At 52.0% G+C, this 45,731-nt stretch carries 50 protein-coding genes; 14 read left to right on the top strand and 36 right to left on the bottom strand.

The genetic code is table 11. From position 1 onward, the window contains the following. The first annotated feature begins 232 nt into the window (after nt 1-232). From AC1DUO_RS16415 to AC1DUO_RS16390, 6 genes are read left to right on the top strand one after another with little or no spacing between them, the layout of a single operon-like run. Nucleotides 233-1,483 carry an efflux RND transporter periplasmic adaptor subunit gene (locus AC1DUO_RS16415; protein WP_013577964.1) on the top strand — a complete coding sequence of 417 codons (1,251 nt, stop codon included), beginning with the start codon at nt 233-235 and terminating at the stop codon, nt 1,481-1,483. 58 nt (nt 1,484-1,541) lie between these two features. Beyond that, complete coding sequence (locus tag AC1DUO_RS16410; RefSeq protein WP_037033254.1) at nt 1,542-2,258, top strand: ABC transporter ATP-binding protein; 717 nt, start codon at nt 1,542-1,544, stop codon at nt 2,256-2,258. A gap of 1 nt (nt 2,259) precedes the next feature. Beyond that, nucleotides 2,260-4,689, top strand: coding sequence for an ABC transporter permease (locus AC1DUO_RS16405; RefSeq protein WP_119262381.1), 2,430 nt, complete (start codon nt 2,260-2,262; stop codon nt 4,687-4,689). A 47-nt stretch (nt 4,690-4,736) separates the two neighbouring features. After that, nucleotides 4,737-6,149, top strand: coding sequence for a sigma-54-dependent transcriptional regulator (locus AC1DUO_RS16400; RefSeq protein WP_013577961.1), 1,413 nt, complete (start codon nt 4,737-4,739; stop codon nt 6,147-6,149). Further along, nucleotides 6,142-7,455 carry a sensor histidine kinase gene (locus AC1DUO_RS16395; RefSeq protein WP_119262382.1) on the top strand — a complete coding sequence of 438 codons (1,314 nt, stop codon included), beginning with the start codon at nt 6,142-6,144 and terminating at the stop codon, nt 7,453-7,455. Before AC1DUO_RS16400 ends, AC1DUO_RS16395 begins: the two co-directional genes overlap by 8 nt. Continuing rightward, nucleotides 7,412-8,101 (top strand): 4'-phosphopantetheinyl transferase family protein, encoded by a 690-nt coding sequence (locus tag AC1DUO_RS16390; protein WP_119262383.1) that lies wholly within the window; start codon nt 7,412-7,414, stop codon nt 8,099-8,101. The genes AC1DUO_RS16395 and AC1DUO_RS16390 overlap by 44 nt, the downstream gene beginning before the upstream one ends. Before the next feature lie 9 nt (nt 8,102-8,110). Here the strand turns inward: AC1DUO_RS16390 and AC1DUO_RS16385 are convergent, their stop codons facing one another. The 19 genes from AC1DUO_RS16385 to AC1DUO_RS16295 all read right to left on the bottom strand — a co-directional run bounded on the left by AC1DUO_RS16385 (nt 8,111) and on the right by AC1DUO_RS16295 (nt 26,454). After that, the gene (locus AC1DUO_RS16385) at nt 8,111-8,767 is read right to left on the bottom strand and encodes a GIN domain-containing protein (RefSeq protein ID WP_013577958.1); all 657 of its coding nucleotides are present in this window, start codon (nt 8,765-8,767) and stop codon (nt 8,111-8,113) included. A gap of 15 nt (nt 8,768-8,782) precedes the next feature. Further along, on the bottom strand, nt 8,783-9,838 hold the full coding sequence (locus tag AC1DUO_RS16380; RefSeq protein WP_168444403.1) for a MupA/Atu3671 family FMN-dependent luciferase-like monooxygenase: 1,056 nt from the start codon (nt 9,836-9,838) through the stop codon (nt 8,783-8,785). After that, on the bottom strand, nt 9,822-11,138 hold the full coding sequence (locus AC1DUO_RS16375) for a cytochrome P450 (protein ID WP_119262385.1): 1,317 nt from the start codon (nt 11,136-11,138) through the stop codon (nt 9,822-9,824). Before AC1DUO_RS16375 ends, AC1DUO_RS16380 begins: the two co-directional genes overlap by 17 nt. Further along, nucleotides 11,131-12,075 (bottom strand): beta-ketoacyl-[acyl-carrier-protein] synthase family protein, encoded by a 945-nt coding sequence (locus AC1DUO_RS16370; protein WP_119262386.1) that lies wholly within the window; start codon nt 12,073-12,075, stop codon nt 11,131-11,133. Before AC1DUO_RS16370 ends, AC1DUO_RS16375 begins: the two co-directional genes overlap by 8 nt. Further along, nucleotides 12,072-12,923, bottom strand: a complete 852-nt coding sequence (locus AC1DUO_RS16365; protein WP_119262387.1) for a hypothetical protein — start codon at nt 12,921-12,923, stop codon at nt 12,072-12,074. The genes AC1DUO_RS16370 and AC1DUO_RS16365 overlap by 4 nt, the downstream gene beginning before the upstream one ends. After that, the gene (locus tag AC1DUO_RS16360) at nt 12,910-14,040 is read right to left on the bottom strand and encodes an acyl-CoA dehydrogenase family protein (RefSeq protein WP_119262388.1); all 1,131 of its coding nucleotides are present in this window, start codon (nt 14,038-14,040) and stop codon (nt 12,910-12,912) included. The genes AC1DUO_RS16365 and AC1DUO_RS16360 overlap by 14 nt, the downstream gene beginning before the upstream one ends. A 41-nt stretch (nt 14,041-14,081) precedes the next feature. Continuing rightward, nucleotides 14,082-15,068: a 3-oxoacyl-[acyl-carrier-protein] synthase III C-terminal domain-containing protein gene (locus AC1DUO_RS16355; RefSeq protein WP_013577952.1), complete on the bottom strand. Its 987-nt coding sequence runs from the start codon at nt 15,066-15,068 to the stop codon at nt 14,082-14,084. Further along, a complete protein-coding gene (locus AC1DUO_RS16350) occupies nt 15,052-15,783 on the bottom strand; it encodes an alpha/beta fold hydrolase (RefSeq protein ID WP_225444953.1) in 732 nt (243 codons plus the stop codon). Before AC1DUO_RS16350 ends, AC1DUO_RS16355 begins: the two co-directional genes overlap by 17 nt. Before the next feature lie 89 nt (nt 15,784-15,872). Further along, the gene (locus AC1DUO_RS16345) at nt 15,873-16,379 is read right to left on the bottom strand and encodes a hypothetical protein (RefSeq protein ID WP_119262390.1); all 507 of its coding nucleotides are present in this window, start codon (nt 16,377-16,379) and stop codon (nt 15,873-15,875) included. Next, nucleotides 16,370-17,518, bottom strand: coding sequence for an acyl-CoA dehydrogenase family protein (locus tag AC1DUO_RS16340; protein WP_119262391.1), 1,149 nt, complete (start codon nt 17,516-17,518; stop codon nt 16,370-16,372). The genes AC1DUO_RS16345 and AC1DUO_RS16340 overlap by 10 nt, the downstream gene beginning before the upstream one ends. Then, entirely contained in the window at nt 17,515-17,919 is a 405-nt protein-coding gene (locus tag AC1DUO_RS16335) for a VOC family protein (RefSeq protein WP_013577948.1), read from the bottom strand. The genes AC1DUO_RS16340 and AC1DUO_RS16335 overlap by 4 nt, the downstream gene beginning before the upstream one ends. 119 nt (nt 17,920-18,038) lie before the next feature. Continuing rightward, nucleotides 18,039-19,553 carry an AMP-binding protein gene (locus AC1DUO_RS16330; RefSeq protein ID WP_119262392.1) on the bottom strand — a complete coding sequence of 505 codons (1,515 nt, stop codon included), beginning with the start codon at nt 19,551-19,553 and terminating at the stop codon, nt 18,039-18,041. Next, entirely contained in the window at nt 19,522-21,075 is a 1,554-nt protein-coding gene (locus AC1DUO_RS16325; RefSeq protein ID WP_119262393.1) for an AMP-binding protein, read from the bottom strand. The genes AC1DUO_RS16330 and AC1DUO_RS16325 overlap by 32 nt, the downstream gene beginning before the upstream one ends. After that, nucleotides 21,076-21,330, bottom strand: a complete 255-nt coding sequence (locus tag AC1DUO_RS16320; protein ID WP_013577945.1) for a phosphopantetheine-binding protein — start codon at nt 21,328-21,330, stop codon at nt 21,076-21,078. Between the two features lie 10 nt (nt 21,331-21,340). Beyond that, entirely contained in the window at nt 21,341-22,921 is a 1,581-nt protein-coding gene (locus tag AC1DUO_RS16315; protein WP_477987986.1) for a class I adenylate-forming enzyme family protein, read from the bottom strand. Beyond that, a complete protein-coding gene (locus tag AC1DUO_RS16310) occupies nt 22,918-23,823 on the bottom strand; it encodes a beta-ketoacyl-[acyl-carrier-protein] synthase family protein (RefSeq protein WP_240433056.1) in 906 nt (301 codons plus the stop codon). The genes AC1DUO_RS16315 and AC1DUO_RS16310 overlap by 4 nt, the downstream gene beginning before the upstream one ends. 119 nt (nt 23,824-23,942) lie before the next feature. After that, nucleotides 23,943-24,854: a hypothetical protein gene (locus AC1DUO_RS16305; RefSeq protein WP_014416588.1), complete on the bottom strand. Its 912-nt coding sequence runs from the start codon at nt 24,852-24,854 to the stop codon at nt 23,943-23,945. A gap of 9 nt (nt 24,855-24,863) precedes the next feature. After that, the gene (locus tag AC1DUO_RS16300) at nt 24,864-26,171 is read right to left on the bottom strand and encodes a type III PLP-dependent enzyme (protein WP_013577941.1); all 1,308 of its coding nucleotides are present in this window, start codon (nt 26,169-26,171) and stop codon (nt 24,864-24,866) included. Next, nucleotides 26,152-26,454: a hypothetical protein gene (locus tag AC1DUO_RS16295; protein ID WP_013577940.1), complete on the bottom strand. Its 303-nt coding sequence runs from the start codon at nt 26,452-26,454 to the stop codon at nt 26,152-26,154. Before AC1DUO_RS16295 ends, AC1DUO_RS16300 begins: the two co-directional genes overlap by 20 nt. Nucleotides 26,455-26,739: 285 nt before the next feature. Between AC1DUO_RS16295 and AC1DUO_RS16290 the strand changes: the two genes are divergently transcribed. The 3 genes from AC1DUO_RS16290 to metQ all read left to right on the top strand — a co-directional run bounded on the left by AC1DUO_RS16290 (nt 26,740) and on the right by metQ (nt 29,663). After that, nucleotides 26,740-27,075: a DMT family transporter gene (locus AC1DUO_RS16290; protein ID WP_013577939.1), complete on the top strand. Its 336-nt coding sequence runs from the start codon at nt 26,740-26,742 to the stop codon at nt 27,073-27,075. Between the two features lie 319 nt (nt 27,076-27,394). Further along, nucleotides 27,395-28,606: an MFS transporter gene (locus AC1DUO_RS16285; protein ID WP_013577938.1), complete on the top strand. Its 1,212-nt coding sequence runs from the start codon at nt 27,395-27,397 to the stop codon at nt 28,604-28,606. 244 nt (nt 28,607-28,850) lie between these two features. Beyond that, on the top strand, nt 28,851-29,663 hold the full coding sequence (gene metQ / locus AC1DUO_RS16280) for a methionine ABC transporter substrate-binding lipoprotein MetQ (RefSeq protein WP_037033147.1): 813 nt from the start codon (nt 28,851-28,853) through the stop codon (nt 29,661-29,663). Nucleotides 29,664-29,734: 71 nt separating this feature from the next. On the opposite strand, the gene AC1DUO_RS16275 is transcribed toward metQ, so the two are convergent. The 3 genes from AC1DUO_RS16275 to AC1DUO_RS16265 all read right to left on the bottom strand — a co-directional run bounded on the left by AC1DUO_RS16275 (nt 29,735) and on the right by AC1DUO_RS16265 (nt 30,869). Then, on the bottom strand, nt 29,735-30,073 hold the full coding sequence (locus AC1DUO_RS16275) for a hypothetical protein (RefSeq protein ID WP_225444951.1): 339 nt from the start codon (nt 30,071-30,073) through the stop codon (nt 29,735-29,737). Nucleotides 30,074-30,228: 155 nt separating this feature from the next. After that, the gene (locus AC1DUO_RS16270; RefSeq protein ID WP_014416585.1) at nt 30,229-30,564 is read right to left on the bottom strand and encodes a nuclear transport factor 2 family protein; all 336 of its coding nucleotides are present in this window, start codon (nt 30,562-30,564) and stop codon (nt 30,229-30,231) included. Between the two features lie 125 nt (nt 30,565-30,689). Beyond that, the gene (locus tag AC1DUO_RS16265; protein ID WP_013577934.1) at nt 30,690-30,869 is read right to left on the bottom strand and encodes a YodC family protein; all 180 of its coding nucleotides are present in this window, start codon (nt 30,867-30,869) and stop codon (nt 30,690-30,692) included. 134 nt (nt 30,870-31,003) lie between these two features. Between AC1DUO_RS16265 and AC1DUO_RS16260 the strand changes: the two genes are divergently transcribed. After that, nucleotides 31,004-31,435, top strand: coding sequence for an OsmC family protein (locus AC1DUO_RS16260; protein WP_013577933.1), 432 nt, complete (start codon nt 31,004-31,006; stop codon nt 31,433-31,435). Between the two features lie 62 nt (nt 31,436-31,497). Here the strand turns inward: AC1DUO_RS16260 and AC1DUO_RS16255 are convergent, their stop codons facing one another. Together AC1DUO_RS16255 and AC1DUO_RS16250 are read right to left on the bottom strand one after the other, a co-directional pair. Next, nucleotides 31,498-31,845, bottom strand: a complete 348-nt coding sequence (locus AC1DUO_RS16255) for a type II toxin-antitoxin system RelE/ParE family toxin (RefSeq protein WP_014416584.1) — start codon at nt 31,843-31,845, stop codon at nt 31,498-31,500. A 40-nt stretch (nt 31,846-31,885) separates the two neighbouring features. Further along, a complete protein-coding gene (locus AC1DUO_RS16250; protein ID WP_013577931.1) occupies nt 31,886-32,116 on the bottom strand; it encodes a type II toxin-antitoxin system prevent-host-death family antitoxin in 231 nt (76 codons plus the stop codon). Nucleotides 32,117-32,340: 224 nt separating this feature from the next. Here AC1DUO_RS16250 and AC1DUO_RS16245 point away from each other — a divergent pair, with 224 nt between their 5' ends. Then, nucleotides 32,341-32,538, top strand: coding sequence for a hypothetical protein (locus AC1DUO_RS16245; RefSeq protein ID WP_013577930.1), 198 nt, complete (start codon nt 32,341-32,343; stop codon nt 32,536-32,538). 158 nt (nt 32,539-32,696) lie between these two features. On the opposite strand, the gene AC1DUO_RS16240 is transcribed toward AC1DUO_RS16245, so the two are convergent. Together AC1DUO_RS16240 and tehB are read right to left on the bottom strand one after the other, a co-directional pair. Continuing rightward, nucleotides 32,697-32,969 (bottom strand): ElaB/YgaM/YqjD family protein, encoded by a 273-nt coding sequence (locus tag AC1DUO_RS16240; RefSeq protein ID WP_013577929.1) that lies wholly within the window; start codon nt 32,967-32,969, stop codon nt 32,697-32,699. Between the two features lie 82 nt (nt 32,970-33,051). After that, complete coding sequence (gene tehB / locus AC1DUO_RS16235) at nt 33,052-33,651, bottom strand: tellurite resistance methyltransferase TehB (RefSeq protein WP_014416582.1); 600 nt, start codon at nt 33,649-33,651, stop codon at nt 33,052-33,054. A 205-nt stretch (nt 33,652-33,856) separates the two neighbouring features. Between tehB and AC1DUO_RS16230 the strand changes: the two genes are divergently transcribed. Further along, complete coding sequence (locus AC1DUO_RS16230) at nt 33,857-35,098, top strand: diguanylate phosphodiesterase (RefSeq protein WP_112151504.1); 1,242 nt, start codon at nt 33,857-33,859, stop codon at nt 35,096-35,098. Nucleotides 35,099-35,208: 110 nt separating this feature from the next. Here the strand turns inward: AC1DUO_RS16230 and AC1DUO_RS16225 are convergent, their stop codons facing one another. The 6 genes from AC1DUO_RS16225 to AC1DUO_RS16200 all read right to left on the bottom strand — a co-directional run bounded on the left by AC1DUO_RS16225 (nt 35,209) and on the right by AC1DUO_RS16200 (nt 38,254). Continuing rightward, the gene (locus AC1DUO_RS16225; RefSeq protein WP_014416580.1) at nt 35,209-35,466 is read right to left on the bottom strand and encodes a biofilm development regulator YmgB/AriR family protein; all 258 of its coding nucleotides are present in this window, start codon (nt 35,464-35,466) and stop codon (nt 35,209-35,211) included. 99 nt (nt 35,467-35,565) lie between these two features. Further along, nucleotides 35,566-35,901: a biofilm/acid-resistance regulator YmgB/AriR gene (locus AC1DUO_RS16220; RefSeq protein ID WP_223510022.1), complete on the bottom strand. Its 336-nt coding sequence runs from the start codon at nt 35,899-35,901 to the stop codon at nt 35,566-35,568. Further along, on the bottom strand, nt 35,882-36,175 hold the full coding sequence (locus AC1DUO_RS16215) for a hypothetical protein (RefSeq protein ID WP_013577924.1): 294 nt from the start codon (nt 36,173-36,175) through the stop codon (nt 35,882-35,884). Before AC1DUO_RS16215 ends, AC1DUO_RS16220 begins: the two co-directional genes overlap by 20 nt. Before the next feature lie 183 nt (nt 36,176-36,358). Next, nucleotides 36,359-36,598, bottom strand: a complete 240-nt coding sequence (gene ycgZ / locus AC1DUO_RS16210) for a regulatory protein YcgZ (protein ID WP_013577923.1) — start codon at nt 36,596-36,598, stop codon at nt 36,359-36,361. A 171-nt stretch (nt 36,599-36,769) separates the two neighbouring features. After that, the gene (locus AC1DUO_RS16205; RefSeq protein WP_112151505.1) at nt 36,770-37,312 is read right to left on the bottom strand and encodes a GNAT family N-acetyltransferase; all 543 of its coding nucleotides are present in this window, start codon (nt 37,310-37,312) and stop codon (nt 36,770-36,772) included. Between the two features lie 27 nt (nt 37,313-37,339). Next, complete coding sequence (locus tag AC1DUO_RS16200) at nt 37,340-38,254, bottom strand: LysR family transcriptional regulator (protein ID WP_037033142.1); 915 nt, start codon at nt 38,252-38,254, stop codon at nt 37,340-37,342. A 114-nt stretch (nt 38,255-38,368) separates the two neighbouring features. Between AC1DUO_RS16200 and AC1DUO_RS16195 the strand changes: the two genes are divergently transcribed. After that, nucleotides 38,369-39,757: an MFS transporter gene (locus tag AC1DUO_RS16195; protein WP_119262395.1), complete on the top strand. Its 1,389-nt coding sequence runs from the start codon at nt 38,369-38,371 to the stop codon at nt 39,755-39,757. Beyond that, nucleotides 39,754-40,143, top strand: a complete 390-nt coding sequence (locus AC1DUO_RS16190) for a hypothetical protein (RefSeq protein WP_013577919.1) — start codon at nt 39,754-39,756, stop codon at nt 40,141-40,143. Before AC1DUO_RS16195 ends, AC1DUO_RS16190 begins: the two co-directional genes overlap by 4 nt. A gap of 56 nt (nt 40,144-40,199) precedes the next feature. Here the strand turns inward: AC1DUO_RS16190 and AC1DUO_RS16185 are convergent, their stop codons facing one another. The 4 genes from AC1DUO_RS16185 to AC1DUO_RS16170 all read right to left on the bottom strand — a co-directional run bounded on the left by AC1DUO_RS16185 (nt 40,200) and on the right by AC1DUO_RS16170 (nt 45,540). Next, nucleotides 40,200-41,471, bottom strand: coding sequence for a c-type cytochrome (locus tag AC1DUO_RS16185; protein ID WP_013577918.1), 1,272 nt, complete (start codon nt 41,469-41,471; stop codon nt 40,200-40,202). Between the two features lie 15 nt (nt 41,472-41,486). Next, nucleotides 41,487-43,256, bottom strand: coding sequence for a GMC family oxidoreductase (locus AC1DUO_RS16180; RefSeq protein ID WP_013577917.1), 1,770 nt, complete (start codon nt 43,254-43,256; stop codon nt 41,487-41,489). Between the two features lie 45 nt (nt 43,257-43,301). Continuing rightward, nucleotides 43,302-44,027 (bottom strand): gluconate 2-dehydrogenase subunit 3 family protein, encoded by a 726-nt coding sequence (locus AC1DUO_RS16175; protein ID WP_013577916.1) that lies wholly within the window; start codon nt 44,025-44,027, stop codon nt 43,302-43,304. Nucleotides 44,028-44,517: 490 nt separating this feature from the next. Beyond that, nucleotides 44,518-45,540: a LacI family DNA-binding transcriptional regulator gene (locus tag AC1DUO_RS16170; RefSeq protein ID WP_049804370.1), complete on the bottom strand. Its 1,023-nt coding sequence runs from the start codon at nt 45,538-45,540 to the stop codon at nt 44,518-44,520. Nucleotides 45,541-45,731: the final 191 nt, after the last annotated feature.

Raw genomic sequence — 45,731 nt, 5'->3', positions numbered from 1 at the left:
TAATATCCCAATATTGGGAATGCATGATATGCGTGGGGTTTCGCAGGCAAAAGAGGGTAATCAGGGCATGCCGTCCCGATTTTCGTTCCATTAATGAGATAGAAAATGATTAAGGGAAAAGGTGTAATTGGCGACTTTTTAAAAAACACATAAAAATCAGTTGGTTAATTAAATTTTAAAGGTTGGCACGATTTGTGCTCATCGGTAAGGAGTTATCAGAAAAGGTATTATTATGGACATATCAATCCCGCAACCCGGGAATAAATTCATACTGAAGCGATACCGCAAATTTATTGTTGCGGGCGCACTCTTTTTAGCCACGCTGGCGGCAATCTATAATTACCGTTTTTCGCCTTATCAGATCTCCCGCGGGAGTATCGCGGTCGGGCAGGTTCAATATGGCAGTTTCTCGGTTGAAGTGCGGGGTAACGGGGTACTGCTACCGCGTGATATCAATTGGGTTGCGGCCAATGTTGATGCCCGCGTGGAAGAGGTCATTTACAAACCTGGCATGAAGGTGAATAAAGGCCAGTTATTGGTCAGAATGAGTAACCCGACGCTGGAACAAAAATTACAGGAAAACCGGCTCGAGCTGGATGCCCGCCGGGCTGAGACTGACGCCACTAATGCAGAATTACAAAATAAAATTCTGAGTCAGGAAGCCTTGGTATTGGATGCGAAAAGCCGGTTACTCAGCTCTACGATGCGGCTTGCTGCGCAAAAGAAATATATTGCGGCAGTGCCGATGCTGGAATACGAAACGACCCGTATTAATACTGAACAATATCGTCAGCAAGTTGTGCTTGAGGAAAAACGATTAAAAACACTCAAGCTGAGCATTGATGCTGATATCAAAGCCAGTGCGATGCGCCTTAACAAACTGGAATCTTTGGTGCTGCTGAGCCAGCAGGAAGTCGATTCGCTGAATGTTACCTCACCGATTGAAGGCATTTTGCAGGATGTGAAAGTCCAGGTCGGCCAGCGGGTCACCACCGGCACCAGTATTGCCCGTCTGGCGAAAGAAAAGGAACTTTATGCTGAACTCAAAGTGCCGGAATTACAGTCCCGTGATCTTGCCGTCGGGCAGCAGGTTACCATTAACACCGGACGCAGCCAGTTCACCGGGGTATTGTCACGGGTGGATCCTGCGGTGACCAATGGCACCGTTAAAGTGGATGTGACATTCAATCAACCACTGCCGCAGGAAGCCCGTCCTGACCTGAGCGTTGATGGTTTAATCGCAGTGACAAAAATTAATGATTCCCTGTACGTTGAGCGGCCACCGTTTGCCCAGAATAATTTACCTTCGATGCTTTACCGGCTCGATGAAAAGGAACGCTCTGCCACCAAAATGAAGGTCAACTTTGGTCAGGGATCTGCGGATTATATTCAGGTGACCAGTGGACTGCGTGCGGGAGATAAAATTATTCTCAGTGACGGCAGCGCCTGGCAAGGGGCAGATCAAATTGAGATTACTAAATAATGCCGGCTCACCTGCAAAAGACGCCAGCTTACAGGACAATGCGATGGAGATGAAAATGATGGAATCACTGGTAGAACTCACTGACGTGAATAAGATTTTTTTGACCGATGAAATTGAGACACACGCCCTGAGCAAGATCACGCTCAGCATTTCCAAAGGGGAATACGTGGCGATTTCCGGGCCTTCAGGCTGTGGTAAATCAACGCTGCTTTCGATTTTGGGCCTGCTCGATGTGGCCTCTACCGGGACCTATCAGCTGGCCGGGCACAACGTGGAAAATATTTCTAAAAAGCAGCGTGCCCTGGTGAGAAATCGTGATATCGGCTTTATCTTTCAGTCATTTAATCTCATCAGCGATTTGACCATTGAGGAAAATGTCTCCCTGCCACTGACTTACCGCAAGGATATTTCTAAAACTGAACGGCAGCAGAGAGTGGCGGAAGCCTTAGACAAGGTCAATATGTCCCACCGGGGACGCCATTATCCCTCGCAGCTTTCCGGCGGACAGCAGCAGCGCGTGGCCGTCGCACGGGCTATCGTGGGCAATCCCTCCATCATTCTGGCGGATGAACCGACCGGTAACCTGGACTCCCACAATGCCGAGGCGGTGCTGAATATTCTCGATAAGTTACATCAGGAGGGCGCCACGATCTGCATCGTCACCCATGATCCTCGTTCAGCCGAGCGGGCGCAGCGCAGCATCGTGCTTTCTGACGGGCAGGTCGTCGGAGACGGACATGTGGCACGGGAACTGACCCTGATAAAGGAAGCATAAAATGCTTTTTGATATCCGATATGCCTTACGCCTGTTACTCAAAAGCCCGTCATTTACCTTTATCACCGTGCTCATCATGTCCTGCGGTCTGGCACTGACGCTTTATATGTTTTCAGTTATTAACACCATCATGTTTACGCCGCTTCCTTACCCGGACGGGGAAAACATGGTGTTAGTAAACCCGACGGTCAACGGCGTCAGTCTGAGTGACTCCGGGGTCAACTTCCTGGACTACCAGGAAATTAAGGCCCGCAATACCACGCTCAATGACGTGGGTTATTTTTATGCTGAACGTGCCGATATCAGTGACGGCACCAAAGCGGTTTCCTATATGGCGATCCGCAATACGCCGGAGATGTTTTCTTATACTGGCATCCAGCCTTATCGTGGCAGGGTGCTGAACAGTGAAGATGTCCAGCCTGGCGCGACACCGGTTGCCGTTATCAGCTATGGCATGTGGCAAAACTACTTTGCTGCCGATGCGCAACTCATTGGCAGAGATGTCCTGATCAATGGGATACACACGCGCATTGTGGGCATTATGCCCGCCAATTTTGCCTTTCCTTTCTTTCATGATCTCTGGCTGCCTTCTAAGCTGGATCCTGCACAGTATCTGGTCCGCAAAGGTGCGCCGGAAGTATCCGTTTATGCGCGCCTGAAACCCGGTGTTCCGCTCGCCGATGCTGACGGTGACCTCGCTCAGGTGATGCAGTCGCTGGCCTCTGAGTATCCTGAAAGCAATAAAGGGCTGTCGGCGCAGGTACTGACATTCCAGGAAAATTTCATGGGTGAGGAGACCATGCCGATCTTCATCGTCATGCTTTTTGCCGTGGCTTTTGTGCTGGTGCTGGCGTGTTGCAATGTCGGCAACTTATTGCTGGCAAGAACCACAGAGCGTTCAAAAGAAATCGCTATCCGCGTTGCTCTGGGCTCACCTTCCGGTCGTCTGGTCATGCAAATGATGTGGGAAAGCTTATTTATTTGCGCCTTCTCGGGCATCATCGCCGTTCTGCTCGCCGCCTGGGGACTCGAGATCACCAATACATTACTGCCGACGTTCGTACCGAACAAAATTCCGTTCTGGTGGCATTTGTCACTCGATAACGTCATGATCCTCAATGCGTTAGTGCTGGTCATCATGACGGCTGTCGTTACCAGTGCATTGCCTGCGTGGAAAATCACCCACGGTAATTTCAACGATGTTTTGCGTGATGGAACGCGGGGCGCGCAAAGTCGCGGGGCAGGCAGGGTTTCCCGTATTCTGGTGACGTTTGAAGTCGGATTGTCCTGTTCCATTTTATGCATCAGTGCGCTGCTGGCGCTGCTGGTTTACCAGGCGACCCGTGCCGATTACGGGGTGGCGACGCAGGGCTATCTCACCGGTCAGATTAACCTCAATGCCAACCAGTATCCTGATGATGCGAGCCGGATCCTGTTCTATCAGCGCCTGCAATCGTCCCTCAGCGGGATCCCCGGTGTTGAAAAAACGGCCATCACCACCAGTGCCGTCGGACAATTTACCGTACCCCGTCAGGTGGATATCGATTCGTCTACCAACAACAGCAAAGACCGCTGGTCTTATCCTCTGGTCAATGATGTCCAGGTGATGCCGGGAAGCCTGACGGCAATGGGGATCACGCCGGTGGCCGGAAGGGAGTTTGCCAGCAGTGATACGCAGGACTCACAGCCCGTGGTGGTGGTCAGCCAGTCGTTTGCGGAGCAGTTCTGGCCCGGTGAGCGGGATGTCATCGGAAAACGCCTGCGTTTTCGTGATACGGATGATCAGCGCTGGTTCACGGTTATCGGTGTGGTGCCGAACGTCATTCATGGCCGGCCTTTCAGCGCGTTCCGCCAGCGGGTCACGGTTTACCGCTCGCTGGCGCAAATACCCGCGGCGTCATTAACGCTGGTGCTCAGGGCTCAGAATCCTGATACGTTAGGGCCTGCGCTCATGAATGCGGTGCGCCAGATTGACAGCACGCTCTCCGTTAATCAGGTGCAAACGTTGAATCAACGTCTGGCCAGGAATACCGCCGGGCTGCATTTCATTGCCAACCTCTTTATGTTGTTTGGTCTGGTCGCGGTCATTCTGGCGGCCACCGGTATTTATGCCGTGATGCGCAATGTGATCAATCAACGTATTCAGGAGATCGGGGTGCGTATGGCGATGGGGGCAACGGAAGGCGTTCTGTTACGGATGCTGATGCTTCAGGGCAGTAAGCAATTATTCATTGGACTGATTATCGGGTTGCCTTTGGCCTTCTTTGTCGCACCCAAGTTGACGCGTATATTGGGCAACGGGCATACCTCCTTTGCACTGCTCTTTTGGGGTGTCGCCGTCATGATTTCTTTAATTGTGGCGTTAGCGGTCTGGTTGCCTTCCCGACGCGCCATTCGGATGTCGCCTGCGGACGCCATTCGCTATGAATAATCTGTCGCCGTGCCTGACGGGTGCGGCGGCACAAGCCGGACGCTTTAATGAACGAAAAAAAACGTATTCTTGTCATTGATGATGACGCGGGCATTCTGACCAGCCTCGACATGCTGCTCCGTATGGAAGGGTATGACGTGACGCTGGAAACGCAGGCCAACCGTTTATTGTCACATTTGTCCGCAAAGCCCTTTGATCTGGTACTGATGGACATGAACTTCCAGAAAGACACCACGTCGGGTCTGGAAGGTTTGCAACTGCTGGATGAGTTAAAAAAATTTGATGACTGTCTGCCCGCTGTAGCAATGACGGGATGGGGAAGTGTTGACATCATCGTCAGCGCCATGCGGGCCGGTGCGGCGGATTTTATTCAAAAACCCTGGGATAACGAACGCCTGTTAAGCATTGTTCAGCAACAGATTGCACTGAGCCAGGCGAGACGCTCCGGGAATTGCCTGCGAGAAGAAAACAAGCTGCTGAAAATGGCGCTTGAAGATGACATGGGCAATGAATGGGTTGTCCGCTCTCAGGCCATGAAGCAGTTAATCAACGTGGTGGAAACCGTGGCTGCCACGGATACCAGCATCCTGATTCTGGGTGAAAATGGCACCGGCAAAAGCCTGCTCGCCCGCTATATCCATCAGCTCTCATCCCGCCGTGAGCACAGCATTGTTGAAGTCAACATGGGGTGCATCAATGAGCAGTTGTTTGAAAGTGAAATGTTCGGGCACGTAAAAGGCGCGTTTACCGATGCGCGGGAAAATCGCATCGGACGCTTTGAACTGGCCGATAAAGGCACATTATTCCTCGATGAAATTGGCAATTTGCCCTTGTCCCAGCAGGTAAAATTACTGCGTGTCCTGGAAGAACGGCAGTTCGAACGCGTGGGTTCATCACGGACACAAACCACTCAGTGCCGCATCATTGCGGCCACCAACACGGATCTTGAAAAAGCCGTGACTGAAGGGCGGTTCCGGCAGGATTTGCTCTACCGGCTGAATGTTATTCAAATTCCGTTACCGCCGCTACGTGAACGGCAGGAAGATATTGAGCCGCTGGCCGAACGTTTCCTGCAACGTTTTGCCCGCAAATACAGTAAACCTAAACCGGTATTATCGGCGATGGCGCGACAGGGGCTGCATGAATATTCATGGCCGGGGAATATCCGCGAACTGAGCCATTTGCTGGAACGCGGCGTATTGCTTTGCCGCAATAATACGATCGACCTGGCAGATCTTTGCCTGCCGCTGCCTGTGAAGGGGCAAAACAGCGGTCATGAGCCACAACAAAAACCGGTAACGCAACTTGAGACGGGCACGCTGGCAGAAGTGGAAGAAACTGTGCTCTTACAGCGCCTGCGTCACTATGACGGGAATGCAGTGAAAGCGGCAGAATCGTTAGGGCTGAGTCGCAGCGCTTTTTACCGACGACTGGATAAATTAAAAATCTGTCATGAGTAAACTTTTTCGATCCTTTGAGTCACGTCATTTAATACTGTGCAGTTTGTCCCCGCTGGGGGGCGTTGTTGCCTATCTGCTGCTGTGGTTTTTCCCACAGCAGTCTCTCTACCTGAAATTTCTCACGCTCTTTATTCTGTGCGTCACGTTAGTGTATTTTTCCTATCACTTTTTCCAGCAACTTCTCTACAAAATCAATGTGATTTCTAACCTGTTAGAAGCCGTTGAGCAGGAAGATTTTAGCCTTCGCGGTGTGACCAGCGGGGAAGGGGTGTTTGAAGGGGTCATTGAACAGATCAACGCCATTTCGGGTCAGTTATCCCGCCACCGCCAGCAGCAAAGAGAAATGGATTTTCTGCTGCAAAAAGTGATTTCTAATATCACGGTGGCGATTTTCGCGATTGACGGCAATAACCGGCTGATGTGGTGTAATGATGCGGCCTCGCGGATGCTGGGCACATCACTGGAAAAGCTGATTGGCGAAAAATGCAGTCACTGGCAACTTGATACGTTGTTGCAAAATGCCAACCGGGAGCATCCGGTGGAGTCCAGTCATGCAGGGCGTCCGGGGCGTTATAAAGTGTCCAGTGACACCTATATGGTGGACGGGATCCAAAACGTGTTGCTGTTTGTCAGTGATGTTGACGACATGCTGCGTAAGGAAGAACAAAAAGCCTGGCAAAACCTGCTGCGGGTGATCAGCCATGAAATAAACAATTCTCTTAGCCCGATTGCCTCCATCAGCCAGATGCTCCAGCAGCATTATCGCCGCCATACAGAAAACCTGCCGGAGGGCTTTGCGGAAGGCATCGATCTGATCAACCGCCGGGCCAAAGAACTTATCGCTTTTATCAGCAGTTACCGCCAGCTCAGTAAACTCGCCCCCCCCGTCAAAGCACCGCTTGATTTTGCCGCCCTGATTGCGGAGCTGCCGCTGTTGTTTGCGCACCGTAAAATTACCCTGAAAGGCCCGGCGCCGCTGAGTGTAAATGTCGACCGGGTGCAACTCCATCAGTTGCTTATCAACCTGATTAAGAATGCCGATGAGGCGATGAGCGATACCACGGCGCCGGTGTGTATTGAATGGTCAGAAGAAAAAGGCTGTCTGTTTGTGACCATTCTTGACCAGGGTGTCGGGCTGACCAATCCCAAAAATCTGTTTGTTCCTTTCTATACCACCAAACCCAATGGCAGTGGCATCGGGCTGATTTTGTGCCGGCAAATCGCTGAAAGTCATGGCGGGTATCTGTCTCTGGAGAATCGCCATGATCGAACCGGTTGTCGCGTTACCCTCAATCTCCCACTGTGATCCCCTGCCTGAACTGAAGGCAGGAGAGGGGCTTTGCCTGCTCCGTCACTTTGAGGCGTCGCTGTCAGGGCAACTGCTGCGACAGCAGGCGCAGTGCTGGCTGCGTCAGGTATTGTCGGGCTACTTATCAGTGACCGATGAACAGTTAAGTATCGCAAGAACGCCTCAGGGTAAGCCCTGGCTCCCTGATTTCCCGGGATTGTGCTTCAACTTATCCCACAGCGGAACTTCGGCGGCGATTGTGCTGTGTCGCGGGGCAGAGGTCGGGGTGGATTTGGAAAAAGTCAGCGGAAACGTTGAGGCGAAAAAAGCCATCGCCCGCCGGTTTTTCAACCCTGATGAACAGCAGTGGCTGGCAGAAGATGAGGCGCATTACCTGTTGCGTTTTACCCGACTGTGGAGTGTGAAGGAAGCGTGGCTCAAAGTCAGGGGAACCGGCCTTACGCAGTCGCTCGCCGGTTTTTGTGCCATCCCGCAACACAGTGGCATCGCGCACGTATACGATGAGCGTAAAGAAGAGATCGGCCTGTTACATCACCGGCTGATTGAAAACGACGGGGTGTATTGTCTGGCGTATGGCGCCTGTGCTCCGCTGAAAGACCTGCCGGTCAGATGGCAGGTCTGTATTTTTCAGGCGGACAGTTAATCAGGCGCGTTAAGCACAGCCAGAAGTGGAAATCTCGCTGGCAAATGAGCTGGCAGAACCGGTATCCACCTGAGCAGAGGCGCTGACGGAAACACGAGCGCCTGCCGCAAGCGTGCCCTGAATTTTGGGGATATGACACAGTGAGGATTCCGCGCCCATGCTCATGCGCACGTTAGCCGATTCCGCCGTAAAATTCTGAGGCTTCTTGTTAAAACTCCCGCCCATGGCCAGATCCAGATTCAGTTCAGCCGTTTTGCCTTCAGCGCGGATATCCGTGCCCATACTGCCGGAAACGGCCAGTGTTTTCGGATCCACCGCACAGGCCGGTGCGGCTATTTTAACACCCGCTTTTCCGGCCAGACTGTTCAGCGGGCCGCTGGTATACAGGGTGATATCCAGCGTGTGCGAGATAAAGCGATCATTTTCAGCGGCATCATTGACCAGCAGTAAAGCGTGATTGTCATGGGTGACTTTCAATTTATTCAACGTGTCTTGCGAACCGGAGACCACCATAGACGGCGTTGCGGCACACTTAATGGTGAGATTAATGCCCTGTCTGGCTTCTACTGCGCTAAAGGCTTCCAGGGGGAATGTTTTTTCTGCGGCGAGGGCAGAAGTGCTGGTGACACAGGCGAGCAGGGTAAGCGCCAGGGTGATTTTTTTCATCATAGTTCCTTGATTTCATAACAATGTAGCAAGTGTCCGAAGCGTTTCTTCCACACTTGATTGAGGCATTCCAAAATCCATCAGGCACGCAACTTCATTGATTCCTTCCTGCCTGAGACGGGCAAGCTGATCTGCGCATTCTTGTGCAGAGCCAAATAAACCGCAGTGGTTGAGATATTTCTCCACTCCCCATTTCAGTGTGTAGGCTTGCTTCTTCTCATTTTGCTCCGCATCGGCGACCCGTGGTTGACTGAGATTGTCGGAAAGCGCCATAAATGCCTGCAGATAACCGGTAAGTGCCGGTTTAATCCGTGGCAACAGCGTTTTTCGTGCTGCTCCGGCCTGCGTGTGCAGCATCAATGTGACGGTGCCTTCTGCGGGATCAAAACCCGCCTGACGGCGTGCGAGGCGATACGCCGCGCAGTTTTCCACCAGTTGCTCGCGGGTCTGCGAAACCAGATGGGTGAGCACATTCAGCCCGCGTTTTCCGGCCTCAGTAAATAAATCGGGATTACTGCCGGTGGTCAGCCAGACGGGGATCTCCGTCTGAAAAGGTGCAGGCCAGGTTTTCAGGCTGACCGGTTCGGGTTGCGCAGGCAGCGAAAGCTCGTGGCGTGTGACGGATTCACCGCGCCACAGCGCCTGAACCTGCGCCAGTGAGGAAAAAAGAACCTGTTGTCTCTGGCGGTAATTCTCAGCCCTGAGCACAAAATCATTACGCTGCCAGCCGCTGGCAAACGCCACGCCAGCGCGGCCATGAGACAGGTTATCGACGATGGCCCATTCTTCGGCAACCCGCAGAGGATCATGTAACGGCAGCACCACGCTGCCTGCCCGGATACCGATACGTTGCGTGCAGGCCGCCAGCGCCGCGCTGACCACCGAAGGATTAGCAAACATGCCGCCAAAGGTATGGAAATGCCGCTCGGGCGTCCAGATAGCATGAAAATTCAGCGTATCTGCCAGCCGTGCGGTACTTAATAATTGTTCATATTTATCAGCGAAGTTGTCTCTGGCCACATCGGCGAAGCAGAACAGGCTCAGCGCCGGGATCTCACGGGATGTGGTCATGCTGTTCAGCCTTGTTTGTGGACGTGAGAATGAAAGACAGGTCACCGCGCGGGATGACATTAAGCGCAAAAAGCGGGGTGAGGGCGGCAGGTGACGTCGAAGGGGCGAGCGAAAACTGAAAATGTTCGCACAGTGTCGCGACCGCCGTGGTCAGCTGGTCGAGAGCCAGAGTCATGCCCACACAGTTTCGTTTTCCGACGCTAAAGGGTAAAAAATGCTCCGGCGCAATTTTCTCTTCACCCAGAAACCGTTCCGGCCTGAAGCAAAGCGGTTCTGCCCAGCAGGCGGCATGACGGTGAATCAGCCAGGGGGAGAATAAAACCCGCGTGCCCGCCGTAATCACCACGTCATCCACCACGATATTTTCTGCCACCCGGCGCTCAAAAAACGCTGTCACCGGCGTCAGACGGAGCGATTCCCGGACAATGGCTGAGGCCATGTTTCGTTTGCCCTGAGCCGCTTCCTCACGTACGCAGTGCTGATAGTTCAGGTGCTGCGAAAGATGTGTCAGCGTCCATAACAAGGCAATACCCGTGTTATCGACGCTGGCGGCAAGATTGCCCAGCAGAAGATTGATCACTCTCTCACGCGCTTCGGGGTGCGCGCCGGGACTGAGCGCCTGACAAAGACGTTCCAGCATCGTGGTATTGCCGCCCCTGGCGTCATCCAGCAACGGGCCAAGCAGGGACTCAGCCTCCAGCCGGAAGGCGACCAGTGCCGGATGCCTGCACAGTGCCTCATAATCCGCGTCCGGTGCGGCGATAATCAGTTGCAGATAGATATCACGGAAATGGCCAATCAGCGTATTCAGTTGGGCCAGACTGATCTCCCGGCCAAAAAATCCTTCCGCCACACACATCAGCGCCCAGTGCAGGCAGATTTCACGCAATGAGGTCTGCTGCGGATCCTGCAGAATATCCAGCAGCCAGCGGGCGGAGAGGTCGGTGCTTTGTTTCAGCAACGGGGATTTAGGGTTCACCAGCGGTGTGGTGAGTTTCCTTGCCAGCCGCCATTCCTCGCCTTCTTTGGATGTCGTCAGTGACTGGCCCAGCAAGATGCGTCCGATAGTTGAGGCTGAGGAAAGATGTTCAAATTCCTTCACGAACTGGCTTTCCTGCTCAATCAGCAACCGGACATGGCGGGCGCCGGCAAGCAGCAGCACCGCATTGTCTTTTTCACCAATCCAGACTTTATCTCCGTGCTGACGACAGGCCATTTCGGCGATTTTAAGAAAACCGAGCCGGGCAAACTGCGAGGAAAGCGGGATGAAAAAAGGGATGGCTTGCGCGTTATCAGGCATCCTGAGGCTCCGCAAATGTGTCTGAAGTGATCATGGCGCTGCCCACCCAACCGCCGAGCCCGACAGAAAGTAAAATGGCTGGCTGGCCGGTTTCGGCTGGCGGGTGGGTATCGAGCAGTAAGAGAGGATCGGTGGCGTAACAATGTCCGCATTGCCCGATGAGATCGGTGGCGATCCGCTGATGGGCGCGATCAGGATGCCGCCGCCAGGTTTGCCAGCTCAGGCGGTTAATGTTGTGAGGCAGTAACCATGCGTCCTTCCGCTGTTCAGCCGGATACTGACGCAGCGCCATGTCGATCAGAGCGTCATGAGACTGATAAAAACGCTTAATATCTTCCCGGCTGCCGTCGAGGCCCTGCCAGAATGCGGGATGATGAAAACAGTGAATGCCGGACACCCTGCGCTCACCGCCGCCCGGTCTCAGCAAGGCACACACAAAGGCATCACCGATTAATGTGCAGCCGGGAACATAGCGCTCTGCCAGGCTGAAATCTGCCAGCGTGTCGCCTGCCAGCAGAGCCACACACTGATATTTTCCCTGCTCAAGCATGCGCTCAGCCATCAGCAGACCCCAGAATAACGTGGCGCAGTTTTGCTGATTAAGGGTGATGAGATGTGCGTCAGGGGCAATAAAATCAAAACGTTGCCGCAGCAACGCTAAATCAACCCGTTGCCGTCGTGAACGGGCGGGCAATCCCTGAACCAAAATAATCGCATCGATTTTTTCAGCCTGCGTTAACTGTACGGCGGTTTGCTGCAACAGCGATTCAAACGTCGCGGCGGCACTTTCGTCTTCAGCCAGCGTTGATGCTTCCTGAAAACCGAAAAGATGCCGGAAGGTCCGGGCTTCGCTGGGGTTCGCGCCGCGATGGGCGAGGATCGCGTCAAGCGATATCCGTGTGACAGGAATACAGGTTTTCAGCGCAAAAATATTCATCTCAGGTTCTCTGCTGCCGCCAGACCGCACAGGCTTATCCGTCCGTTGTGTTCACTCATCAGCAGATAATCACGTCCGGGCTGCCAGTTTTGACGCAGGGCGACAAAAGGCGCCGCGCAAAGTAAGCAGGGATTGACCGCCAGTGACGTAAAGCCTTCCGGTAAACTGGCGAGACAATTTTGAGGGCCGATCAGCGTTAACCGTTCGCGGGTAAAACCGAAATGCTCAACGGACTGCAAGATGGCCTCGCTAAAATCTGCGGACGTTTTCAGACGCTGATACCCCAGATAACGTAATCCGCGCTGTTGCGTATTGACCAGACAGAGGCAGGCATTGTTTTCCGGTTGCAGGCGCGCCATCAGCGGTGAAAAGTACATCAGGCTTTTTTGTTCGGCGATCAGTAACAATCCGTCTTCCGCTTTCCCTTGCAGGCAGTCGCTGAGGCCATCAAGGGCGAACAACGCCGCATCCGGCCCGCGATCGCTGATTGCCAGCGCCAGACAGTCGGTGAGGCCAAGCTGATGTATGGCTAAATTCACCACAGAACTCCCCATGTGCAGGTCAGGCGTCCAGTGCGCCATCAGCACCGTTTTCACCCGCTGCGGCTGAACGACCGGGGCAAGATGTGGCAGCAACGTAGCGACCATATCGCTGAAGGCCGCCCGTTCATTGCTGGTGATCCAGGTGTTAACCTGCTCGTTTTCCTGACTGAGCGGCTCACCGTTAGCGGCGAAAAAATGCTGAACATACGAACGCCAGTGCGGAATATCCGTTTCCCACTCCGGTTGAGGGACGTCGGTGTGATGAAACGACTGGCTGACAATATCGGCGGGATCAAGGTACAGCATGGCGTTGATCTCCCTGAATTTCAGGTGTGCGGAAGCTGTTAAGTAAGTGGATATTGCTGGTGCCTTCCATGTATTCAAAAGCAAAGCTGTCGCGGTAGCGCTTGCGCAGGAAAGTCTCTTCCAGCCAGTCTTCGGTGGCGAGCCAGTGGGGCAGATGGCTCGCCGTCTCTTCGGCCAGACGGGTAGCGCTTAATTTGAGGCGGCTGGTGCTGGCATATTGCTGCTGACCCGTACGATAGCCTTCTGCCAGTGCGAGCATCTGCTGAAAGAGAACATGATATTTACGCCACTGGCAGGCGATCCAATGTTGCGCAGTCGCGGGTAATGGTCGGGTTTCCAGCGCTTTCAGCAGACCGTAAGTGGTGCCCAGCGCCATAGCCGCCACCATGGGACGGTGGCGCTCAAAGACCTTGCTCAGCGCATTAAGCCCCTGCTGCAATCCCCGGTGTTCATGCCCTAAAATATCGTCTTCTTTGACACTCAGATTGGTCATCGTCAGACGTGTCAGTGCCGCACCCGCTAACCCGAAGGTATCGAGCAGTTCACGCTGCAAAGGTCCGGTTTTCCCTTCGGGAAACACCATCACCAGCCGGTGGGTCTGTTCATAACGGGCAAATACCAGGCCCGCGCTGGCGCGCATCGCGCCGCCGACCAGCATCTTTTGCCCGTTCAGCCACCATCCCTGACTGTTTTGCGTGAGTTCGCAGGCAATTGCCGTGGCGTCGGAGCCAAACCCCGGCTCGGTGACGGCAAAAAATGTCCAGGCAGGGCTGTGTTCAAAGCAGGCGAAAAACCGTGCCTGTTGCCGCTCAGTGCCGAGCGTCAAAATAGCGCGGGTGCTAAGGGATGCGCCGGGCAACATCATCATCGCGCTGGCATCTGCCCGGCTCAGATATTCGATGATCTGTAAGTGATGTGAGTAATCAACGTCAGAAAAGGCCGCCGTTTCCCAGGGATTAAAACGGGAGGGAATGCCGATACAGGCAATGCTCATCAGTTCGGGATGATCAAAACAGGCCAGCGCCTGATCCGGTTTATATTCCGAAATTTTGCCAGCCGTGGTGAGCAGTGCCTGGAGTTCATTCAGCTGCGGGTAGTATCGGGTAATATCAGCCATGAGGAGTTAACACATCACATAAAGAACAAGTGCGTATTAACTTAATCCTGCTTAATATCTGGAAATTGCTCCAAATTGCAAAATACCGGAATTTCATTACCGGCTGATAATACCAGCAGCAATGAAGAGAAGGTCGCGCCCATTCCTACGCTCACCAGCATCACATGATTGCCGGGCGATAATCTTTTCTGACGGATCAATGTCGCCAAATTCAGATAAGGATCTGCGCCGAAACAATGACCATAACGTGGCACGTTTTCGAGAAATAGTGTTTGCCGCGGAATATTCAGTTCGTCAGCAAGTTTCTGCCATGACGATAAATTCACATTATGCGGTGCAATCCAGTCAAGTGAACCGGCAGTATGCCCGAAATGTTCCAGAGCATTGCGCATCGCGGTGGCGATAAAAGAAAAATAAACGCTGGCGAAGCGTGATTCCTTACCTGATTCATTTCCGCGATGCTGACTGAATTCTCCCGCCTGCATGCTGTATCTGGCGGTCACTTTGCAGCGTTCCCCGGCGCGACTGAGCAGAACGGCGCAGGCCGCTTCGCCCATAATGGTGGTATCGTCGATCAGTTCGACTTTGGGGTGAAAGGCCTTTTCGCCGACCAGCAACAAAGCATATTCCCCCGTTTTAATCCGGCTGCAAACATATTCCACGGCTGACAATGATGTCGAACAATGCCCCATCGTCAGCGAGGTGTAATGGGTGTCGTCAGCAAATCCGGCCTCGTCGAGCAGGGCTTTGCCCGACAGGTCGAAAGGGCGAATGCCGGGCAGCGTATGGGCATGCACCACATGTTTAATGCGGGGGAGCCAATCAGCGTGATGGTCGGTGAACTGCTTTAACAACGGGCGCAACAGATCATCAAGTGAACCCGGCTGGCGTGGGAAATTTGCCAGCCCGTAAAAGCGGGAAAACATTCTGATATCCAGCGGACTCAGTTGCAGCGCGGGCGCGACTTCCGCCAGTGATTTCCGTTGTTCAGGAATGTAGACCGTCAGGGATTCAATGTGACCCAACATAGTGGCTCCTTTTTTCAGGATCAGCGTTTGCCGTACGGAGAAAGGCGTTTAATTCGTAGTGTGTCCGTTGATGAGTCAGCACACCCAGATGGCCGGTATGCTCTATCAATGCCAGTTGGCTGCCGGGTAACTGACGGTGAATTTTCCACGCATCGGCCGGATTGATTCTAGTGTCCTGCTGACCCTGAAGTATCAGTGCAGGGATGTCGCCCAGCGCAAAAAGCGAGTCCGTTGCGGGCATCTCCGGTGCCGGGAAGCGGGCCTGATACCACGCGCACAGCGGGGCAAGATAAGATTCAGGCAGATGATTTTGCCGCAGATAGTGTTGCAGCAGGCTGGTAAACGAGGCCGGAACTGACATCAGCACCAGCCGGCTGAAGCGAAAGCCGAGAGATGCCGACAAGGCGGTGATCAGCCCGCCAGCAGAATGGGCAACGACGGTGTCGAAAGCACCAAAGGTATTTTGCAGGGTGAGCAGTAACTGGCACTGTGCGGGAAAATCACAGGGGGCTGGCGTTTGCGGATCATGTCCGAGTAAAAACGGCAGATACACTTCATATCCCTGCGCCAGCAGAATATCTTTAGCCTGCGCCAGCATCAGGGGATGACCGCCCCAGCCATGTAACACAAGCGCTTTTTTTGCCGCCTGCATCGGACCTTGACTGATCAGCACCCGGCTGCGATATGGCCCGCAATGCACTGTTTCCGTTCTCATCAGCGCGAGCTGCTGCACCTCTGAGGGACGCATCGGAAAAACAGCCGGGGTTGACAGCTTATCTGTCAGCGAAACCAGCAAATTATCCATTACTTTCTCAACATCCGTGCCGAGAAAATCAGATAGTGCAATTCTGACTCCTGAGGCGTGGGATCCTGACTCAGCCTTTGTATCGGGTCGTAGAGATAAAGTAAGCGGCATTCCTCCTGCATCAGGGTCTGAGCCAGCCTGTACGCCTCACCGGGATCAAAACGGCCACTGCAAATCCCCCAGGCTTCGGAAAATTCCGGGCAGTGGCACAGCAAACTTTGCAGTAAAGGGGTGGCGCCGCGTGCGGCCGGATACCGTGAATCGTAGACCAGCAGACTCTCCGTAGAGGAGAGAACATGGTGCTGGCAAAGCGTGATCAGGGCTTTAGCATGCAGACGGTTTCCGCAATCCTCTTCAGGCCAGTGATGATACCAGTTGCCCGCCGCCCTGTGTTCTGTCGCCAAAAGTTCTGAAGCAATGAAATGCCGGCTGTCCGGTGTGACGGCCTGGCTGCGGGTGAGAACCGTTATCGTGCCCTGACCGAGCAAGGTGACGGTTACAGGCATGTGTTCACCTCTTGCGGCCGGGAAAACCCCTGATTTAAACGGTGGATCTGCCGCGTTCCCTCAGTGTATTCAAAGGCTTTCACATCCCGGAAGGCCTGCCATAGTGTGTTTAGCAGACGCATATCTCTGGCCGGTGTACGGTGAATCAGTCCGCAAATCAGCTCTTCCGCCAGGATCACGCAACTGGTTTTTACCATTCCGGGATGATTTTCCGGCGCAAGCTTATCTTCGGTTTGCTGGCAGACCCGCAGCCCGTGGTGATAGACCACCAGCCAGCGGCGTTCCATCTGCGACAGCCAGGCAGACTGCGAAGGTGTCAGTCGCCGCTCATGTTGCCATTCGTGCAGTGCGCGCCGCGCGACACCCAGCGCCAGCGCGCCGACGCAAGGACGCAGGGCATCGAATGTGGCGATGGCGGATTTTGCAAACCGCTCCGTCGGCTTCAGATGCCTGCCCAACATGTCTGCTTCAGGGATAAACAGATCATCAAACTGCATGTGCGCAAGGTTAGTGCCTTTCAACCCGTTTAATTCCAGTGCGTAGCGGGAAATTTCTGCTGACTGCGGATTAAAAATAAAAGCATTAATACCCAGAGGTCCGGGTGCTGTGCGGGCAAATATCACACCGGTATCGGCAATCATGCCGTTGCCGATGAACATTTTTCTCCCGCAGAGCAGATACCCGCCGTTAACCGGCGACGCCGTGGTTTCCATGGCACCTGCATCGCTTCCCTGCGCCGGTTCAGTCATCGCAAAACAAGACCAGCTTAAGGTCTGCTGAAAGCGGCTAAAAAAAGCATCCTGTTGTTGTTCTGTCCCCAGCCCGGAGACGGCAAAAGCCGCCATGCCGGGGCCGGGAGCCGAAAACATGAGTATCGGGGAGATAAAGGCCACTTTTTCATAGAGCCGGTAGCGCTCAGTCAAACGGATGTGCTGATAAGCCTGAAGATGTGGCTTGTGTGACGGGTATTCAGCGGGCACGCCCAGGAGATTAAACGCCGCAGCCTGCGACCACTGGCTGATGACCGCCCGCGTGTCGTCCGGCGAGGTTATCTGGCGGAGCTTATCGGCAATCGCCTGCGCCTGGGCATCCGGCGTGAAAAAATCCGCGTCTGATGGGTGATCGTAAAATGATTTCATAGCGACCCCGACATGATTTCGATGATTCCGGCATCAGGATGATAAAGGTGGCTGGCGCGGTGATGATTATTAAAGGCATGAAACGGGCGCGTTAATACCATCCAGCCTGCGGATTTCATGGTTTGATATTGCTGGTCAAAATCATCGACAACAAAACAAATATGATAAGGCAGGGATGACTTGCCTGATTTATCCAGCATGCTTTGCAGATGAATATTATCTGGCAATGGTTCAACCAGCTCGATCTGGTTATTTCCCTCTGCCGTGGACAGCAACGTGATTAACACCCGCTGAGCATGAATCTGTTCTTTATACCTGACGGTCACGGGGAAAAAGAGTTTAATAGCCGCGACGGTTGCATCGGTATCTGATACGACATAACCGGTATGATCGAAACGCATGATAACCCCGTTAACCCGTCATAAAATTATATGGCCTTCATCATCATGAAGATAAATTGATGCCGGGTATTTTCTCAGCAATTACGCTGGATTTTTTATATGTGATTGCAGGATGTCGATTAAAAACTGTCAGAAACCGCGTATTGCCGGACGAGTTCCTGCCGGTCTATTTTGCCATGCAATGTCAGGGGGAAGTGTTGGCAAAAGACCAGTTGTTTAGGGATCATGTATCCCGGTAGCTGCCCGGACAAGAAATGGCGTAAGGCTTGCCGCTGCAGCGCATTGTCATCATGCAGTTGTACAAACAGTTGCAGGTCGGTCACTTTTCCCTGTTCTTCGAGCGGTACCAGACAGCACTGGATCACGTTGGCATTTCGGCACACGGCGGATTCTACTTCTGCCAGCTCAATGCGATTGCCATGCAACTTAAACTGTCCGTCATCTCTGCCGCAAATAAACAGTGACTGATTTTCGTCGACAAAACCGCGATCGCCCGTGGCGTAATAGCGACCCCATTCATCCTCAGCAAAAGCCTGATTGCGGGGGTGATCCTCCGGCAGATAGCCCTGTGAAACCTGAGGGCCGTAAAGCCTGACTTCACCTACCGTTGTGGCAGAAACCGGATGACCGGCCGCATCGACGATGCGAATGCGGTTCAGCCCTTGCGGCTTGCCCAGCGGCAATAACCCCGCCTGATGGTGTAGCGGCTGGGACAAAAGATGCGTATGCGTCACGCAGGTTGTCTCGGTCGGGCCATAAGCGTGCATCACTTCAAGCGCCGGAAAACGCGTCTGTAACTGTGTGATCAAACCTGGCGCAACCCGTTCACCGCCGATATAAAAACGCTTCAGGGCGGGGAACTTAACGTGGCTGAACAGCGCGTCTTTAAGCATGAGTTCAGCAAAACTGGGTGTTGAAAACCAACTGGTGACGGCCACATCGGGCTCTCTTGTCATCAGCCTGATGTTTTGCCGGGGCAAAACATTATTGCAATGATCCAGCATCAGCACGGTCTGCCCGCGGCTGAGAACCGGAATGAGATCGAGGATCGCCATATCAAAAGAAAAACAGGCGTGATTAATATGGCAGCCCTTGTCCGTTCCGCCGGTGACTTGCGGTGCGAACCACGCGCTGAAAGCGGCAAAATTGTCATAACTGACCATAACGCCTTTAGGCTCACCGGTGCTGCCCGAGGTGGAAAGGATATAGAAAAGAGATTGGGTGAATGACGGTTCAGCGGGCAGCGTTGCAGGAGAAATGTCTGCCAGTGAAGCACTGACACACTGCGGCCATTGTTCCAGCCCGGCGAGGGGGTGCGGCAGGGTGGTGATGATCACTTCCGTGCGCGTCATCCGGGCTATTTTTTCAATTCGGGACGGCGGATTTGCCTGATCCACAAAGGTAAAACAACAGCCTTTACTGATGCAGGCCAGAATAGCGGCGACCGCATCGAGTTGTTTATGACCGTAGATCAGCACATTGCGACCCGCCAGAGGGGTAAGAAAATGGGCGATGGCGGCCGTCCGTGCGCCCAGTTCAGCAAAACTGTAGGTGCCTTGCTGGTTAATCAGCGCGATGGCGTCATCGCGGTTGCGAAGCCGGTCAAACAGCGGTCTGATTTGCGATAAAAACATATTTCTCCCCTTTATCCAGTGCCAGATCACGCGCCGCGCTGCGGTCGAGTTTTCCGTTATGATTCAAAATAGTATGAGGAATGGCATACCAGTAACGGGGGATCGACCACGGCGGGAAATGCGCCTGCATCGCGTGGCCCAGCGCTGAAAGCGTGCAGGAATCATTGAGGATCACGCAGGCCTGGATAGCCTCGGCATTGCCTTTGCGTAGAAAAGGCACTGCAACGACATCCGACACGAGATTCTGGCTACGCAGGAAATGCTCAATTTCATAGAGATCGATGCGGTGTCCCTGGATCTTGACTTCCCCGTCCTCGCGGCCAAGAAAATAGTAACAATCTCCCTTCGCCTGGCCGATATCACCGGTCAGATAGGCATTTTGCCCGGCATGGCGGATAAACTGTGTTTGCTGTTTCAGCGGTGCATTGAGGTAGCCTGGCCCGACGCAGGGGCCGCTGATTAACAGCTCGCTCCTGCCGCTGTCACTTTCCTGTCCGTGCAGGCTGAGTACCGCGCCCGGTCTGGCCGCGCCAATCGGCAAGGGTAGCGGGTCGCTGATCATTTCAGGTGTAATAAGCACCGAGGTCACCGCAACCGTGCATTCCGTCGGGCCATAGGTGTTTATCACGCTGGCATCGGGAAATCGTGTCCATAGCTGTGTGACGATGTCTTTTGTCAGTGTTTCACCGCAAAAAATAAACCGCCGGAGCAGGGGAAGTTGTGCGGCACTGAACGTGGGGTCCAGCAGATAAAGGCGGATAATCGAAGGCGTGGATACCCAGCAGACAACACCGGTTTCTGCATGCTGTGCAATCATTTTGCGGGTGCTGATGAGTTCGCGGTGATCGAGCACCGACAGCGGTTGCAGGAAAACCCAGGCTAACCAGATTTCAAATAAGGAAACATCAAAGCAGTAGCGAACATTGCCGGTGACGGCACCGTCCAGTGGAAAATCTTCGCGGATCCAGTGAATGAAATTCACCATATTGCGCAGGGTGATTTGGATCCCTTTCGGCTCGCCGGTGGTGCCGGAGGAAAACATGATGTAAGCCAGCGGTTCGCCGGGGACATGCTGCAAACGCTGGCGGCTTTCACTCAGCAGCGCATGCAGTGTGGCATCCGTACAGACAGGTCCGTTAATTTCCGCCGTGTTGAGTACCCTGACCGCGTTCACCTGAACCGGCGTCGCCGTCGTATTCAGCAGCAGACCTGCGCCGAGGGTGAGCGCAATTTTCTCCACGCGTTCCGGGCTGTTATCCGATTCAACGGGCACCACCGGGCAGCCGCAGAGCAGGCATGCCCACCAGGCGGCAATAAAATCGAACGACTTATGCCCGTATACCAGCACCGGTTTTACATGGCGGTCAGTGTCTGTCTGATGCTGGCGGATCTGCACGGCGAGATCCATTGCGCGCTGACTCAGCGTGGCATAATCGCGACGGTGTGTATCATGGCACCAGGCAAGTTCGGGCCGGTGCCGGAAACGCATGAAAATCGCGATAACCTCTGCCCATTGTTCCATTCAGGCAGCCCGGTTCGCGAGTTGCAGTTGAATGAATCTCGATAAGCTGCCCACGGTTTCAAAATGCTCAAATTCCAGCGTGGCCGGATCCAGGATCAGCCCGTCGACTTTCTCTTCCAGATACATAATCAGTTCAATATACAGCCCGCTTTCAAAGCCTAAATCGCGTTCCAGATGTGTTTCTGCATGCAGTTCTGAGAGATGAGAACTTTCCAGCACTAAGCCGATGGCCTCAATGATTGTTGAAGTAAACATAATGATTTCCTTATGATTTTACGGATTCGCGTTGAACATCATGGGAGCGCTGTAACAGGAGTTCAGGCAGCCGGTTACGATCAATCTTTCCGTTATTATTTTTGGGTAACGCCTCACTGAAATAATAGCGGTGAGGGCGCTTGTAGCTTTCGAGATGGGTCTGACAGAAGGCTTTGAGCAGGGCAATATCGGGCGCCGTCACACATTCAATACAGGCGACGATCTCATCACCGTAAATGGCATGAGGGACGCCAATCACCGCTACCTGTCCGACCCCGGGGATGCGTTTGAGCACGCCTTCGACTTCCCGCGGCGCCACTTTTTCGCCGTTGGTTTTCAGAATGTCATCTTTGCGGGCGACAAAATAAAGCAGGCCACGTTCATCCAGCCGGCAGATGTCTCCGGTATACAGCACGGATTCGCCGGGCAGCGGGCCGGGACGTAATTTCTTTTGCGTCTGTTCTTCATTGCGCCAGTAACCGCGCATGACCGTCGCGCCACGAATAACCAGCTCGCCCGTGGCATTGCTGCGATGCGGGACACCGTTGTCATCCACCACCCAAAGTTCGGTATTCGGGATGGCGTAACCGACGCTCTCTTTATGTGTCGACAACATCGCTGGCGGAAGCCAGGTGCAGCGATGGCATTCCGTCAGCCCGTACATAGAGAAAATTTCAGCCTGAGGGAACAGGGCAATCAGCGTATCAATATCATTGGAATGCAACGCGGCAGCCGTATTCGTGATTTTACGCACGGATGAAAAATCATAACGTTTTGCCAGAGGGGCAATGAGGGCCAGCATGGTGGGGACAATCGGCAAAACCGATGCCCGCTGTTTCACCAGTTGTTTGAGGGCAAACAACGGACGGCTGAAATCTTTTTCGATAATCAGCGTCGCGCCCACTCTGGTGGCCATGATGGCCTGATAAAGCCCGTAGTCAAAACTCATCGGGATCGTGCAGAAAATCCGATCGCTTGCCCTCAGATCCAGATAGGTGCTGACGGATGTCGCCGCGCTCAACATATTGCGCTGGGTCAGCATGACGCCTTTCGGATCTCCGGTGGAACCGGATGTGTAAATCAGGCAGGCCAGATCGATATCCAGCGCGTCTTCCGGCACAAGCGGTGTAACGTCTGCCTGCGCCGCGATCTGCTGTAATGAAAGTAACGCCGGGCGGCTCAGACTTTCTGTGCCCGGCTTGTCAAACAGCACCGGATACGGGGCGCGATCTGCACTAGCCGTGACCCGCGCATCCGCCTGATCTGCACTGCTGATCAGCAAACTGGCTTCTGCGTTGTTGCATATCCAGCCCACGCGCGCGACGGGCGTGTCAGGGTTAAGAGGGACAAAAATGGCTTGCAGGTGCTGAACCGCCCAGAAGCACACCACAAAGTCGATACTGTTCGGCAGCCAGACCACCACCCGATCGCCCCGTTTAATGTGATGCTGTTGCAAACAGGTGGCCGTTTTCATGACCCGCTGGAACAGTGCTGACCAGCTTATCTCTTCATCACCGGCAACCAGGGCGGTTTTCTCGGGAAWAGCCTGTGCAGCACGGGCCAGCCACTGTGTTAAATGGGTTGTGCTCATGGAATATCCTCATTGTCTGATTCGAGAACCATTGCGCCAAAGGTGCCCGCCACGCCTGAGGCCAGAGCCAGAATGCACCGCGCTCTGACGGCATTATCCCCACAGGCAAGCAGGCTTTTGATATTGAGAAACGCATCGCTGCAAAAGCAGTGACCGAGCGTGTAGAGGTTATGGCGAAATACGATGTCCCGGCTAAACCCGCTGCGATCAGCAAGGCGGTCAAAGGTCACCGGGCTGATGTGGTAAGGGAGCACGGCGCTGAGTTCTTCCGGTTTACGTCCCGCGCCCGCCAGCGTTTTTTGAATGGTTTCGGTCATCACCGGCAAAAATGCGTGGTCATAGGCATTTTCACTTTCGCGATCCGTTTCCCGCATCCGCGTGCCATAAGCCCCGAGTTGTTGTAAATGCAGTGCGCGCAGATGCAGCGAATGAGGAGAAGGGGCCATGCCAACCAGCGTGGCGCAAAAGGCTTCGCCAAAATAACCATTCTGATCGACATATTGCACCGTGCGGTGAAAACATTTTTCACCGGTGATCAGCACCCCGCAGACAGAGGCCTGGTTCTCAGAGCCACAGTTCTCAGAGCCATTTTTCTCAGAGAGAGTGTTCTGCTGTGCGGCGCGCATTTTCGCCTGCAAATATTTCAAACTCACCAGACCTGAAGCGCAGGAAGCCTGTGTCGCAGAAAAAAATTCGATCTCCTGGTCGCCAAAAAACGTCTGAAATACCGTGGACAGTTCTTCCATCCGGTCAAACGGGCTTGTGGCGTGCAGAGAATGCGCCCACGCGACATAGCGGATTTGGCGAAATAAACCGGGGTCGCATTCAGCGCGTAATTTTTGCAGAAGGTCGGAGAGCAGATCCGGCAATGTTTCATCAGCAAACAGACTGGCAGATTGCATCTTATGAAAACGGCTAAAAATTTTATGATTCCGTTCTCCCCAGCAGTATTTTTTTTCCAGCAGGGAGAGCGGGGTAAGAACCGGAGCTATCAGGCTTGTGATGGCATGGATATACACCTTCAGCTCTCCATCACAAAACTGGCGAAGATCATATTCTTCCCTTCCGGCATCATTAATAAGAACCGCGTATTTTTCTGAGCGAGCTTTTTTAATAACACCCAGGGTGCTGAAGACAGTAAAGCATCGTCCCAGGTTTCTATCCTGACACCCGAGAAGTTGGCATCCCGTTGCAGAACCTGTGAAAACGATTTGCTGGTCAGAATAATCAGCGGCAATGCGTTTTCAGCGGCACTGAACATCTTCAGCGTGGAAAGCAGGGGATAAATGTCCGCCGTTGAAACCGGCAGCGAGGTTTTCTGATAATTTTTAAAGGTAATATTACCGGCGACCTTATGGGGTTCGTGGGTCGCGTTGCTTTGTAAAAGGAGCAAACAGCAACTGGCCGCAGGGTGGAAATTGGCGAGATAAGGGCTGTCATACAGAATGGCATCCTGATCTGCCATCATCAGCAGGGCTTTACGCGGACGTTTGTCCCCGCTGATATCTTCCAGGTAATCTTCAATGATTTGCAACGCGACAAATCCACTGCTTAAACCATGATCGCTGATGGCAATACCAAAAGCGTTATGAGAACCGGTTTCATAAATAATGGCATTGGTCACTGAAGCGCCAATTTCAGCATCGGGCGTCCAGTGGGTCAGCACCACCAAATCCAGGTCATTGACCAGCGCCTGCTCTTCCAACTGGGTCACCAGTTTTTTGAGCATCGTCGTGAATGTCAGGTTTTGAGAGTTAACCCAACGGGAGACGGGCTGAAGCTGGGCTTCGCATGTGCGGGAATGTGACTGAAAAAAAGCGTTAACAAAACTTTTAACTTTATCCAGTTGTTCACTCTCCACCGTAGCAGAAGGATTGTTATTTTTTTCAAACTCATGCCAAAGAATATTGGAGGCTGAAAATTCCAGAGACATACAGATTCCTCAGGCATTTCCGACAGATAAAGGCTGATATATCTGAGGTGCCAATAATGTCTCAATGCTATCTGCGGTTCGGATAAGGAAAGCCTGACCTTTCTCCACCAGAATTTCGGCGGGATGACCAAAACTTAAAAAGTTGACGGGTGAAGCACTGGCCCCGTATGCGCCTGAATGTCCGATGCCGATCAGGTCGCCCGGATGCAGTTCCGCCAGCATAATGTTTTCACCTAATATATCGGTGGGGGTACAAAGCGGGCCGGTGACCTGATAACGATGTTGTGTCCCGGCACGGGTTTCACCCAGACGGGCCATCGGAAAATTACGCCGGATCAGCGAGTTGATGCCAGCGGCGCTGCCGTGACAGTTGGCTCCGCCATCACACACCGCGAACCATTCGTCCCGGGAGGGTTTAAGATAATTAACGCGGGTGACGAAAATGCCTGCACGGGCAATCAGATATCTGCCCAGTTCGACGATGATCTTACAGCGCGGAAATTTGTCATGATAATTGCGGATAACGGGCGCTAACGCGCCACCGAGCGCAACAATATCCAGTGGCTTTTCTTTATCAAAATACCTGACGCCAAAACCCCCGCCGACATCGACAAAATCAAAATCGACCTTGTAGATCTCCTGCAAAGATCCCGCCAGTGACAGAATATTCAGGGTATTTTTAGCCAGCGCTTGCCAGTCGAGGATCCGTGTACCGAGATAAATATGGATCCCCGCCAGTCGTAAATTTTCCTGTTGTGCGACACAGGCAAATGCCTGCGGTAAAAGTTGTTCGTCGATGCCAAATTGCCGTGGTTTGCCGCTCATCACCAGTTTGGCTTTTTCGCCCGTAAACTCAGGGTTGATGCGCAAGGCGATGGTTTGTATAACGCCCATGCTGGCAGCAATATCATTCAGAAGTTTTATTTCTTCAATGGATTCGATGACGACAGCTTTAATACCGATGCGACAACATTGGGTTAATTCAGCAATGTATTTTCCGGGACCCACAAAAATAATATCCTCCGGGGGCACACCCTGACTTATCACTGTTTCCAGTTCTGCCAGAGAACACACTTCACAACCTGTTCCTTCCCGGTTTAACAACTGAACCAGTGTTTTATTGGGATTAGCTTTGAGCGAATAAAAATAATGAATCTCATCCGGAAGTGACTTTTTTAATGCTGAAAAGTCGGCCTTTATTTGCGAGGCGCTGTAGGCATAAAACGGCGTCGGCACCCTGTCAGCCAGACGCTGATAAGGAATGTCGTCGATTTTTTCTGTACTGATAAACTGGCTATCAGGAGGAAAAGCTGACATCGCTAAACCTCCGGGATAACAGTGATTCAATCTGATTGATATTTTTGAAGTTTTCGAAAAGATCGCCATCGAGGATATCAAAAAAACTCCCGGAAACCTCGGTTCTGGCTTCCATCCATTCGCCCATCTCTGCGATAAAGCCCACTAAATGGATTGAGTCCAGTAACCCTTCAGGCCCGTAGATATCAGCTCCCTGTGCAATAGCCGCCAACTTTCTATTGTCAACACCCACTTTCTCTAAGCATGAGAGTATAAATTCTTTCGTTGTCGATGAAATAGTCATTGGTTTCGCCACTTTAAAAACTTCGAACTGACATGATATCCGCCGTATCAGGAAAGATTTGCTTGAAATTGCGCCTGCAATAAAAGAAGAAAATCATAAAGCGGGAGAAGCACACCGGCGTTGTGACAGGGCGCTGACATAATAATTTCCGGCCATTCGGAGTATTCGTACCCGGTTATTTTTATGACAACAGTAAAACCCGGCATGATTGCCGTTAAGACGGTTTAATGTAAGACTCTGTGGGGTAATGTTTTATTTTTATAAATCTCATATTGAGAAGGTCTTATGTTCAAAATATATCTCATCCTTGCTGTTTCTATCTGCGCTGAAACACTGGCGACGACTATGATGAAGGCGTCTGATGGATTCACCCGGTTAGTGCCGAGCGTCATTGTGGTCGTCGGTTATGCCATCTCCTTTTATGGACTTTCTCAGGTCGTTAAAGTGATGAATATCGGCATCGCCTACGCTATCTGGGCAGGCATGGGGATTTTCCTTGTTTCGGCCATGTCATTCTTCATCTACAAACAGCGGCTTGATACTCCGGCGCTGATTGGCATGGGCTGCATCGCTGTCGGCATTATGATCATCCAGCTTTATTCTAAATCTGTGTCGCATTAACCCTGAAACGCTCTTTCCCCGTCACGTTATTCGCCGCCGCATCCGGCGGTTGATCTCTTTTTCTGCAATTTAGTTACAACATACTTATATGTGGAATCATTTCCTGTCCGCGTTATCTGTATGTGCCTTTTCCGTTTGAACCTCCGCGCGCCTCTGCAGCCTGCATCGCAGGCGGAGACTGGCTTATCTGGCAGGTGCATAAGAAATACCCTGGCAGTCATTATGAAAAGGGCTTGACCCTGTGATGGTGATCACGTTTATTACGTTCAAATACTAAAACAACACCTTCGAAATAATTCACCTTGCTAAGGATCATAAAATGACTGAGTGCTCATCGCTGGACACCCGGCCAGAAACTTCTGCATTCCGCCGCTGGCTGGCGGTTTTCTCACTGGCCTGCGGCACCTTCGCGCTGGTTAATACCGAATTTCTGCCGATCGGTTTACTGTCGCCCATCGCGCAATCTCTGGGTGTCACTGAAGGGCATGCCGGTCTGGCAGTGATGTTGCCCGGTTTAGTTGCCGCGATTTCTGCGCCGCTGATCATGCTGTTTGCCCGAAAAATGGATCGCCGCACCTTATTATTATTGCTCTCCGCGACGGTGATCGTGGCCAACGGTATCGCCGTGATGGCGCAGTCATTCAACATTCTGCTGATCGGACGCATAATTCTGGGCATCGGTGTCGGTGGTTTCTGGTCATTTGCTATTCCTTCCGGGCGGCGGCTGGTGTCAGAGGAGCAGGGCGCCCGGGCCATTTCGCTAATCACTGCGGGCGTGGCGGTCGGCACGGTCGCAGGTGTCCCGGCGGGCGCCTTTATCGGGGATCTGTTCGGCTGGCGCATGGCATTTATGCTTAACGCCGTGCTGGCGCTGGCGTTTTTCGTGCTGCAATGGCTGGCGCTGCCTTCGCTGCCGGCACAACACTCTATCGGCCTGCGTGCGATGCTCAGCGTCACGAAAGTCGCGGGGATCCGCTACGCACTGATCATTGGCGTATTTATGGCAGGCGGTCATTTCGCGGCATATACCTACCTCGAGCCGTGGCTGCGGTTTAGCCTGCATCTTTCAGCCAGCAATATTTCTTTGTTACTGATGGGCTACGGTGTGGCGGGGTTATTAGGCACGCTTACCACGGAAATTACTGTCCGTGAGCTCGGTGTAAAGAAAGCGTTTATGCTAAATATGCTGCTGCTCAGCGCCTCGGTGCTGGTGTTGTCGCTGTTCCCGGTGCCGCTGGCGCTGGCCTGTGCACTGGTGATCCTCTGGGGACTGGCGTTTGGTGCGCTGCCGGTGTGTCTGAATATCTGGACGTATCAGGCGTCGCCTGCGTTGTTTGAAACCGGCTCGGCGTTGCTGGTGTGTGTCTTCCAGACGTCGCTGGCGCTGGGCGCATTGTTCGGCGGGATCCTCGCTGACAGCGCGGGCGTAAGCAGTGCCTTCCTGCTCGGCGGTGTGCTGACATTGCTGGCGGGCATCACCATTTTCCTGTCCCGCCCGCAACCTGCGGTATTACACGCGGCGGGCAAATGATCGGTTTACGATCAGGAAATCTTTCCACATAAGAAAATCCTCCTGCCGGAACCTGCATACAGCAGGTTTTGTCAGAGATAAGGGGAATAAAACTCAACTGTTGTTGAGTTTTATTTCCGGCAGTATTCCCGCTCTAGGTTATTTCTTTTTCGTATTTGCGCATCCCGACAGGCTTTGAAACACTGAGCATCTTCAGCGATGCTGTTTCAACCTTTTAATTATTCACGGAAAGAGTAAAACCGTTATGCGCATAACACTAAAATTTTCAGTTCTGGCATTATCTCTGGTGGGCGCACTGGCGCTGAGTGCCTGTGATCAAAAATCGCAGGAAAACCACATTAAAGTGGGTATCAGCGCGGGTATCGATCAGCAGATGTGGGAAACCATCAAAAAGACCGCCAAAGACAAATATAACCTTGATGTGGAAGTCGTGACCTTCAACGATTTCGTGTTGCCAAACTCGGCGCTGAGCAGCGGCGACATTGATGTAAATTCGTTCCAGCACCGTCCCTATCTGGATAAGCAGATCAAAGAGCGGGGCTACAAGCTGGTGGAAGTGGGGAAAACCTTCGTCTATCCGATTGCAGGATACTCCCGCAAGATAAAATCCATTGATCAGCTCAGCGATAACGCGCAGGTTGCGGTGCCTAATGACCCGACTAACCTTGGACGTTCGCTGTTATTGCTGCAAAAAGAAGGTTTGATCAAACTGAAAGAGGGCGTAGGTTTGCTGCCGACGTCTCTGGATATCATTGAAAATCCAAAGCATCTCAAAATTGTTGAGATCGAAGCGCCGCAACTGACACGCGCCATTGATGACGACAAAATTGAACTGGCGATCATCAATACCACTTATTCAGGACAGGTCGGGCTGACGCCGGGCAAAAATGGCCTGTTTGTCGAAGATAAAGATTCACCTTACGTGAATATCATCGTGGCACGTGAAGATAACAAAGACAGCCAGGCCGTGAAGGAGCTGGTTGAGGCTTATCAGACGGATGCGACAGTGAAAGCGGCGGACGCTATCTATCACGGGGATGCGGTGAAAGGCTGGTAATGCGGGCGGGATGGTAGAGCAATCATTGAGTCCTGAGATTATAAAATCCCAGGATTCAATGTCTGATTCTGTTAAATATCGTTGAGCATCTGAGAACGCTGATTCATGTTATTGAACACGGCGCTTTTAACTCGGGCACAGATAAGTGTCTGCTTATCTTTTAATTCAAGCGCAAACATTTCTTTGGAGTCTTTGTTAATCAGCGAAGCATTGGTTTTATAAACTGCATATGCGTCGTTGAGCTGACTAAATTGTTGCTTATAAACATTGAAAGCTTGTTTATCCAGCGTCTGAAGTGCCCTGAACTCACTGTAGCAACGGGTATTCAGTGCTGACTGATCCTGCTCAGTGTTTTTAACTGTTGGCTGCGCGCATCCGCTTAAAAATGCGGCGGCAACAAACACAGACATCCACGTAAAAGGCTTATTCATTATGGCCGGTCCCTTGATCAGATTATTCTCAGTAATTTCCGACCACTATATTCAGAATTTTACATAATTGGAAATTATGATTGAGGATATCCATCCGCAACCAATGAATACTTCCAGTCACAAAAAATGCATGATTATTCAAAATAGAACCAGGCTGTCTTAATCAGCCCGTTTTCGACTTCAAACACGGCAATGCTGTTGACGGGGGTCTCATAAATTCCGTAGATCATTTCATGGTCAAATACTTTATTGCCCAGCACGGTTCGTGAGATCAGCTCAGCACGTAATGCGCTGTTGTTGAACCGGTGGTTTTTATAGAACGTTCTGAGTGCGTCTTTCCCCTCTAAGGAAGGCAGCATATTGGGCATGCGATAGGCGGTAAAGTCTTCGCTGTAGCAGGCGGAAAAGGCATCGAGATCGTGGTGGTTATAGGCCTGAAACTGTTTCTCTACCGGAATGCTGGCGTCCATGTATCATTGTTCTCGTGAATTATTATTTAATAATATCGAATATTAATTCATGTTGTGCTTTTTGGCAATCTGACGAAAACAAAAAGGCCACCGTGGCAGCCTTGAGGGATAAATTGATGGAGTGATCAGCACACGCCAAAATCGCCGTCTTCGTGATACAGATCCACGGTGTCGGCTTTTACTTCAATTTCAGTGGCAGAAAAGTCGTCCGTACGCGAGCACCACAGCGTGTCGCCTTCAACACGACGGACGATCATTTTCGGGCCGCCGGTTTTGGACTGAACAACATCTTGCGGTTTAAACATGCTTTATTCCTCGGTTATCTATTTTGTTGTGATTTATAGAAAAGTTACCCGCAGACCGCATAGCCCGGCCATCCTCGCGGATCACCGATCAGAAGCTATACTTAACGTTAATGTAATGCAAACCGGAGGAAAATATGACCATTCATAAGAAAGGACAGGCACACTGGGAAGGCGATATTAAACACGGTAAAGGTTACATCTCTTCTGAAAGCGGTGCCCTGAAGGAACAACCCTATGGATTCAACACCCGCTTTGAAGGTAAGCCAGGCACTAACCCGGAAGAACTGATTGGCGCGGCGCACTCAGCCTGCTTCTCCATGGCGCTCTCGCTGATGCTCGGCGAAGCGGGGCACACGCCGGAAAGCATCGATACTGTCGCAGATGTTTCACTCGATAAAGTGGATGGCGGCTTTGCGATCACCAAAATCGCGCTCGACAGCAAAGTGAAGTTGCCAGGCATCGATAAAGATAAATTCGATGAAATCATCAAAAAAGCCAAAGCTGGCTGCCCGGTTTCACAGGTTCTGAAAGCCGAGATTACGCTGACGTACCAGCTGGAAAACTGATGATTTAACAGAGGATGACGCGCTGAAAAAAGCCACGCGATGTTTGCGTGGCTTTTGCGTTGTTAGCCCATGATCAGCTTTTTAAACAGCAGCGCCTGAACATTTTGCCGCTGCGAAAGCAGCACATAGACAGAGATCAAATTTGCCGGTTCATCATAGGTATATATGATGCGATAACCGCTCAACGTACTGCATTCGCGATACTTGATAATCCCCAGCGCTGCAAGATCAGGTGAAACCGGGCAGGACAAAGGAAATACTTTCACTTTTGTTTCAAACTCATCTAATACAGCGTTGATGATCTTTAAAGGGTCGTTTCCCTGTAAGGTCTGGAACGAAGCGATTTCATCAATGGATAGCTTTACAGTTTGCAGGTACTCAATCGTAATTTTACTTTTCGTGGCAGACATAAATTGATCCCAATAATGAGCCGATGAGATGAGTGACTCATCAGTAGAGATCTGCTAACAACTGTTCCCTCGTCAATGTCCGGCCTTCAGCTTTATCATTTTCTGCCAGTGTCAGCAGCTTGAGTAAAGCGATGGTTTCATCCCTTTTTTGCCTGTCTTCATAGGATTCAATCACATAAGCCGGTTCACCATTCTGAGTGACCAGTATAGGTTGTGATAAATCAAGCGCAGCGGCATGCTTCTTCACGAAGCTGATGGTCTGTATTTGCATGTTTTACTGCTCCTGTCGAGGCTTCGGTCTAAATATAGGTCTTTTACAGACTGCTGACAAGGCGGAATTTCTCCGCCTCAGGCTATGCCAGCCGGATGCTGGATACCCTTAACCCTGATAGAAAAATGCGATCCCGGCTGTGCCCGAATTCTGACAAATGCCATTACATCAGCTATAGATACTGAGCGTTATCTGAAAAATTCGAATAATTTACCGGGGTCATCATGAAGGACGAAAGCGAAAAGACAGGCCTGATCGGGCTGGCCATTGGTGCGGCTGTTATGGGGTTAATTTCCAGCGGAACGATTATTAACCGGGAGAGCATCATTGATGAACTGCGGCGGCTCGGGCGTAAAAAAGGGGACGGTGTGGAAGATGAAATTTTCGTCAAAGCCGCTCAGCTGGTCGGTAAAGGGCAATGATTCACGCAAGCTGGCAAAAAAATACCCGTCAGGGGAGACGGGTATTGGATTTGCTACAAGGGGAATGTCTGAATAATCTGTAGATTGCTACAGAAGACAAGATCATACCCTCTTTTTGTTAATAATTTGTGTAGGAGAAATCTGTTTCTCCCGGACGGTTATTTGCGGCCTAAAAGTAGCCCCAGAACCACGCCAATCGCACCGGCAGCAATCAATCCCGACAGCGGATTTTCTTTGATTTTATCCGCCACGTCAGAAACTGCTTCACTCGCCTGCGCGGAGTATTTGCGTGCAGCACCTTTAAGCTGATGTTTCGGAGAGTCAACAAAATCTCCAAATTGCTTTTGCGCTTCACCGGCAAACTGGTTAACCGTGTTTTCTACTTTATCTTCCACACGGCTAGGATCTTTATCAAAGTCTTGTGATGACATATCGTGCTCCTTTTTGGGTGGAATTTAAGTTTAGTCGAAAAGCCAGGCTATGCAGGGTTTGCCTGCGAAGGACTGATGGATATCAGATTTTTCTTGCCAGCAGCGTCGCAAACCGCAACTTGTAACGGTCTCCGTTTTCGTCGCGTTTATGCAGTTCGCCGACATCTTCGTTATATTTCACGATTTCCCAGCCGCGATAATAATCACGCAGTTCTGACGGCTTGAACGTGAACGGGAAGGGCAGCGGGCACGGATAATCCGGGCTGTCCATGGCGGCCACAATCAGGTTATAACCGCCCGTGTTGGTGGCCGCATGCATGTCTTCAATAATGTGCGGGATGCTGTCGCGTTGCAGAAACATCATGACCACGGTGGAAAAAATAAAATCATATTCACCGCTGAAACGGTGCGTGTTCAGATCAGCTTCGCTGATATTGATGTTATTCAGTGATTCCGCCGCGATAATATCATTCACTTTTGCGACGCTTATGGCGTTGTTATCCCAGCCCGTCACCTCAAACCCTTTCAGGTTCAGATACAGCGAGTTACGCCCGCTGCCACAGCCTAAATCCAGTGCTTTACCCGGCCGGACATGCTGTGCGGCGTTGATGATTTCTGAGTGGGTACGGGTCAGGCCGTATTTTTCGCTGTAAAAATCTTCTGGTGCGGGTTGTTGAGTCATGCCCTGTTTCCTGTAAATGAATAGAATGTCAGCGATTATCCTCCAAAATGGCAACCGCGCCATTACTCTTAATGGTCACAGGCCTGAGCATCACGGCATTTTTTCACCACAATATGTTAGCGAAGATAATCAATTGAGATTTTTCCGTAAATAAAATTTCTGTTATCGTGGGGTTCATAACTGAAGCCTGCCCTGGAATTTCTTAATGCTTTTAACCCTCGTCTACCGCAGCCACATCAGTGACTCTGTCCTGCCTGCTTCTCTGGAAGAGATGGTGTCGCGAGCCAACATCGGGAATGAACGCAACAGTATTACCGGTATTCTGCTTTTTGACGGAATGCACTTTTTCCAGTTGCTGGAAGGGCCGGAAGAGGCCGTCGATGCTATTTATAATACGATTTGCAGCGATCAGCGGCATAATAATGTCGTTGTTCTCATGCGTGATTACGCGCCGTCGCGCCGCTTCGGTAATGTGGGGATGGAACTTTTTGACCTCAGGCACCATCACGAAGATGTTGTCCTTCAGGCCGTGCTGGATAAGGGGACGTCCAAATACCGGCTGACCTATGAAGACCGCGCGCTTCAATTTTTGTGCACCTTTGTACAGGCTCGTGAAAAGGAAAATTATCTCGAAATTCTTCCGGCGGATTCCTGGTCTTTTATCGCCGATGAGTCACTGAAACCTGAAGCAGGATTTATCTTTCCCGAGATGAAGGATTACAGCTTTACGTATCAGCCCATTGTTGATCCACTGAGTCGCGAGATTACCTCTTACGAAGCCCGTCTGTGCGGTCCAGGTGGCTGTTCTCCGATGGAGTACTTTTCTGCGCTTTCCAGAACAACCATTTATGAAGCTGACCTGAAAACCAAAAAGCTGGCTTTTGCACTGGCACAGAAGATGGGGATCAGCGACAAAACGCTGACAATCAAACTTTTGCCTATGACGTTAGTCCGGGTACCTGATGCTATCGGATTTTTAGTTCATGAGATTACTGCTCATGGTCTGGTTCCGGAGCAGATTGTCGTGGCAATCACCGAGAACGGCGTCGTGACACGCGAAGATAATTTCGTTACAGCGTTGCAACAGCTTAAAGCCTCAGGAATGCGACTGGCGATTGATGATTTCGGCGCAGGATCAGCGGGATTGTTGTTGCTGACTCAATGCCAGCCGGAAAAGATTATGATTGACCGCAATATGATTTGTGACATTCATACCAGCGGACCCAAACAGGCCATTGTTCAGGCCATTATCAGGTTTTGCTCTTCTTTGGAAATATCGGTTATCGCGACGGGTGTTGAAAAAGCAGAAGAATGGATGTGGCTCGATGCGGCAGGGGTGTGTAATTTCCAGGGCTCGCTGTTTGCTTCACCAAGGCTAAATGGAGCACCGGTTGTCGCGTGGCCGGAAGTTAAGCAGGAATATCTGTTAACAAACCGAAATCTTTAAATATCAAAAGTCCGATAAAAGATTTCAGTAAGATTAAATGAATCAGCCGGACAAATATAAAATATTTATCCGGCTGATTCGCAAAGTCTTAACGCTACGCAGGTGATATATTATACGACATCATCATCAGGAGTGCGGTATACGACGTATTCAAGTGCCTCTAAGTATACATCCTGTTTACCCGAATCACTTTCCTGCTCAATTTTTTGAATCAGGTAAAGAATAATATCTTTATGGGTTACCCGTTCTTTCCGATTTTTTAAATTATTATAAATACGGATGACAGTTTCATTTCCGACCAGAAGTTCCGGGTCTTCTGTCAGAATATAATCAGCTAATTTGACATGAGTATAAGACACATCTTGCATTTTGATACCCTCCGCACTTGCTGTTTATGAGTGAAGTCACGTTCGGTTTTCAAAAATGAACGTGAAATTATTAAATATAATAAATCTAATCAGCCGGGATCAGACGCCGGAATTTTCGGGTGTCATACCCACAACCATTTCCAGTGCACTACGCAGAATATCCAACTGCACCACATCGGATGTGCATTCAAGCTGTGTAATCAGGTGCAATATAATGGCTTTATTTGTCACTTTGCCTTGTTCGGCCAGAATGACGCGAATAGCGGCACCCAACACTTCGGTTTCACTCAAAAACAGTTCGCCCGCATTGTTGAAATAGTTATAAACATCTGAGTGATAAACAGAATCTGTCATCGTCTGGGATGGGTTTGAATTCATCGCATCGCCCTGATTTAGCGAATGATTCTTTGATGAATCAATGTCTTTTCTTGTCATCGGACGGCCCTTCAGCATTGAAAAAGTGTCGTACATTATCGACATCCCGCACTTCGTAGGTAATTCGCGCACGTTTATCAGCCAGATCATGGCGGATCTCATTAATAATCCGCTCGCAGGCACTTTTCCGATTTATGTTGTCAGCACTTGCAGCCATAAACTGTAATTGTGCGATGAGTCTGTCAGTCGATATCGGGTTCTTCGATTTAAGCAAGGAAATTACGGCCTCACCTATCAGCTTATCAGTCAGTCTTTCTTCATTACTTCTGTACATATTAGCAGCCTCTGAATATATGCCGGCCAAAGTTCTTGGGCAGATTAGCTTCAGGTTCAGAGTTGGTACTTTACGCCTGAGGGCATAAAATTTGGTAGGCTGTGAATTAATCAAGCCCGCATAATATGTCGAACTGAAATGCTATGAAGCCAATCTTTGCACTATAATCTTAATCAGGGTGGATCATGAATCTCGTTCAAGTACCAGACGGATAAGCTTCATATAATGCTTTTCCTCTTCTTCACTTCCAGCCGCTTCAACACGATTTAAAAGTTTTGAACATAAAGCTTTGCGATTGAGGTTCTTTCCTGCCTCAAGAATTTCAACAACAACGCGCCCCATTGTTTCCTCTTCAGAAAAGACCTGACTGTATAAGGAATGAGACGTGTCCGGGGCCATTCCGTTGTGTCTGTTCTGACGCATAATTAACCCTTATGTTAATAGATGTGTGAGTAATGATTGCCTGTGTGACTATAAAGTTATACAAGATATAGAAAGTTGTACAGGTATTTTTAGAAAAAAAAAGCTAGCAATGCCTGAGACTCAGAATTTTCCGATCTCAGGCGGGGGACGATCGCCCAAGGTGGTTTTATGTCAGCTGAACGATGGGCCGCTGACTGTGCGCGGGTTGGTCTGCCGGTAAAGGTAACTGCCCGTGCCATGGAGCGGATCGCCCTCAAAACCCACTTTCTGCATGCCGATTTTTTCCAGAACGCGCTGTGAAGCCAGATGATTTTCACGTACGGTAGCCGAAATCCGCGGTATGCCCAGTTTCTCAAAACCGGTGCTGAGCGCTGTGCTGGCAAACTCCGTTGCCAGTCCTTTTCCCCACGCTGTTGTCGCAAAGCGATAGCCAAGAAACACACGGTGATTTTCGTAGCCTTCACGGATACCCAGCCCGCCGAAACCGATAATCTGATCCGGTTGATGATTGTGCGCAATGGCCCAGTGCCCGTAACCATTATCCGGCCATTCCCTCAGCCAGTTGTTCAGTTTTTCCTGTGCTGCCGCGATGTCCGGCAATGGCCCGCGCGGGTTAAAAAGATTGGTTTTCGGATCGCCGTAAATAGCAAAAAACGTGGGAATATCCTCAGCCGTAACAGGCCGGAGCAGCAACCGTGATGTCTCGATGATCATAATGAATGTTTCCTCCCGTGAGCTGAGTTAAATCTTAGCTTGGGCGGGGAACTCCGCCAGCCGGCTTTGCAGAAAATCAATAAAGCTTCGCACCTTTTCAGGCACGTGACGGGTGTTAGGATACAGCGCGAAAATGCCCTGTGGCGGAAAACGGTGACCGGGCAGCACATGGCATAAACGCTGTGCGTCGATTTCCGGCTGCACCAGCCAGTCCGGCAACAGCACGACGCCTGCACCTGCCAGTGCAAAGGCTAACAACGCCGAGGCGCTGTCGGCCACAATGGCGGGCGGCGTCGTCACGCGAAACGGGTTTTGCTTTCCCTGAGCATCAGTGACCGGCCAGCTCATAGGTAACGGCAGACGGCTGTGAGCGATCCACCGGCTTGCGGCCAACTGGTCCGGCGTACTGATGTTTCCGTGTTCGCGCAAAAAGGCCGGAGATGCCACCGGCAGTATACCGAAACGCCCGAGTGCGGCGGCGTGATGACTAGAATCAGTCAACTGGCCGAGACGGATCGCCAGATCAAAACGTCCGGCGATCAGGTCGTCGTGATGTGAAGAGGCGACGTGCTGAATGCGCAGTTGCGGATGCAGTGCAGAAAACGCCGCCAGCGCCGGAACCACCACGCGCGCGCCGTATTCCGGTGTACTGGTGATCCGCAACTGACCGCTCAGGCCAGCGTGATCACGACGCACGTCGTCGAGCACCGCTTCGGCTTCCTGCAATAAATCCTGACAGCGTTGATAAAAGCGTTCGCCTGATTCCGTCAGTGCCAGCCGCCGGGTACTTCGGGTCAGCAGTGCGACGCCAGTTTCACTTTCCAGTTGCTTCACATTAAAACTCACTACCGCTTTGGTCAGCCCGAGGGAGACTGCTCCGCCGGTAAAACTGCCTGCGTTAACCACCGCGACGAAAATCTCCAGCCGCTGTAAATTCAGCATCCTGTGCGTCCTTACTGTCAAAATAATTTTGACAGTGTAACTGCACCGCGTCCGTTTATCCGTAAGAACTTCTCCGTTACATTGCCCGCCTTTACCCATTGTGGATGCGTAAGAATGAGTCACAGGGCGCGGGTTGCCGCAGTGTATTTGCTCGGTTTTTTCGTTGATCTGATCAACATGTTTATCGCCAATGTGGCGTATCCCGGCATTGCACGGGAATTTCAGGCACCAGTCAGCGCGCTGGCGTGGGTCAGTACCGGATATATTCTGGGGCTGACACTAGTTATTCCGCTCAGCCGCTGGCTGGCGGGGCGTTTCGGTGCGCGGCGGGTGTTTATCCTCTCGCTGACGATTTTTATGCTTGCCTCACTCGCTGCAGCGGGCGCCGCAAGCCTGATCACGCTGATTGGCTGGCGGGTTTTGCAGGGGCTTGGCGGCGGATTGCTGATCCCGCTCGGGCAGACGCTGACTTATGCACTGTACCGCAGCCATGAACGCGCCCGGCTGTCTGCGGTGATCATGCTGGTCGGGCTGCTGGCACCGGCGCTGTCTCCGGCTCTCGGCGGCATTATCGTGGACAGTTTTAGCTGGCGCTGGGTGTTTATTGCCAGCCTGCCGCTGTCGTCGCTGGCCTGGGTTCTGGCACTGTGCTGGCTGCCGCAAACGCCGCGTGAACCGGCAGGGAGGTTCGATCTGAAAGGATTTGCGCTGCTGAATGGCGGGCTGGCGCTGGTGCTATGGGGGCTGACATCTCTGGGCGAAAACAGTGAATGGCTGAGCGGCAGTGCATTATTCGTGGCCGGTGCAGGGCTGATGACGATGTTTGTACGGGCATCGCGAAAACACCCTGAGCCGCTGCTGGATCTGACGCTGATAAAAGATCCGTTATTGCGCACCGGCATGCTGATTTATCAGTGTATTCCCGGCGTGTTTACCGGCGTCAGCCTGATTGCCATGCTGTATCTGCAGAATGAACACCACTTCTCGGCGGCGCAGTCGGGCGGGCTGATGTTGCCGTGGTCACTGGCGTCATTTGCTGCCATCAGTTTTACCGGCAAAATGTTTAACCGGCTCGGGCCGCGGGCGTTATTTATTCCGGGCTGTCTGATTCAGGGCGCGGGTATTGGTTTGCTGGCGCTGCTCAGTGTGTTTCCTGCAGCGCCGTGGCTGGCAATCGCGGCGTTTACGTTAATGGGGGCGGGCAGCAGTCTGTGCAGCAGTACGGCGCAAAGCGCTGCGTTTTTACATATCCGTACTGAACAACTGGCTGACGCCAGCGCCCTGTGGAACATCAACCGCCAGCTGAGTTTTTGTCTTGGCGTGACGCTGGTCAGCGTGATGCTGAGTGCCTGGCAGCTTTCTGTTCCGGCATTCGCCTATCCGCTGAGTTTCACCGTTGCGGCGTCCAGCGTCATTATTCCCATCATGTTGTGTCTGCGGTTACCGGGGCACGCCATTATTCTGGAACGGCTTCTACAGGAACACCAACAGGAAAAGTTATGAATCGTTTTGTGAAAGAAGTGTTTGATGCGCATGGGTTAATTCAGCGCTGGTTTTCAGACTCCGCTGCACCTGGGCAGGTTTGTGATGAACTGCTGGCGCGGTTTAGTCCGGCCTATTCGATGGTAACGATCACCGGCCACCGGCTGGATCATCCGGCATTGTGTGCTTTTTTCAGGGCGCAGCGGGGCGCGAAAAGCGGGCTGAAGATTGAGGTCGAAAAGCCGGTGGTGATTGCTGAAAGTGAAAAAGGCGCGGTAGTCGCGTATCAGGAACGCCAGCAGTTGCCCGGCCAGCCGGAAACACTGCGTTATTCGACGGTGTTATTTGTGGTGGATGCAGAAGGGAAAATTCTGTGGCGTCATTTGCATGAAACGCCCGCTGCCTGATCGCCTATAAAAAAACGGCCTTCCGTGAGGAAAGCCGTTTGAGCCTGCAAAAGTGATTACTTCGTCAGGGTTTTTCTGACTTCGCTGACGTCTTTCGCCGTCACTGCCGGTGCGTTGTTGCCCCAACCTTGACGGATAAAGGTCGACAATTGCGCCGCTTCTTCGTCCGTCAGACGGCTGGCAAAGCCCGGCATCACAAGCGTTGACGGCGCCCGTGCCGTTGACGGTTGCTGCGCGCCCGCCAGAATGGTGTGGATCAGCCCGGTCGGATCTTTCGCGTTCACAATCGTTGCCTGATCCAGTTGCGGGAAAACGCCCGGTGCACCTTTGCCGGTGACAAAGTGGCAGGCGCCGCAGTTATCCAGATACAAACGCTCGCCTTCGCTGAGGTTTTTCGCCGCCGTCAGTCTGGCTTCGGTCGCGCTGGCTTTTTGCGTGTCCTCTGCCGGAACCGGCGGGTTACCGCCCAGGAACTTGATGTAGGCCGCGATGGCTTTGAGGTCGTCATCGGTCATGTGTGCGGTACTGTTTTCCACCACAGACGTCATTTCGCCACCAACTGCTGCTTTGTCATTACGCCCTTTGCCCAGATAATCGACAATTTCCTGCTCGTTCCAGTGCGCCACGCCGCGCAGGGAAGGCACATCCCAGTTATTCAGACTGCCGCCTGCCAGGAAATCAGAGTCGCTGCTGTCCAGCGCTTTTTCGTTCATGCCGAAACCGCGGGGAGTATGGCAACTGCCGCAGTGCCCGAGACTTTCCACCAGATACGCACCCCGGTTTACCTGCTCAGAAGCGCCACCGATTGGCTGGAAAGGTTTGTCAGACGCGAATGCCCAGTTCCAGAAACGCATGCCCCAGCGCTGGCTGAACGGGAAGCTCAGATCGGTCTCAGGCGGTTGTTCTGCGCTCGGTTTTACGCCCTGCATAAAGTAAACGTAGAGCGCGTGCATATCCTGATCGTTGATTTTAGCGTAATCCGGATAAGGCATTGCCGGATACAAACGGGTGCCGTCCGGCAGAACGCCTTTGCGCACTGCATCCGAGAATTGTGCTTCGCTATAACCGCCAATACCGTGGTCTTTATCCGGTGTAATGTTGGTGGAATAAATGGTGCCCAGATTGGAGTTGATCGCCAGCCCGCCTGAAAACGCCGGTTTCCCCGCCACCGTATGACAGGCGCCGCAGTCGCCCAGACGCGCCACATATTCGCCCTGTTTGATCAGCGCTGCGTTGTCGGGTTGTGTATTGGTATCCGCCTGCGCATTCGCCATAAAACCCGCACCCAGCAGCAAGGCGTTAGCGATAAATAAACTTTTGAGTTTCATCCTGTTCATCTCCGCTTATGCCTGAACCAGTGGACCAGGGTTTTTCAGGTACTGATCTTTAATCGCCTGCGCCGCCATCAGGGTGATCGCACCAATGGTGTCCGTCGGGTTAGCCTGGAAGTTTTGCGGGAAAGCGTTACCGCCCGGCACAAATACGTTATGCACATCCCAGCTTTGCAGGAACTTGTTCAGCGCCGAGGTTTTCGGGTTATCGCCCATCACCGCGCCGCCCACGTTGTGGGTAGAGACGTATTTGGTCAGGTCAAAATGCGCGTCCATCGGCAGGAAGCTTTCGCTGTAACTGTCCGGGTTCAGCTCTTTGGTGATATTGCCCACGATGCCTTTCAGATATTGCTGCAATTTGAGTTCGTTCTGTTTCCAGTCGAAGGTCATACGCAGCAGCGGATAGCCATATTCATCTTTGTAATTCGGATCCAGATCCAGATAAATATCGCGGTAAGACTGGCAGGTGGTGGTGATGCTGATTTTCATCGAATGGCCGTACCATTCTTCCATGCCTTCTTTCCAGCCGGTGCCCCACGCAGGCGTGCCTTTTGGCAGCGAGGTGCTGATTGGCGTGCCGGTGGCCTGCGAACTGTGAATTTTCGCACCGCCGATAAAGCCAAGGGAAGGGCCGTCGAAGTTGCCCGGAGAGATATCGTTGAACATCTGGCCGGTGGCGCCTGCGGTGGCAAACGGATTGAAGTTTTTGTCTTTGAAGAACAGCGTCGAACCGCCGTTACTGAGGAACGCATAGTTGCGGCCAATCACGCCTTCTTCGGTGATCGGATTGTAAGGCTTGCCGATCCCGGACAGCAGCATCAGCCGCACGTTGCAGAACTGGAAGCTGCTCAGTACCACGATTTTCGCTGGCTGGAAGCACTCGTTGCCGTCTGCATCCATGTAGATCACGCCTTTGGCGGTTTTCTTATCATCATGCAGTTCGACTTTCAGCACATTGGCATGCACTTCATAAGAGAAGTTATCCATGCGTTTCAGCGCGTCCATCACCGCCGTTTGCGGCGACGCTTTCGAGTAGTTCAGGCACGGGTATTTACTGCAATAACCGCAGTAGTTACACGGCGCGATCTGGTTACCGTACGGGTTAGTCCAGGCGCGGGACACGCAGGCTGACGGGTTCGGGAACGGGTGGTAGCCCATTTTTTTGGTGACTTCAGCAAACATGCTGCTGTTGAGCGTGTCTTCCAGCGCAGGCAGCGGATACGGCTCGGAACGTGGCCCTTCGAACGGATCCCCGCCTTCCATAATCTGACCGCGCAGGTTACCGGTTTTGCCGGACTGACCGCAGATATGCTCAAACTTAGTGTAATACGGCTCAATTTCATCCCAGGAGAAAGGGAAATCCATGATCCGCATGTCTTCCTGCAGGATGCCTGGTTTGTAGGCTTCGTCAGCGTAAGTTTTGAGTTTTAAATCGGTCGGCGTCGGGCGAATCAATACCGCCGTCCAGTGCAGACCGGAACCACCCACGCCGGTACCCGGCGCGAATGCACCCCATTTACGGGTTGGCAGGGCGGTTTCACTCATGTTGTAACGCACGGTGACAGCGGCTTCAGCCGGCGTCGCCATGACTTTATTGCGTACCGCGTAGGCATATTCGTCCGCCGGTTTCGGGTAAGCAAATTCTTCGTAGCCGCGATCGCCGCCACGTTCGAGCGCACGAACGGTCAGGCCCGCCATCGCCAGCTCGATACTCATCAGCGAGCCAGCCCAGCCGAGGCCGACAACAACGACGTCGACTTCTGGTTTAGTTACTTTTGCCATCTTTAATCCTGTCAGTCATCAGAAAACGGTAATAGGGCGAGGCACTCAGGCACGCGCGCCCTGCAGGCTCACAGGCCCCAGCGGATACGGGACATTGTGCTGCTTAACCCACTCAGTGAAACTGGCGCGAGCGCCGGGGAAGCCGATGGCAATCCACGCCTTCATCCCTTTGTTCCCGCCGTAGATCGGGTCTGCCAGATAGCCATGTTTGGTGTCTGAAAGCAGTTCGCTGAAGAATTGCGAGGCGACAAGATTTTCTTCGCCCGCATCGGCAAATTTGATGCCGTTTTTCTGCAACTGCGTCAGCACATTGTCTTTGTCCTGATCGGCCAGTTCATGGAAGGCTTTCTGATGATTTTGCTGACACCAGGCGTTCGCAATACGAATGCCGGTTTTGTAGATTTGCTGCGGACGGAACGGGATCTGATACCCCATCGTCGCCGGAGCATGCACGTTGAACGGGCCCTGCATATAGATTTCTTCGCCGAAATCGCCGTGCATTTGCTGATCGATAAAAATCGGCACATTGGTTTCGAGTGCGCCCGGTGCTTTGCCTTTGCCACCCGCAGGGATCAGGCGGTCAGCGGCGGCCATAATAAACTGCCACTCATCGGCGCTGAAAAATATCGGTTTATATTCGAGTAAATCCGGGGCAGCCATTTCTGCAGCTTGTGCCGCTGACAGCCCTTTCATCATGATGGTCCCGACAGGCAAAGCCATCAGCGACCCAAGTAAAAACTTGCGACGGGTTGTTTTTTTTTGAAGGAGCATAGAATTACGACTCTCACATGCCTGATGTTAAGTTTGGGTTAATTATTATTATTTTTTGGGTACAAATCGATAATATCACCGCTACATCTAAAATAAATGAATAAATTCCCCATGAACTATAAGGCGGGAAATGCATTAAGGAGTTCCACGGGTTTAATTTGATTTAAAGTATCATTAAATCAATGAGATATTGATTGTTTTTATTGTGAATGGCTAAGGGGGAAATAGCATTGTTTATCAAAGTATTCTTCATGATTTTGTGGGTTGAATTTAGATCAATATAATTCCGCACGGAAAGTTTCTGTTATTTGTTGTTATGAATGTTAGCTAACATTTTTAACAAATAAGAATGAGTTTCAATTGTCTGGGTTATTTATAACCGGGAAAAATATAAAGTTGAATTAATTACGCGGACAACTCACTCCCCTGCGAAGGGGAGGGTTGGGGGTGGAGTATTATGTTTAAAACAAAAGCTGAAGTGTGCAAGGCGCTAAGCTGATTCCCGAATAACCAGTTTGTAACCCATATCAACAATAGGTTCCTCAACCGCGATGCCTTCAATTTTATCCGCCAGCATATCTGCCGCGCGGATGCCTAAATCCCATTTTTCGACGCTGACGGTGGTAATGGCAGGGCGGTTATGGGCGGCAAAATTCAGGTCCGCGAAACCGATCACCGAGAAATCATCCGGCACGCGTAAACCCTGCGATTCGGCTTCCATGATTGCGCCCTGCGCCAGGGTGTCGGAGCTGCAAATGATGGCGTCAAAGCGGTGATCGCTGGCGAGCAGTTGGCGCAGTGCCTGGCGTCCGACTTCCATATTCGCCGGACGGGAAACAATCACTTCTTTAATGTCGTGCTCAGGAATGGCCCGCAACACGCTGATTGCCCCGTTTTTACGCACCATTGCGCGGCGATCGGAAGCACAGATAAAGCCAAAACGCCTGAAGCCTTTGCCGAGGAAATAGTCACCGATGGCATTGCCGACTTTTTCGTGCGAGAAGCCAATCAGCATATCAATCGGCGTGGGCGTTAAATCCCAGATTTCTACTACCGGAATATTGGCGTTAAGAATGATTCTTTTCAGTTCCGACGTGTGATGAATGCCGGTCAGCACAATCCCGTCCGGTCGACGCGAAAGCAGGGTGGCGACAATATCGGTTTCATCTTCCGGCTCATAGCCGACAATACACAACAGCATGTGATAACCCCGTGCCGCTAACTGATCGCTGATGGCCTGCACGGTATCAACAAACATATTGTTGTTAATCTGCGGCACGACGACGGCAATGAGTTTCGTGCGGCTGGTCGCCAGACCACCGGCCAGCATATTGGGGATGTAACCGGTACTTCTCACGGCTTCCATCACGCGGGCAATGGTCGCCGGGCGCACGACTTTGGGATTGTTTAAGGCGCGGCTGACCGTCATGGGTGAAAGGCTGGCGGCCTGAGCAACATCTTCGAGCGTAGCCGTACGGGAACGGCCTTTCTGAGCATTTATTTTATTATTCAAAGCGTTGACCACTGAATTATGGCGTCAAAATAGTAATGTTTGCGCAATCATTGCCAGTTTCTCATATTGTCCCCTGCTTGGGTAAGTGTAAATGTTAACTTCTTGTTGCGTGGCCGTGCGTCTTTATCTTATTTATCCTCGCGAGTTATTTACCCAAAACGTGAAGGGAGTCATAAGGGATGGTCAAGGAG

The sequence above is a fragment of the Rahnella sp. P4_A8 genome (assembly GCF_056402435.1).
The sequence above is the reverse complement of the archived record's forward strand: the minus strand, read 5'-3'. Positions and strand labels throughout refer to the sequence as shown.

Bases quoted from the DNA above. Each gene is read 5' to 3' on its own strand.
- AC1DUO_RS16320 (WP_013577945.1), bottom strand. From the start codon at position 21,330: ATGTTTACTTCAACAATCATTGAGGCCATCGGCTTAGTGCTGGAAAGT.
- AC1DUO_RS16290 (WP_013577939.1), top strand. From the start codon at position 26,740: ATGTTCAAAATATATCTCATCCTTGCTGTTTCTATCTGCGCTGAAACA.
- AC1DUO_RS16265 (WP_013577934.1), bottom strand. From the start codon at position 30,869: ATGTTTAAACCGCAAGATGTTGTTCAGTCCAAAACCGGCGGCCCGAAA.
- AC1DUO_RS16355 (WP_013577952.1), bottom strand. From the start codon at position 15,068: ATGTTGGGTCACATTGAATCCCTGACGGTCTACATTCCTGAACAACGG.
- AC1DUO_RS16345 (WP_119262390.1), bottom strand. From the start codon at position 16,379: ATGCCTGTAACCGTCACCTTGCTCGGTCAGGGCACGATAACGGTTCTC.
- AC1DUO_RS16225 (WP_014416580.1), bottom strand. From the start codon at position 35,466: ATGCAAGATGTGTCTTATACTCATGTCAAATTAGCTGATTATATTCTG.
- AC1DUO_RS16325 (WP_119262393.1), bottom strand. From the start codon at position 21,075: ATGGAACAATGGGCAGAGGTTATCGCGATTTTCATGCGTTTCCGGCAC.
- AC1DUO_RS16360 (WP_119262388.1), bottom strand. From the start codon at position 14,040: ATGGCTGATATTACCCGATACTACCCGCAGCTGAATGAACTCCAGGCA.
- AC1DUO_RS16200 (WP_037033142.1), bottom strand. From the start codon at position 38,254: ATGCTGAATTTACAGCGGCTGGAGATTTTCGTCGCGGTGGTTAACGCA.
- ycgZ (WP_013577923.1), bottom strand. From the start codon at position 36,598: ATGCGTCAGAACAGACACAACGGAATGGCCCCGGACACGTCTCATTCC.
- AC1DUO_RS16175 (WP_013577916.1), bottom strand. From the start codon at position 44,027: ATGCTCCTTCAAAAAAAAACAACCCGTCGCAAGTTTTTACTTGGGTCG.
- AC1DUO_RS16215 (WP_013577924.1), bottom strand. From the start codon at position 36,175: ATGTACAGAAGTAATGAAGAAAGACTGACTGATAAGCTGATAGGTGAG.
- AC1DUO_RS16230 (WP_112151504.1), top strand. From the start codon at position 33,857: ATGCTTTTAACCCTCGTCTACCGCAGCCACATCAGTGACTCTGTCCTG.
- AC1DUO_RS16180 (WP_013577917.1), bottom strand. From the start codon at position 43,256: ATGGCAAAAGTAACTAAACCAGAAGTCGACGTCGTTGTTGTCGGCCTC.
- AC1DUO_RS16395 (WP_119262382.1), top strand. From the start codon at position 6,142: ATGAGTAAACTTTTTCGATCCTTTGAGTCACGTCATTTAATACTGTGC.
- AC1DUO_RS16185 (WP_013577918.1), bottom strand. From the start codon at position 41,471: ATGAAACTCAAAAGTTTATTTATCGCTAACGCCTTGCTGCTGGGTGCG.
- AC1DUO_RS16240 (WP_013577929.1), bottom strand. From the start codon at position 32,969: ATGTCATCACAAGACTTTGATAAAGATCCTAGCCGTGTGGAAGATAAA.
- AC1DUO_RS16410 (WP_037033254.1), top strand. From the start codon at position 1,542: ATGGAATCACTGGTAGAACTCACTGACGTGAATAAGATTTTTTTGACC.
- AC1DUO_RS16295 (WP_013577940.1), bottom strand. From the start codon at position 26,454: ATGACTATTTCATCGACAACGAAAGAATTTATACTCTCATGCTTAGAG.
- AC1DUO_RS16250 (WP_013577931.1), bottom strand. From the start codon at position 32,116: ATGCAAATACAGACCATCAGCTTCGTGAAGAAGCATGCCGCTGCGCTT.
- AC1DUO_RS16300 (WP_013577941.1), bottom strand. From the start codon at position 26,171: ATGTCAGCTTTTCCTCCTGATAGCCAGTTTATCAGTACAGAAAAAATC.
- AC1DUO_RS16385 (WP_013577958.1), bottom strand. From the start codon at position 8,767: ATGAAAAAAATCACCCTGGCGCTTACCCTGCTCGCCTGTGTCACCAGC.
- AC1DUO_RS16310 (WP_240433056.1), bottom strand. From the start codon at position 23,823: ATGCAATCTGCCAGTCTGTTTGCTGATGAAACATTGCCGGATCTGCTC.
- AC1DUO_RS16245 (WP_013577930.1), top strand. From the start codon at position 32,341: ATGAAGGACGAAAGCGAAAAGACAGGCCTGATCGGGCTGGCCATTGGT.
- AC1DUO_RS16195 (WP_119262395.1), top strand. From the start codon at position 38,369: ATGAGTCACAGGGCGCGGGTTGCCGCAGTGTATTTGCTCGGTTTTTTC.
- AC1DUO_RS16350 (WP_225444953.1), bottom strand. From the start codon at position 15,783: ATGAGAACGGAAACAGTGCATTGCGGGCCATATCGCAGCCGGGTGCTG.
- AC1DUO_RS16370 (WP_119262386.1), bottom strand. From the start codon at position 12,075: ATGAATATTTTTGCGCTGAAAACCTGTATTCCTGTCACACGGATATCG.
- tehB (WP_014416582.1), bottom strand. From the start codon at position 33,651: ATGACTCAACAACCCGCACCAGAAGATTTTTACAGCGAAAAATACGGC.
- AC1DUO_RS16405 (WP_119262381.1), top strand. From the start codon at position 2,260: ATGCTTTTTGATATCCGATATGCCTTACGCCTGTTACTCAAAAGCCCG.
- AC1DUO_RS16380 (WP_168444403.1), bottom strand. From the start codon at position 9,838: ATGACCACATCCCGTGAGATCCCGGCGCTGAGCCTGTTCTGCTTCGCC.
- metQ (WP_037033147.1), top strand. From the start codon at position 28,851: ATGCGCATAACACTAAAATTTTCAGTTCTGGCATTATCTCTGGTGGGC.
- AC1DUO_RS16285 (WP_013577938.1), top strand. From the start codon at position 27,395: ATGACTGAGTGCTCATCGCTGGACACCCGGCCAGAAACTTCTGCATTC.
- AC1DUO_RS16340 (WP_119262391.1), bottom strand. From the start codon at position 17,518: ATGAAATCATTTTACGATCACCCATCAGACGCGGATTTTTTCACGCCG.
- AC1DUO_RS16415 (WP_013577964.1), top strand. From the start codon at position 233: ATGGACATATCAATCCCGCAACCCGGGAATAAATTCATACTGAAGCGA.
- AC1DUO_RS16335 (WP_013577948.1), bottom strand. From the start codon at position 17,919: ATGCGTTTCGATCATACCGGTTATGTCGTATCAGATACCGATGCAACC.
- AC1DUO_RS16190 (WP_013577919.1), top strand. From the start codon at position 39,754: ATGAATCGTTTTGTGAAAGAAGTGTTTGATGCGCATGGGTTAATTCAG.
- AC1DUO_RS16400 (WP_013577961.1), top strand. From the start codon at position 4,737: ATGAACGAAAAAAAACGTATTCTTGTCATTGATGATGACGCGGGCATT.
- AC1DUO_RS16375 (WP_119262385.1), bottom strand. From the start codon at position 11,138: ATGCCTGATAACGCGCAAGCCATCCCTTTTTTCATCCCGCTTTCCTCG.
- AC1DUO_RS16220 (WP_223510022.1), bottom strand. From the start codon at position 35,901: ATGACAAGAAAAGACATTGATTCATCAAAGAATCATTCGCTAAATCAG.
- AC1DUO_RS16305 (WP_014416588.1), bottom strand. From the start codon at position 24,854: ATGTCTCTGGAATTTTCAGCCTCCAATATTCTTTGGCATGAGTTTGAA.
- AC1DUO_RS16390 (WP_119262383.1), top strand. From the start codon at position 7,412: ATGATCGAACCGGTTGTCGCGTTACCCTCAATCTCCCACTGTGATCCC.
- AC1DUO_RS16275 (WP_225444951.1), bottom strand. From the start codon at position 30,073: ATGTCTGTGTTTGTTGCCGCCGCATTTTTAAGCGGATGCGCGCAGCCA.
- AC1DUO_RS16260 (WP_013577933.1), top strand. From the start codon at position 31,004: ATGACCATTCATAAGAAAGGACAGGCACACTGGGAAGGCGATATTAAA.
- AC1DUO_RS16205 (WP_112151505.1), bottom strand. From the start codon at position 37,312: ATGATCATCGAGACATCACGGTTGCTGCTCCGGCCTGTTACGGCTGAG.
- AC1DUO_RS16365 (WP_119262387.1), bottom strand. From the start codon at position 12,923: ATGCTGTACCTTGATCCCGCCGATATTGTCAGCCAGTCGTTTCATCAC.
- AC1DUO_RS16330 (WP_119262392.1), bottom strand. From the start codon at position 19,553: ATGTTTTTATCGCAAATCAGACCGCTGTTTGACCGGCTTCGCAACCGC.
- AC1DUO_RS16255 (WP_014416584.1), bottom strand. From the start codon at position 31,845: ATGTCTGCCACGAAAAGTAAAATTACGATTGAGTACCTGCAAACTGTA.
- AC1DUO_RS16270 (WP_014416585.1), bottom strand. From the start codon at position 30,564: ATGGACGCCAGCATTCCGGTAGAGAAACAGTTTCAGGCCTATAACCAC.